At 46.3% G+C, this 57,671-nt stretch carries 48 protein-coding genes (2 of these 48 cut by a window edge); 45 read left to right on the forward strand and 3 right to left on the reverse strand.

The window, feature by feature from the left end; translation table 11 throughout:
• From rpoD to BLV66_RS01975, 5 genes are all read left to right on the forward strand, one after another.
• A protein-coding gene (gene rpoD, locus BLV66_RS01955; protein ID WP_086985082.1) for an RNA polymerase sigma factor RpoD crosses the window boundary here: on the forward strand, nt 1-733 show its 3' portion. The gene continues 404 nt to the left of window position 1, outside the view; the window shows 733 of its 1,137 coding nt (coding positions 405-1,137); its start codon lies beyond the left edge, outside the window; the stop codon is at nt 731-733.
• Nucleotides 734-870: 137 nt separating this feature from the next.
• Nucleotides 871-1,575, forward strand: coding sequence for a tRNA (adenine(22)-N(1))-methyltransferase (locus BLV66_RS01960; protein ID WP_086985079.1), 705 nt, complete (start codon nt 871-873; stop codon nt 1,573-1,575).
• Complete coding sequence (locus tag BLV66_RS01965; protein ID WP_086985077.1) at nt 1,572-2,705, forward strand: Nif3-like dinuclear metal center hexameric protein; 1,134 nt, start codon at nt 1,572-1,574, stop codon at nt 2,703-2,705. The genes BLV66_RS01960 and BLV66_RS01965 overlap by 4 nt, the downstream gene beginning before the upstream one ends.
• 14 nt (nt 2,706-2,719) lie before the next feature.
• Complete coding sequence (pepT, locus tag BLV66_RS01970) at nt 2,720-3,961, forward strand: peptidase T (RefSeq protein WP_086985075.1); 1,242 nt, start codon at nt 2,720-2,722, stop codon at nt 3,959-3,961.
• Nucleotides 3,958-4,218, forward strand: coding sequence for a DUF1294 domain-containing protein (locus BLV66_RS01975; RefSeq protein WP_086985073.1), 261 nt, complete (start codon nt 3,958-3,960; stop codon nt 4,216-4,218). The genes pepT and BLV66_RS01975 overlap by 4 nt, the downstream gene beginning before the upstream one ends.
• A gap of 178 nt (nt 4,219-4,396) precedes the next feature.
• Here BLV66_RS01975 and BLV66_RS01980 read toward each other — a convergent pair whose 3' ends face one another.
• Nucleotides 4,397-5,251: a DegV family protein gene (locus BLV66_RS01980; RefSeq protein WP_086985072.1), complete on the reverse strand. Its 855-nt coding sequence runs from the start codon at nt 5,249-5,251 to the stop codon at nt 4,397-4,399.
• Nucleotides 5,252-5,423: 172 nt separating this feature from the next.
• On the opposite strand from BLV66_RS01980, the gene truB reads away from it, so the two are divergent.
• From truB to BLV66_RS02055, 15 genes are all read left to right on the forward strand, one after another.
• On the forward strand, nt 5,424-6,335 hold the full coding sequence (gene truB, locus BLV66_RS01985; RefSeq protein ID WP_086985070.1) for a tRNA pseudouridine(55) synthase TruB: 912 nt from the start codon (nt 5,424-5,426) through the stop codon (nt 6,333-6,335).
• A gap of 22 nt (nt 6,336-6,357) precedes the next feature.
• The gene (gene ribF, locus BLV66_RS01990; protein ID WP_086985068.1) at nt 6,358-7,320 is read left to right on the forward strand and encodes a riboflavin biosynthesis protein RibF; all 963 of its coding nucleotides are present in this window, start codon (nt 6,358-6,360) and stop codon (nt 7,318-7,320) included.
• Entirely contained in the window at nt 7,321-8,451 is a 1,131-nt protein-coding gene (hemW, locus tag BLV66_RS01995) for a radical SAM family heme chaperone HemW (RefSeq protein WP_086985066.1), read from the forward strand.
• 136 nt (nt 8,452-8,587) lie between these two features.
• Nucleotides 8,588-9,622, forward strand: a complete 1,035-nt coding sequence (gene hrcA / locus BLV66_RS02000; RefSeq protein WP_086985064.1) for a heat-inducible transcriptional repressor HrcA — start codon at nt 8,588-8,590, stop codon at nt 9,620-9,622.
• A gap of 22 nt (nt 9,623-9,644) precedes the next feature.
• Entirely contained in the window at nt 9,645-10,181 is a 537-nt protein-coding gene (gene grpE, locus BLV66_RS02005; RefSeq protein WP_086985062.1) for a nucleotide exchange factor GrpE, read from the forward strand.
• A 46-nt stretch (nt 10,182-10,227) separates the two neighbouring features.
• Nucleotides 10,228-12,048, forward strand: coding sequence for a molecular chaperone DnaK (gene dnaK / locus BLV66_RS02010; RefSeq protein ID WP_086985060.1), 1,821 nt, complete (start codon nt 10,228-10,230; stop codon nt 12,046-12,048).
• A 100-nt stretch (nt 12,049-12,148) separates the two neighbouring features.
• Nucleotides 12,149-13,291 (forward strand): molecular chaperone DnaJ, encoded by a 1,143-nt coding sequence (gene dnaJ, locus BLV66_RS02015; RefSeq protein ID WP_086985058.1) that lies wholly within the window; start codon nt 12,149-12,151, stop codon nt 13,289-13,291.
• A gap of 214 nt (nt 13,292-13,505) precedes the next feature.
• Nucleotides 13,506-15,152, forward strand: a complete 1,647-nt coding sequence (locus BLV66_RS02020) for a phosphoenolpyruvate carboxykinase (ATP) (RefSeq protein WP_086985057.1) — start codon at nt 13,506-13,508, stop codon at nt 15,150-15,152.
• A 392-nt stretch (nt 15,153-15,544) separates the two neighbouring features.
• Nucleotides 15,545-17,368: a translation elongation factor 4 gene (gene lepA / locus BLV66_RS02025; RefSeq protein WP_086985055.1), complete on the forward strand. Its 1,824-nt coding sequence runs from the start codon at nt 15,545-15,547 to the stop codon at nt 17,366-17,368.
• A 390-nt stretch (nt 17,369-17,758) separates the two neighbouring features.
• Nucleotides 17,759-18,319 carry an alkyl hydroperoxide reductase subunit C gene (gene ahpC / locus BLV66_RS02030; protein WP_086941524.1) on the forward strand — a complete coding sequence of 187 codons (561 nt, stop codon included), beginning with the start codon at nt 17,759-17,761 and terminating at the stop codon, nt 18,317-18,319.
• A gap of 11 nt (nt 18,320-18,330) precedes the next feature.
• Nucleotides 18,331-19,863: an alkyl hydroperoxide reductase subunit F gene (gene ahpF, locus BLV66_RS02035; RefSeq protein WP_086985054.1), complete on the forward strand. Its 1,533-nt coding sequence runs from the start codon at nt 18,331-18,333 to the stop codon at nt 19,861-19,863.
• A gap of 161 nt (nt 19,864-20,024) precedes the next feature.
• Nucleotides 20,025-21,701 (forward strand): formate--tetrahydrofolate ligase, encoded by a 1,677-nt coding sequence (locus tag BLV66_RS02040; protein ID WP_086985985.1) that lies wholly within the window; start codon nt 20,025-20,027, stop codon nt 21,699-21,701.
• Nucleotides 21,702-21,892: 191 nt separating this feature from the next.
• Nucleotides 21,893-23,788 (forward strand): ABC-F family ATP-binding cassette domain-containing protein, encoded by a 1,896-nt coding sequence (locus tag BLV66_RS02045; protein WP_086985052.1) that lies wholly within the window; start codon nt 21,893-21,895, stop codon nt 23,786-23,788.
• A gap of 19 nt (nt 23,789-23,807) precedes the next feature.
• Complete coding sequence (locus tag BLV66_RS02050) at nt 23,808-24,755, forward strand: thymidylate synthase (protein ID WP_086985051.1); 948 nt, start codon at nt 23,808-23,810, stop codon at nt 24,753-24,755.
• 99 nt (nt 24,756-24,854) lie between these two features.
• Nucleotides 24,855-25,343 carry a dihydrofolate reductase gene (locus BLV66_RS02055; RefSeq protein ID WP_086985049.1) on the forward strand — a complete coding sequence of 163 codons (489 nt, stop codon included), beginning with the start codon at nt 24,855-24,857 and terminating at the stop codon, nt 25,341-25,343.
• 57 nt (nt 25,344-25,400) lie between these two features.
• On the opposite strand, the gene trhA is transcribed toward BLV66_RS02055, so the two are convergent.
• Complete coding sequence (gene trhA / locus BLV66_RS02060) at nt 25,401-26,051, reverse strand: PAQR family membrane homeostasis protein TrhA (RefSeq protein WP_245826645.1); 651 nt, start codon at nt 26,049-26,051, stop codon at nt 25,401-25,403.
• Nucleotides 26,052-26,233: 182 nt separating this feature from the next.
• On the opposite strand from trhA, the gene BLV66_RS02065 reads away from it, so the two are divergent.
• The 16 genes from BLV66_RS02065 to BLV66_RS02140 all read left to right on the forward strand — a co-directional run bounded on the left by BLV66_RS02065 (nt 26,234) and on the right by BLV66_RS02140 (nt 41,770).
• On the forward strand, nt 26,234-26,857 hold the full coding sequence (locus BLV66_RS02065; RefSeq protein WP_176974093.1) for a YpmS family protein: 624 nt from the start codon (nt 26,234-26,236) through the stop codon (nt 26,855-26,857).
• Between the two features lie 15 nt (nt 26,858-26,872).
• Nucleotides 26,873-27,097 carry a YozE family protein gene (locus tag BLV66_RS02070; protein ID WP_086985045.1) on the forward strand — a complete coding sequence of 75 codons (225 nt, stop codon included), beginning with the start codon at nt 26,873-26,875 and terminating at the stop codon, nt 27,095-27,097.
• A gap of 21 nt (nt 27,098-27,118) precedes the next feature.
• Nucleotides 27,119-27,820: a purine-nucleoside phosphorylase gene (deoD, locus tag BLV66_RS02075; protein WP_086985044.1), complete on the forward strand. Its 702-nt coding sequence runs from the start codon at nt 27,119-27,121 to the stop codon at nt 27,818-27,820.
• Between the two features lie 21 nt (nt 27,821-27,841).
• Nucleotides 27,842-29,323, forward strand: a complete 1,482-nt coding sequence (locus tag BLV66_RS02080; RefSeq protein ID WP_086985042.1) for a S41 family peptidase — start codon at nt 27,842-27,844, stop codon at nt 29,321-29,323.
• 280 nt (nt 29,324-29,603) lie between these two features.
• A complete protein-coding gene (gene lepB, locus BLV66_RS02085; RefSeq protein WP_086985040.1) occupies nt 29,604-30,026 on the forward strand; it encodes a signal peptidase I in 423 nt (140 codons plus the stop codon).
• Between the two features lie 33 nt (nt 30,027-30,059).
• Nucleotides 30,060-30,722 (forward strand): signal peptidase I, encoded by a 663-nt coding sequence (gene lepB, locus BLV66_RS02090; protein WP_086985038.1) that lies wholly within the window; start codon nt 30,060-30,062, stop codon nt 30,720-30,722.
• A gap of 85 nt (nt 30,723-30,807) precedes the next feature.
• On the forward strand, nt 30,808-31,686 hold the full coding sequence (gene ylqF / locus BLV66_RS02095; RefSeq protein WP_086985036.1) for a ribosome biogenesis GTPase YlqF: 879 nt from the start codon (nt 30,808-30,810) through the stop codon (nt 31,684-31,686).
• Nucleotides 31,683-32,459 (forward strand): ribonuclease HII, encoded by a 777-nt coding sequence (rnhB, locus tag BLV66_RS02100; protein WP_086985034.1) that lies wholly within the window; start codon nt 31,683-31,685, stop codon nt 32,457-32,459. The genes ylqF and rnhB overlap by 4 nt, the downstream gene beginning before the upstream one ends.
• A 137-nt stretch (nt 32,460-32,596) precedes the next feature.
• Nucleotides 32,597-33,505 (forward strand): DNA-processing protein DprA, encoded by a 909-nt coding sequence (gene dprA, locus BLV66_RS02105; protein ID WP_086985032.1) that lies wholly within the window; start codon nt 32,597-32,599, stop codon nt 33,503-33,505.
• Nucleotides 33,506-33,620: 115 nt separating this feature from the next.
• Nucleotides 33,621-35,690: a type I DNA topoisomerase gene (topA, locus tag BLV66_RS02110; RefSeq protein WP_086985030.1), complete on the forward strand. Its 2,070-nt coding sequence runs from the start codon at nt 33,621-33,623 to the stop codon at nt 35,688-35,690.
• A gap of 17 nt (nt 35,691-35,707) precedes the next feature.
• Nucleotides 35,708-37,018, forward strand: coding sequence for a methylenetetrahydrofolate--tRNA-(uracil(54)-C(5))-methyltransferase (FADH(2)-oxidizing) TrmFO (gene trmFO, locus BLV66_RS02115; protein WP_086985027.1), 1,311 nt, complete (start codon nt 35,708-35,710; stop codon nt 37,016-37,018).
• A gap of 71 nt (nt 37,019-37,089) precedes the next feature.
• Nucleotides 37,090-38,016 carry a tyrosine recombinase XerC gene (gene xerC, locus BLV66_RS02120; RefSeq protein WP_086985025.1) on the forward strand — a complete coding sequence of 309 codons (927 nt, stop codon included), beginning with the start codon at nt 37,090-37,092 and terminating at the stop codon, nt 38,014-38,016.
• A 3-nt stretch (nt 38,017-38,019) separates the two neighbouring features.
• Nucleotides 38,020-38,544: an HslVU peptidase proteolytic subunit gene (gene hslV / locus BLV66_RS02125; RefSeq protein WP_086985024.1), complete on the forward strand. Its 525-nt coding sequence runs from the start codon at nt 38,020-38,022 to the stop codon at nt 38,542-38,544.
• 16 nt (nt 38,545-38,560) lie between these two features.
• Complete coding sequence (gene hslU / locus BLV66_RS02130; RefSeq protein ID WP_086985023.1) at nt 38,561-39,970, forward strand: ATP-dependent protease ATPase subunit HslU; 1,410 nt, start codon at nt 38,561-38,563, stop codon at nt 39,968-39,970.
• Nucleotides 39,971-40,042: 72 nt separating this feature from the next.
• Nucleotides 40,043-40,861 (forward strand): GTP-sensing pleiotropic transcriptional regulator CodY, encoded by an 819-nt coding sequence (gene codY, locus BLV66_RS02135; RefSeq protein ID WP_086985021.1) that lies wholly within the window; start codon nt 40,043-40,045, stop codon nt 40,859-40,861.
• Between the two features lie 36 nt (nt 40,862-40,897).
• Entirely contained in the window at nt 40,898-41,770 is an 873-nt protein-coding gene (locus tag BLV66_RS02140) for an aldose 1-epimerase family protein (protein WP_086985019.1), read from the forward strand.
• Between the two features lie 95 nt (nt 41,771-41,865).
• Here the strand turns inward: BLV66_RS02140 and plsY are convergent, their stop codons facing one another.
• Nucleotides 41,866-42,471, reverse strand: coding sequence for a glycerol-3-phosphate 1-O-acyltransferase PlsY (gene plsY, locus BLV66_RS02145; protein WP_086985017.1), 606 nt, complete (start codon nt 42,469-42,471; stop codon nt 41,866-41,868).
• Nucleotides 42,472-42,653: 182 nt separating this feature from the next.
• Here plsY and parE point away from each other — a divergent pair, with 182 nt between their 5' ends.
• The 9 genes from parE to BLV66_RS02190 form a co-directional block, all read left to right on the forward strand.
• The gene (parE, locus tag BLV66_RS02150; protein ID WP_086985015.1) at nt 42,654-44,723 is read left to right on the forward strand and encodes a DNA topoisomerase IV subunit B; all 2,070 of its coding nucleotides are present in this window, start codon (nt 42,654-42,656) and stop codon (nt 44,721-44,723) included.
• Nucleotides 44,724-44,749: 26 nt separating this feature from the next.
• Nucleotides 44,750-47,185, forward strand: coding sequence for a DNA topoisomerase IV subunit A (gene parC, locus BLV66_RS02155; protein WP_086985984.1), 2,436 nt, complete (start codon nt 44,750-44,752; stop codon nt 47,183-47,185).
• Between the two features lie 300 nt (nt 47,186-47,485).
• Nucleotides 47,486-49,714, forward strand: a complete 2,229-nt coding sequence (pflB, locus tag BLV66_RS02160) for a formate C-acetyltransferase (protein ID WP_086985013.1) — start codon at nt 47,486-47,488, stop codon at nt 49,712-49,714.
• 162 nt (nt 49,715-49,876) lie between these two features.
• Nucleotides 49,877-50,638 (forward strand): pyruvate formate-lyase-activating protein, encoded by a 762-nt coding sequence (gene pflA, locus BLV66_RS02165; RefSeq protein WP_086985012.1) that lies wholly within the window; start codon nt 49,877-49,879, stop codon nt 50,636-50,638.
• A 99-nt stretch (nt 50,639-50,737) separates the two neighbouring features.
• Complete coding sequence (locus tag BLV66_RS02170; RefSeq protein WP_086985011.1) at nt 50,738-51,667, forward strand: manganese-dependent inorganic pyrophosphatase; 930 nt, start codon at nt 50,738-50,740, stop codon at nt 51,665-51,667.
• 94 nt (nt 51,668-51,761) lie between these two features.
• Nucleotides 51,762-52,586, forward strand: coding sequence for a metallophosphoesterase (locus BLV66_RS02175; protein ID WP_086985009.1), 825 nt, complete (start codon nt 51,762-51,764; stop codon nt 52,584-52,586).
• A 121-nt stretch (nt 52,587-52,707) separates the two neighbouring features.
• Nucleotides 52,708-53,661 (forward strand): magnesium transporter CorA family protein, encoded by a 954-nt coding sequence (locus tag BLV66_RS02180; protein WP_086985007.1) that lies wholly within the window; start codon nt 52,708-52,710, stop codon nt 53,659-53,661.
• Between the two features lie 146 nt (nt 53,662-53,807).
• Nucleotides 53,808-55,793, forward strand: coding sequence for a type I pullulanase (gene pulA, locus BLV66_RS02185; RefSeq protein ID WP_086985005.1), 1,986 nt, complete (start codon nt 53,808-53,810; stop codon nt 55,791-55,793).
• A gap of 378 nt (nt 55,794-56,171) precedes the next feature.
• Nucleotides 56,172-57,671 carry the 5' portion of a peptide ABC transporter substrate-binding protein gene (locus tag BLV66_RS02190; RefSeq protein WP_086985003.1) on the forward strand. 177 nt of this gene lie beyond the right edge of the window, so 1,500 of the gene's 1,677 nt are visible here — the first part of the coding sequence; it begins with the start codon at nt 56,172-56,174; its stop codon lies off the right edge, out of view.

Consider the following 57,671-nt stretch of genomic DNA (forward strand, 5'->3'; position numbering starts at 1 on the left):
AGAAGGCGATCAAGAAGCGAAACAACAATTGGCTGAAGCCAACTTGCGTCTTGTTGTTTCGATCGCAAAACGTTATGTGGGCCGAGGGATGCAATTCTTGGATCTGATCCAGGAAGGGAACATGGGCCTGATGAAAGCTGTCGAAAAATTTGACCACACTAAAGGATTCAAATTCTCCACCTACGCAACTTGGTGGATCCGTCAAGCCATCACCCGTGCCATCGCCGACCAAGCCAGAACGATCCGTATCCCTGTACATATGGTTGAAACAATCAATAAATTGGTCCGCATCCAACGTCAATTGCTACAGGATTTAGGTCGCGAACCGACACCGGAAGAAATCGGTGCCGAAATGGACCTTCCGACTGAAAAAGTCAGAGAAATCCTTAAAATCGCCCAAGAGCCGGTTTCTTTGGAAACGCCTATCGGAGAAGAAGATGATTCCCACTTAGACGATTTCATCGAAGATCAAGAAGTCCTGAGTCCAGCTGACCATACTGCCCAAACACTCTTGAAGGAACAACTTGAGGAAGTGTTGGACACTTTGACCGACCGTGAGGAAAACGTCCTGCGTCTGCGTTTCGGCCTTGACGACGGCAACGTGCGGACTTTGGAGCAAGTGGGCAAAGTATTCGGCGTCACCCGCGAGCGTATTCGCCAAATCGAAGCGAAAGCTTTGCGCAAACTGCGTCACCCAAGCCGCTCGAAACAATTAAAAGATTTTCTTGAGTAATAAGCACCCTAACCCGAGGTATTGCACTCGGGTTTTTCTTATGCCATTTTCTGATTGATAATAGGATTAATGGGATATATGAAATGGAATTATGCTAAAATAGAATTATCAGCAAAAATGGAAATGGAGGGATAAGGTTGAACAATCAACAATTATCCGTAAGACTCGAGACGGTCGCAGGTTTTGTGCCGGAAAACGCCAGACTGGCCGATATCGGCTCGGATCACGCTTATTTGCCTTGTGTTTTGGCAGCGCGCGACGTCATCAGGTACGCATTGGCAGGGGAAGTTGTGAAGGGCCCCTTCGAATCAGCAGCGGAACAGATCAGAACATCAGGAGTCGGTAATCGCGTCAGTGCCAGACTTGGCGATGGCATGGATGTGATCGAGCCGACGGATCATATAAACGTCGTCACCATCTGCGGGATGGGTGGGGACTTGATTTCCAAAATTTTGGAAAAAGGCCGACTGAAAGATAAATTGGTTGGTGTGGAACGGTTGATCCTTCAGCCCAATAATGGAGAAAAGAAACTGCGTGAATGGTTGATTGCCCATCAATACAAAATCATCGACGAAACGATATTGGAAGAAAACGGAAAGATTTATGAAATCATCGTTGCCGAAAATGCAGAAACGCCAGAAAACTATACTGATTTGGAATATAGCTTCGGTCGTTTCTTGCTTAAGGAAAAAAATGAGACGTTCCGCAAAAAATGGCTATCCGAAATCGACAAGTGCCAATACATATTGGACAGCATGCAAAAAGCAAGCAATAATCTGAACGATAAAGAACAGCAAGTGATCAATAAAATCAATGAAATTAAAGAGGTGCTGAAATCATGAAAAGCATTACTGGTTATGAATTCATCGAGTTATTCGAATCGCATGTTCCGACTTGGCTGGCAGAGGAGGGAGATCCGGTGGGCCTCCATTTAGGAGACTTGAGCCGTCCGGTCCACCGTATATTGGTGACGCTTGATGTCCGTCCGGAAGTCGTTCAGGAGGCCATCGAGAAGCAAGTCGACTTTATCTTCTCCCATCATCCGCCGATCTACAGACCGTTAAAAAATCTGGACGTTTCAGACAAGCAAACAAAGATGTACGTCGATCTGCTGAAACATGACATCAGCGTCTATGCGGCCCACACGAATCTGGACAATGCGAACAACGGGATGAACGACTGGCTCTCTGAAGCGTTGGGGCTGTTGGATGTTGAAATTATGGACGTCACGAAGCGCGTGCCTGTGAAAAAAATATCCGTATGCGTGCCGAATGCGGAATGCAATCGTGTCCGAGTGGCTATGACCGATGCAGGAGCGGGGAACATTTCCGACGAATACAGTCACTGCTCCTACGAAGTACAAGGAGTAGGTCGCTTCACGCCGCTCGAAGGCGCAAAACCTGCCATCGGCCACATCAACGAACCCGAAGCGGTGCAAGAAAAGAAAATTGAGATGCTCGTCGAAGACAAGTATTTGGCGGAAGTATTGGAGGCGCTGTATGAATCGCATCCTTACGAAGAACCCATCTATGAAATCTACACGATCAATAATTTCCAACGCGAATACGGTCTGGGGAGGGTCGGCAATTTAGCTTTGCCGATGTCATTGCGTTCCTTTATCCAGTACGTGAAGGATGTTTTCCAGATCGAAGGCATGCGCTTCATCACAGCCGATTTGGATCAGACGATCACCCGCGTTGCCATCTGCGGCGGGGATGCCGGCAAATATTACCGGAAAGCAATCAAAAAGGGTGCGGATGTCTACATCACTGGCGACGTCTACTACCACACGGCCCACGATATGCAAGCTGATGGGCTGACCGTAATCGATCCGGGCCATCACATCGAACAGATCTGCAAACCGAAATTATTGGAATTATTTAATGAATGGAAAAAAGAAAATGAGTGGGATCTGGAAGTCATCGCTTCCGAAATCAACACGGATCCTTTCATTTTCGACAGTCAATTGTGAGAGGGTGTCAATGAATGCAAGAAAAATTAGTGGAGCGTTTTTTGAAATACGTTAAATTCGAGACGAGATCGGATGAAAAAAGTCCGACAGTGCCTTCTACCCAAAATCAGGTGGAATTCGCCAAAACTGTTTTGATGCCGGAACTGGAAGCCATCGGACTTTCGGATATCCAATACAATGCGGCCAATGGATTCGTGACGGCACTTTTGCCCAGAAATTCCGAAAAAGCGTTCCCCGTCATCGGGTTCATCGCCCATATGGATACAGCTGATTTTGAAGCCGCACATGTCAATCCACTTATTTGGGATGACTATGCGGGCAATGATCTAATCTTGGATGCTGAAACACAGCTGATCCTTTCGCCGAAGGATTTTCCTTCTTTGAAGAACTACGTCGGTCAGACTTTGATCACTACCGACGGGAAAACGTTGCTGGGTGCGGACGACAAAGCCGGCATCGCCGAAATCATCACAGCGTTGGAAGCGATAAAAGCAGCGGATAATTTGGAACACGGGGACATCAAAGTCGCTTTCGGACCGGATGAGGAAATCGGCCGTGGAGCTGATCTTTTTGATGTGGCCGGCTTCGGCTGCGACTTTGCCTATACGATGGATGGCGGACCATTGGGAGAACTTGAATTTGAAAGCTTCAATGCCGCGCAAGCCATCGTAACGATCCAGGGCAAAAATGTGCATCCAGGCACTGCCAAGGACACGATGGTGAATGCGATCAAGTTGGCCATCGCTTACGACAGCGCTTTGCCGCAAAATGAAGTGCCTGAACAAACCGAAAAGCGCGAAGGCTTTTATCATCTGTTGGGCATTGAAGGCAATGTGGAAGAAAGCAAGATGACCTACATCATCAGGGACCATGACAAGGAGCTTTTTGAGAACAGGAAAACCACCATGCTTACGCTGGCTGAACGCATGAACAAGGAATTGACTGAAGAACGCATCACTATCGAAATGCACGATCAGTACTACAACATGGGGGAAGTGCTGAAAGAGGATATGCGTCCAGTCGATCTGGCGGAAGCAGCGATGAAGTCAGTGGGAATCACCCCGATCATCGAACCGATCCGCGGCGGGACAGACGGATCCAAGTTGTCCTTCATGGGTCTGCCCACTCCAAATATTTTTGCCGGGGGAGAAAATTTCCACGGACGTTATGAATTTGTGTCTGTCCAATCAATGGAAAAGGCCGTTGCGGTCATCGTGGAAATCATCAGACAAAGCCAAGGATACGGAGAACAATGAGAAATCCAGTGCTCATTTACTTCATCCTGGCGAACCTCGTGCTATTCATGTTGATGGGCATCGATAAAAAGAAAGCGCGGCAAAAAACTTGGCGCATACCGGAACGCAATCTGCTCCTGCTCGGATTTTTCGGTGGCGGCCTGGGCGGACTGCTGGGGATGCATCACTTCCGCCATAAGACGAAACACCTGAGTTTCAAAGTAGTCTTCGCTTTGGGAACCATTTTAACAGGAATAACATCCTATATCTTACTTTGATGAAATGGGCTGACTCATTTTTTCGAGGTAGCCCTTCCTATTGATATGAATGTTTGGCACGAGGGCGCCGAAAGACATGCGAAATAACCCGCCAAAAACGCGAACCCAGACTGGACAATCATACCGCTAAACCATAATAAAGAGGCTATCCCATTATTTTTTGGAGACAGCCTCTTTATTATGCTTTGTTTTTCATTAGGAATTGGAGGGATACGGCTTCGGGGCCGGCGTGGGTCATGACGCTGGCGCTGGCGTAGGACGTGTACATCTGGGCGTTGGGGAACGCAGCCTTTAGCATGCCGATGATTTGGTTCGAATATTCCGACAAACCGTCATGCGTGATGCCGATCGCTTCAACATCCAAATATTTCTGCTTCAGGTCTTCGATAATCTCTTCATAGCGCTTGACGATAGCTTTTGTGCCGCGGCCTTTGATGTCAGTAGTCAATGCGCCGTCGATCATTTTCAGGTTAACTTTGATGTTCAACAGCGTTGTGATGCGACCCATCGTTTTTCCGATGCGTCCGCCCTTGACCATGTTTTCCAGGTTAACGATGCAGATGTACAGCAGGGTGCGGTCCTTGACGGCGGTGACACGAGGCAATGTTTCTTCCACTGTCAATCCTTCAGCGGCACACTTGGCCGCTTCCAATACCTGAAAGGCGGTAGCTCTGGCACAAAACTTCGAATCGATGACGGTGACTTTGCCATGGGCTAGTTTAGCCGCCTGGTGAGCAGAATTAACGGTTCCGCTCAGTGTTTCGGTTACATGGATGGACAAAACTTCGCTGCCATCAGCTGTCAATTCGTTGTATTTATCCAAAAAAGTGCCCATGGCTGGTTGGGATGATTTTGGCAATTCCTTGCTATTCATCATTTTTTCAAGAAACTCAGGTTTGGTTATGGTGACGCCGTCGTAATACAGCACGTTATCAATCATGGATGAAAGCGGGATAACGGTGATTCCATATCTGTCAATTTCTTCGGCGGACAATTCCGTTGTGGAATCGGTCACAATTTTGAAGTTTGGCATGATGATTCTCCTTCATTGCAGTCTTATTTCTTTAAGCATAGCAGATTTTCCAGGAAAAGTAACGCAGTTATCACTATGATTGTAAGCATATTCTTCTATTGTTGATGTTTTTTCGTGTAGAATAGATTATGCTATAATAGGTTAGTTGTAGAAGAAAGTAGGTTACAGACATATGGACGGAATATTACCTTTATGGAAAGAACGCGGCATGACAAGTCACGACTGCGTATTCAAACTTAGAAAAATACTGAAAACTAAAAAAGTGGGGCATACCGGTACACTGGATCCGGAAGTTGATGGCGTTTTGCCGATCTGCATCGGAAAAGCCACCAAAGTCGTCGAATTTTTGACTGACACGGACAAAGCTTACGAAGGGGAAATCACTATCGGAGTCGCCACAACGACTGAGGATAGCCAAGGCGAAACGATTGCGAAGACGGCGGTTGCGCAAGACCTGTCTTTGGCTGAAATCGATGCTGCGATGGAAGCCATGGTTGGCGAGAGCATCCAAGTTCCGCCGATGTATTCCGCGGTCAAGGTGAACGGAAAAAGGCTGTACGAATACGCCCGCAAAGGTTTGACCGTCGAAAGACCGCAAAGAAGCATCCACGTCATGAGTTTTGAGCGGATTTCAGAACCCGTCTATCATGCGGAAGAGCAAACGATGTCCTGGAGCTTTCGGGTAACTTGCGGAAAAGGGACCTATGTGCGGACCTTAGCTGTCGATTTGGGCGCATCATTGGGTTATCCGGCGTACATGTCCAGCCTGACGCGCACGATGAGCGGATCCTTCGCGAAGGATGATTGCCTGACCTTGCAGCAAGTGGCTGAAGCAATGGCAAATAACGAAATTGACGCGCATCTGAAGCCAATCGACTCGGTATTCGAAACGTATCATCAGATTGCGCTTGACGATGAACTGTGGGATAAGGTGAAAAATGGTGCGGTTCTTCCTAAAGATGGACCATTTGAAACCATGAAAGCCCCCGTTTTGTTCACCTACCAGGGAAAAATCGTGGCGATGTACGAACCGCATCCGACCAAATCCGGTTTCATCAAACCCAGAAAAATGTTCTTATCATAAACACCAAGGAGTTGCCTTAGCAATGGAAATAATGCATATACATCATCCCTATGACCAAACACTGATACCAGACGAGCAAGTCGTGTTGGCGTTGGGATACTTTGACGGCGTCCATCGAGGACATCAAGAAGTGATCAAAAGGGCAAAGGAAGTTGCCGAAAAGAAGAACCTCAAACTTGCCGTCATGAGCTTCAATCATCATCCGAGCATCGTTTTTCAGAAGATGAACCCGGAAACGATGCAGTATTTGTCGACCGTCAACCGCAAAGCCGAAATATTCGAAAGCTTGGGCGTTGATTATTTCTTCGTCGTCTCATTCACATCTGCCTTTGCCTCATTGAGACCGCAGGAATTTGTCGACCAATACATCAGCGGCCTGCATGCTGCCGCAGTCGTTGCCGGTTTCGATTACACCTATGGGCCCAGAGAAATCGCAAATATGAAGCAATTGGTGAATTATGCAAAGGGCCGCTTCGAAGTCATCGAAGTTGCCGAATTTAAGAACGAAGCCGAAAAAATCAGCTCCACCCATATCCGGGAAGCATTAGCCGAGGGGAATATGGAAAAAGCGAATGCATACTTAGGCTATATCTATCAGATCGACGGCACTGTCATCCATGGCGATGCACGAGGCAGACTATTGGGTTTCCCGACTGCCAATATCCAGACCGAAAAACACACACGCTTGCCTAGGAACGGCGTATACATCGTGAGCATCAGAGTGAACGGAACCTGGTACCGCGGCACGGCTTCTATCGGGCACAACATCACTTTTGAAGCTGGCCGCGATAAAACCGTGGAAGTATATATACTGGACTTCGATAAAATGATCTACGGTGAGGATGTAACTGTCAGATGGCATCATTTTATCCGTAGCGAAATCAAATTTTCCGGCGTTGACCAACTGATTGCGCAGCTTAAAAGTGATGAAGCCGATACGATCGCCTATTTTAAGGAACACCCAGTGGATGAGGTGACCCTCTAAATGGCAGCGGCTTATTTGCACATCCCTTTCTGCGAACACATCTGTTTTTATTGCGACTTCAACAAAGTGTTTTTGGAAGGCCAGCCGGTTGACGAATATGTGGATGCTTTAATAAAGGAAATGCAGCTGTCGAAGCAGCGGCATCCCAAAGAAGAGATCAGCACTTTCTATATCGGCGGCGGCACACCGACGACACTGAATGAGCGCCAGCTGGAGAAGCTGTTGAACGGCATCCGCAGCACCTACTCCTTGCCGAAGGGCGCCGAGTTCACGATGGAAGCCAATCCGGAAAGTATTTCTTTCGAGAAGCTGAAGATCATGCGTGATTATGGGGTCAATCGTTTGAGCATGGGGGTCCAATCATTTAATAACGACATTCTGAAAAAAATCGGCCGCATCCATACAGCCGAGCAAGTGTACACTTCTGTGGCCGATGCCCGCAGAGCCGGATTCGAAAACATGACCATCGATCTGATCTTCCGACTGCCGAATCAAACGATGGCTGATTTTGAAGACAGTCTTAAAAAAGCCTTGGAATTGGATTTGCCGCATTACTCGATCTACGCTTTGATCCTCGAGAATAAAACGGTTTTCTACAACTTGATGCGTCAGGGGAAACTGCCGTTGCCTTCGGAAGACACAGAGGCAGATATGTACGCCCTTGCCATCGAGACAATGTCAAGAAACGGCAGGAATCAATACGAAATCTCCAACTTTGCGTTGCCGGGCTATGAATCCCAGCACAATCTCACTTATTGGAAAAATGAGGCCTATTTCGGTTTCGGGGCAGGTGCTCACGGCTATATCGATGGGATCCGCTATCACAATCATGGACCAATCCAGCAGTATCTGGCGCCATTGCGCGAAAATAATCTGCCGATCATCCGACAGCAGCAGTTGTCGAAAAATGAACAGATGGAAGAAGAAATGATTCTGGGTCTGCGTACGATGGTTGGCGTCAGCCAAAAACATTTTGCCGATAAATTCCAGACACCGCTGTTGGACCAGTATGCCGCCGTCATCGCGGATTTAGTTGCGGACGGATTGCTACTGGTCGATGGCGACAGGATCCGATTGACCCAAAGAGGTGTTTTCCTCGGCAACGAAGTATTCCGTTCTTTCTTGATGTGAAATGCGTTCGATGCCAGTGGGGTGCCGATAATGTTATGAAAAATGATTGTATTCCGTTGACAAAGCCTGTAACCCGTGATAAATTTATTTATGGTTAGCACTCATTGTAGTCAAGTGCTAAAGTGAGGTGAAAATCTTGTTAACAGAAAGACAGTTGCTTATTTTGGATTTAATTGTCAGGCATTACATCGAATTCGAGGAGCCAATCGGTTCGAAGACGCTTCTTAAGGAATCTGCTTTGTCCTTGAGTTCCGCCACCATCCGTAACGAAATGATGCGGATTGAAGAACTGGGCTTCCTGGAAAAAATGCATTCTTCATCCGGCAGGATACCGTCCATCCAAGGCTACCGTTACTATGTGGATCAATTATTGGGCAAAGAAAGTGAAGAAGTTGCTGATGACGTCAAACAGACAATCAAACACGGTTTTCAGAATCCTTACCGGGAAGTGCAGCAAGTTGTCGAAAAATCAGCTGAAATGCTGTCCTTTTTGACGAATTACACTGCTTTGGCGATTGGGCCTGAAACAAAGGATAGCCGCTTGACGGGGTTCAGATTGGTTTCACTCAATGAAGGGCATGTGATGGCCATATTGGTTACTGATAAAGGACATGTGGAAAATCAGATTTTTTCTGTTTCGCCGGGCTTCTCAGCCTCTGAGATAGAAAAAATCGTAAACATCTTCAATCAGGAACTTGTAGGCCGCACACTGCAGGAAGTATTCATCAAACTGCAAACGGACATTCCGGTGATTATCCGGAAGTACGTCGATGCAAAAATCGATTTCACAGCGATCTTCAATGACATCGTTGCGAAGTTGGAGCATGACCGCTTTCATGTAGGTGGCAGCATGAATCTTCTGAACCATTTAGATGCGACGATGGACAAGAATAAAGTCAAAGCCATTTTAAGCATGCTGAATGGATCTCCAGACATCCATGCGCTTTTTTCAAACCCCAATGATGGCGTCGGCGTAAAGATTGGAACGGAATTGAATAATGAGCTGTTGCATAATTTTAGCCTGATCACGGCTACTTATGACACGGCCGGCAACGGTAAGGGCCTGATTGCATTACTGGGGCCAACCAATATGCCTTATCAAAAAATGATCAGTATCATGAAGTTTATGCGTTACGAACTTTCTGATAGCTTGAATGATCTGAACAAATAAGCACGACAAAGGAGATTTTGAAGTGGACAATAACGAAGAATTAGTGAACCAGGAACAAGCGACCGTTGAAACAACGGTTGTTGAAGGTCAAGAGACGGTTACGGAAGCAAGTGAGGTTGATACCTTGAAAGCAACCTTGTCCGAAACGGAGGATCGCTTGCTGCGCCTACAAGCTGAACTTGCCAATATTCAGAAGCGCAACGCAAAAGAAAGACAGGATGCGGCGAAATTCCGTTCCCAGTCTTTGGCACAGGAATTGTTGCCGGTAATGGACAGCTTGGAACGCGCATTAGCGATTGAAGTGGAAGATGAAAAATCTTTGAACCTGAAAAAAGGTTTGGAAATGGTCATGAACCTATTCACGGAAGCTTTCGCCAAAGAGGGTATTTCTCCAATCGATCCGATTGACCAACCTTTCGATCCAAATTTCCATCAATCCATTCAAATGCAACCGGCTGCTGAAGGTCAAGCGCCTGATGCAGTCGTCGCGGTAGTCCAAAAAGGCTACACCTTGAAAGAACGCGTTTTAAGACCCGCAATGGTTATTGTGGCAGAATAGTTTTATTGATAAACATAAAAATTTCATTATAGAGGGGAATAACATCATGAGCAAAATTATCGGTATTGACTTAGGAACAACAAACTCAGCTGTCGCTGTATTAGAAGGCGGAGAAGCTAAAATCATCCCAAATCCAGAGGGGAATCGTACGACACCATCTGTCGTTTCATTCAAAAACGGTGAAATCCAAGTGGGCGAGGTCGCTAAACGCCAAGCAGTGACTAATCCGAACACAATCAGCTCGATCAAACGCCACATGGGCGATGCTGGCTACAAAGTGGAAGTGGAAGGCAAAAGCTACACACCACAAGAAGTTTCAGCGATGATCCTTCAATATCTGAAAGGCTACGCAGAAGACTATCTAGGCGAAAAAGTTGATAAAGCCGTTATTACAGTTCCGGCTTACTTCAACGATGCACAGCGTCAAGCGACTAAAGATGCCGGAAGAATTGCCGGTCTGGAAGTAGAGCGTATCGTCAACGAGCCGACTGCTGCAGCTTTGGCATACGGTTTGGACAAAACTGATAAAGACGAAAAAATCCTTGTATTTGACTTGGGTGGCGGAACATTCGACGTTTCCATCCTTGAATTAGGCGATGGCGTATTTGATGTGTTGAGTACAGCCGGCGACAACAAATTAGGCGGAGATGACTTCGACAACAAAATCATCGATTACTTGGTTGCAGAATTCAAGAAAGAAAACGGAATCGACCTTTCAAACGACAAAATGGCGAAACAACGCCTGAAGGACGCTGCTGAAAAAGCCAAAAAAGATCTTTCTGGCGTAACTTCAACTCAAATCAGCTTGCCGTTCATCACTGCCGGCGAAGCAGGTCCGTTGCACATGGAATTGACGCTTACCCGCGCTAAATTCGATGAAATCACTTATGACTTGGTTGAACGTACAAAAGGACCTGTACGCCAAGCATTGAAGGATGCAGGTCTATCCACTTCCGAAATCGATGAAATCATCCTGGTCGGTGGCTCAACACGTATCCCTGCAGTCATCGAAGCAGTCCGTAAAGAAGCAGGCAAAGAGCCGAACAAATCCGTTAACCCAGATGAAGTTGTTGCAATGGGCGCTGCTATCCAAGGGGGAGTTATCTCCGGTGACGTAAAAGACATCGTATTATTGGACGTTACACCTTTATCATTGGGTATCGAAACAATGGGTGGCGTGTTCACTAAATTGATCGACCGCAATACGACAATCCCGACAAGCAAATCACAAGTATTCTCGACTGCAGCGGACAACCAGCCAGCTGTTGATGTCCATGTTTTGCAAGGCGAACGTCCGATGGCAGCAGACAACAAAACATTAGGTCGTTTCCAATTGACGGATATTCCATCAGCACCTCGTGGTGTTCCGCAAATCGAAGTATCATTTGATATAGACAAAAATGGTATCGTCAATGTTCGCGCTAAAGACTTGGGCACTCAAAAAGAACAAACAATCACCATCAAATCATCTTCCGGTCTGACTGACGAAGAAATCGAAAAAATGGTGAAAGATGCAGAAGCGAACGCTGAAGCAGACAAATTGCGCAAAGAAGAAGTTGAACTGCGCAACGAAGTGGATCAATTAATCTTCCAGACTGACAAAACTTTAAAAGAGCTAGACGGAAAAGTCGACGCTGATGAAGTGAAGAAAGCTGAAGAAGCTAGAGACGAACTGAAAGCAGCAGTCGAAGCAAATGATTTGGATCAAATGAAAACGAAGCGTGATGCTTTGAATGAGCTTGTTCAAAACCTGACTGTCAAACTTTATGAGCAAGCTGCTCAAGCGCAACAACAAGAAGGCGCACACGAGTCAGCGACTGACGATGGTGTCGTTGATGCCGATTTTGAAGAAGTAGATGACAAATAAGTCAACTCTAACGAGAGGAAGCCAACGCATAACTGCATTGGCTTCTCTCACTGTATAGAGACAAAATGTTCAGATGAAGCCAAGCAATGGAGGCGAAACAATGGCGAAAAGAGATTATTACGATGTCTTGGGTGTGTCGAAGGATGCCACAGACGATGAGATAAAAAAAGCTTACCGGAAACTTTCCAAGAAGTTCCACCCGGATATCAACAAAGAGGCGGGCGCAGAAGACAAATTCAAGGAGCTTGCAGAGGCGTATGAAGTCTTGAGCGATGGCAACAAACGCGCAGCCTATGACCAATACGGCCATGCCAGCACCGATCCCAATTTTGGCGCAGGCGGCGGTTATGGTGGCGGCGGCTTCGGCGGCTTCTCGGGCGGTTTTGAAGATATCTTTGATTCCTTTTTCGGAGGCGGCGGCGGTCGTGGCAGAAATCCGAACGCCCCCCGTCAAGGCTCTGATTTACAGTACCGTATCCACCTCACATTTGAAGAAGCGATTTTCGGGAAGAAAGAAACCATCCGTTACAAACGTGATGAAGAATGTAAAACCTGTAGTGGTTCCGGCGCAAAACCGGGCACACAACCGAAAACGTGTTCGAAATGTCATGGTTCAGGAGCTGTCGGTGTCGAAAGGAATACGCCTTTCGGCCGCGTAATGACGCAAGCAGTATGTGATGTCTGCAGCGGAACAGGCAAGGAAATCACGGAAAAATGTACTACGTGTTACGGACGTGGGCATGTTGAAACTGATCACTCTGTGGCAGTCACAATCCCCCCAGGTGTCGACGATGGACAACAGATGCGCTTGAACGGCCAAGGAGAAGTCGGCAGCAATGGCGGCCCGTATGGCGACCTCTATGTCGTTTTCCAAGTGGAACCAAGCGATATTTTCGATCGCGAAGGGACAGAGATCCATTACACGCTTCCAATCAGCTTCGCCCAAGCAGCTTTGGGTGACGAGATTGAAGTGCCGACTGTGCATGGCAAAGTCAAGTTGAAGATTCCTGCCGGGACACAAACGGGTACAAATTTCCGTCTGAAAGGCAAAGGGGCGCCACGCTTGCGTGGAACCGGAAATGGTGATCAGCACGTCAAAGTCACTGTTGTAACACCGAAGAACCTTAGCGAGAAGCAAAGAGAGGCAATCCGCGCATTCGCAGCAGCAGGCGGCGATACGTTGGTGGAAGATGACGCCAATTTTTTTGATAAAGTGAAGGACGCCTTCAAAAATAAAAAATAAGTTCGCTGAAAGAACCGATGCGTTGGAAACAACACAGCATCGGTTCTTTTTTTGTCCCTAGACTATTCTGTTAGAGTTATTGTAACTAACATGAGGACAAACAACACTTTTTTTATAGAAAAAGAGTAAATATTCGCTAATTTCCGTATGAAAGGGGTTACATTTCGAAGGAATAGGATTATAATGGAACTATCAAATAAAAGAGGTGACTTAAATGGCTACTATAGAATCGTTCAATAGAACCGAATTAAAGAAGTCCAACCCTTTACTTACGAAGTTCCGGACAACGGTCGAAACAGCTTTTTATGGCAAAAACATGCGGGAAGTCACGGACATGACGGAAGCCTATGAACTCGCGCTGAACGCTGACGGTGTGGTGGTGACCGACCTGCCTGTTCTCCATGCAAAAGAATTGGGGTTGCCGGATGATGCCAAGGTCCTTGTCGAAAACGGCGGCAGAATCATCGGCCGTACTGCCCGCGCCAAACGGATCATCGGAGAGAACAAGGAAGAAGACGAAATACTTCAAGCCATCATCATGGATGTCATTTATCAAAACAGACTTCGTCATTATTATAAAACGACAGGGTATGTAGGTTTGGATAAAGATTTCATCATCAAGGCGCATATCGCTTTTCCTGAAGGGAACGAAAACAATCTTTACTCCTGGCTATTGAACTTCCAGTGGGACAACCCGGAATATCAGGAAATGTATGCACATTCGAAAGCATACAACGAAGGCGACATCTACATCTATACGGATCCCGACTGGCGCCATCCAGATTATCCGCTAGGTGTGGCTGTGTTCGAGCCTGATAAAAACGTAGCTTGCATCCTCGGCATGCAATATTTTGGAGAGTTCAAAAAAGGCACATTAACGCTTGCTTGGGGAACGGGGCATCGCAATGGCTACGTTGCTTGTCATGGCGGACAAAAACACTTCCGCCTGCATGATGGCGGTTCCTATGTTGCTTCCTTCTTCGGGCTTTCGGGGTCGGGAAAATCGACTTTGACCCATTCGAAGCACGACAACAAATACGAAGTCAAAGTGCTGCATGATGATGCCTTCCTGATCGATTTGACGGATGGCTCCTCCATCGCTTTGGAACCTTCCTATTACGACAAAACTCAGGACTATCCCGCTGATCATCCTGAACAGAACTATTTCGTTACTGTCCAGAATGTGGGCGTGACAAAGGATCATGACGGCAAAATTGTGCTGGTCACGGAAGATATCCGCAACGGCAACGGACGGACGGTCAAATCACGTTATTCCACTCCGAACCGCGTGGATAAGTTCGAAGAACCAATCAATGCTGTCTACTGGATCATGAAGGACGATGCCTTGCCGCCTTTGGTGAAGGTGGACGAAGCGGTCTTGGCGGCAACATTCGGCACGACGTTGGCTACGAAACGCACGACTGCGGAAACACTGAAGAAAGGAGAGTCGACCGATACACTGGTCATCGAACCATTCGCAAATCCGTTCCGGGTCTATCCGTTGGTTGAAGATTATGCCGGCTTCAAAGAATTGTTGGCTCACGAAGATGTCGACTGCTACATCATCAATACTGGATTTTTCATGGGTAAAAAAATACCGAAGGAAGTGTCTCTAGGCGTCATTGAAAGTGTTGTTGAAGGGACAGCGTCATTCGTGCCATTCGGTGCTGCTCCGCATCTCAGCTATCTGCCGGTGGAAGGCTTCAACCCCGATTTTGATGACAAAGACTATACGAAGTTGGTGAGAAGACGCATGCAGCTGCGGGAAGATTTCTTGGAAGAATTCAATGCTGCCCATCCGAGTATGCCGCTGCCTGATGAATCCATCCAAGCATTGCAAAATATCATTGATGCTTTTTAAGTTTAAGAGGGAAAAGCGGAACGGGTTCGTTTAGCCCTGAAAGAAATTTAGGAAATCGTGCCGACTGAGCATCGTAGAGCGCAATAGGCACGATTTATCTAATTTCCGAAGGGTTAACCCGTGTAGCTAGACATCAATGTTGAATGCATGGAACATATTGGAAATTCGTGGAGCACCTACAGTGATGCACTTTTAGTTTAATAAAATTGACTTATTGCTTTATGTGTTCAGGAAAGAATCCGGTGGGGAGCCTCCGGATTCTTTTTTCGCTTATTATCCAAACAAAAGTGAGAAAGACTTGCCAATCTGAGTCGGCGTCTTGTCATAAATGCTTTAGATTGGTATAATTTTCAAGTGAACGAATGGACGTCAGAGAAAGTGAGCAACGATAAATGAACTTAGAAGAGATGAAGCAACGACAAAAAAAGATAAGAAATTTTTCCATCATTGCCCATATTGACCATGGGAAATCCACATTGGCGGATAGAATTCTCCAAATGACTGATACAGTCGCCGATCGTGATATGCAAGCACAATTATTGGATTCCATGGATCTCGAGAGAGAACGAGGCATCACCATAAAACTAAACGCCGTCGAATTGACTTACAGAGCCAATGACGGAGAAGATTACATCTTCCATCTGATCGATACACCGGGACACGTCGACTTTACGTATGAAGTATCCCGCAGTTTGGCAGCCTGCGAAGGGGCCATTCTGGTAGTGGATGCGGCGCAAGGAGTCGAAGCACAAACCCTTGCCAACGTTTATTTGGCTTTGGACAACAACCTGGAAATCGTGCCTGTCATCAATAAAATCGATTTGCCAGCTGCAGATCCTGAACGCGTAAGGGCTGAAGTTGAGGATGTCATCGGAATTGATGCCAGCGATGCGGTTTTGGCGAGCGCGAAAATCGGCTTGGGCATCCCTGAGCTGCTGGAACAGATCGTCGCAAAAGTCCCGGCTCCGGAAGGTGATTTGGAAGCACCTTTGCAAGCCTTAGTTTTTGACTCGATCTATGACCCATACCGGGGAGTCGTACTGAATATCCGGATCAAAAATGGTGTAGTCCGCCCGGGTGACATGATCAGATTCATGGCTAACGGCAAGGAGTATGAAGTCATCGAAGTAGGTATTTTCTCTCCGAAACCGATCAAACGCGACTTTTTGATGGTTGGGGACGTCGGCTATTTGACTGCCGGGATCAAAACGATCCAAGATACACAGGTTGGTGACACGGTTACTTTGGCGAACAATCCCGCCAGCGAAGCCCTGGCCGGCTACCGCAAAATGAACCCGATGGTGTACTGCGGTATTTACCCAGTTGATGCATCAGACTTCAACGACTTGCGTGAAGCTTTGGAAAAACTGCAATTGAACGATGCTTCTTTGCAGTTCGAGGCGGAATCATCGCAAGCGCTAGGATTCGGTTTCCGTACCGGATTTTTAGGGATGTTGCACATGGACGTTATCCAGGAACGGATCGAGCGCGAATTCGATCTGGATATCATCACGACAGCACCGTCTGTTATTTATCGCGTCAACAAAACCGATGGCGAATTTTTGGAAATCGACAACCCTTCGGAAATGCCCGATGCGACAACCATTGAAAGTGTCGAAGAACCGTATGTCAAAGCAAGCATGATGGTACCGAATGAGTATGTCGGCGCGGTCATGGATATCGCCCAGAAGAAACGCGGCAATTTCATTACGATGGATTATTTGGATGATTTCCGCGTCAATGTCGTCTATGAAATGCCCCTGTCAGAAATCATCTTTGATTTCTTCGACAGATTGAAATCAAGCACGAAGGGTTACGCTTCCCTTGATTATGAATTGATCGGCTACCGTCCAAGCAAACTGGTCAAGATGGACATCCTTTTGAACGGGGAAGCTGTCGATGCCTTGAGTTTGATCGTGCATCGCGATTTCGCCTATGCCCGCGGAAAGATAATCACAGAAAAACTGCGCGGATTGATTCCACGCCAACAGTTCGAGGTTCCGATCCAAGCGACAATCGGCAACAAGATTTTGGCAAGGACCACCATCAAAGCTTTGCGCAAAAACGTACTGGCTAAATGTTACGGCGGGGATATTTCCCGTAAGCGCAAATTGCTGGATAAACAAAAAGAAGGCAAGAAGCGCATGAAGCAAGTCGGATCCGTCGAGGTTCCACAAGAAGCCTTCATGGCCGTTCTGAAGATGGACGAGGATTAACCCAAAAGGGAGTCTGTAGATTCTTTGGAATAAATACAATTTGAGAACGCACCTGGAATATATAATAATCCAGGTGCGTTCTTTTTCAATTGAGAATGGGAATACCTAATTGAGAATGGGGCGTGTTCTGGTCAGCTGACTATCAGGGATTTTAAAACAAGGGATTTCCACATATTAAAGTATCAATGACATCCTACTGAAGAGCAGTCCGATTTTTAAATCGATAATCCCTATATTCCTAAAGGTTTTCGGAAGATCACATCCACTCTTTTAAAAAATGGAAAAATAATAATAGTTATCAGGTGTTAAAACTTGACCGTTAATGCCGGATTCTATATAGTTATTGATAGGGATTATTCTAAAATAATTATTATAATTGGAGGAATTGAAATGTCATTAATCGGAAAAGAAATAGTGGAATTTAAAGCGAATGCTTATCACAAAGGTGAATTTATTGAAGTTTCATCGGAAGACCTGAAAGGAAAATGGAGCATCGTCTGTTTTTACCCTGCGGACTTCACTTTCGTTTGCCCGACTGAATTGGAAGATCTTCAGGACCAATATCCAACTTTGCAAGGATTGGGAGTAGAGGTTTATTCCGTATCAACCGACACGCACTTCACGCATAAAGCATGGCACGACCATTCACCAGCTATTGGAAAAATCGAATATACTATGATCGGAGATCCATCGCATGCGATTTCGATCGGATTTGATGTCTTGGATGATGAAGGCCTGGCTCAACGCGGAACGTTCATCATCGATCCGGACGGCATCGTGCAGGCAGTGGAAATCAACGCTGACGGTATCGGCCGTGACGCAAGTGGTTTAATCGATAAAATCCGTGCAGGTCAATATGTCCGCACTCATCCAGGCGAAGTTTGCCCTGCAAAATGGAAAGAAGGCGCGGAAACATTGAAACCTAGCTTGGACTTGGTAGGTAAAATTTAAGGAGGCTTCCCATGGCATTAGATACAGAAATCAAAGGGCAACTCGGCCAATATCTGGAACTGTTGGAATCGGATGTTGTTTTCAAAGCCAGTCTGGGCGAGGATGAAAATTCCGGGAAAGTCAGTGAGTTTTTGCAGGAAATTGCCGGTATGTCGGAGAAGATTACTTTCGAAAATGCACCCTTAACCCGTACTCCCAGTTTTACGATTACACGTCCAGAAACGGAAAGCGGCATTACGTTCGCTGGACTTCCGTTGGGCCATGAGTTCACTTCGTTTATCCTGGCATTGCTGCAGGTAGGCGGAAGGGCTCCAAAAGTGGATGACAGCATTGTCAAGCGCATAAAAGCGATCGACAAAGAGCTCCATTTCGAGACTTATGTCAGCTTGACTTGTCATAACTGCCCGGATGTTGTCCAGGCATTGAACATCATGTCCGTGCTGAATCCGAAAATCTCCCACGTTATGATCGAGGGCGGCATGTTCAAGGATGAAATCGAAGCCAAGAAAATCATGGCTGTTCCGACTGTTTTCCTTAATGGGGAAGAGTTTGCCAGTGGCCGCATGACGATTGAGCAATTGATCGATAAAGCCGCCGGTCCGACAAGTGCGGATGAGTTCGCCGATAAGGATATTTTCGACGTCCTGGTGGTAGGTGGAGGCCCCGCAGGCAACAGCGCGGCCATATACGCTGCCCGTAAAGGCATCAAGACCGGCATGGTCGTCGAAACCTACGGAGGACAAGTCATGGACACTGTCGGCATCGAAAACATGATCGGGACGCCTTACACGGAAGGACCGAAGCTGATGGCGCAAGTGGAAGCACATGTGAATCAGTATAAGGTCGATATCATGAAAGGCCAACGCGCGACAAGTATCCGCAAAAATGACCTGATCGAGGTTGAGCTGGAAAACGGCGCAGTACTCAAAGCCAAGACCGCTATTCTTACAGTCGGCGCGCATTGGCGCAATGTCAACGTTCCCGGTGAGGAAGAGTTCCGCACGAAAGGTGTGACCAACTGTCCGCATTGCGATGGTCCGTTGTTTGCAGGGAAAGACGTTGCTGTCATCGGCGGCGGCAATTCCGGAATAGAAGCGGCGATCGATTTGGCCGGTTTGGCGAAACACGTATACGTGCTCGAGTTCTTGCCGGAATTGAAAGCCGATCAAGTATTGCAGGACCGTGTCCATGCTTTGAAGAACGTCACAGTCATAACCAATGTGGCGACGAAGGCAATCACCGGGACCGAACAAGTGGAAGCCATCTCCTACGTGGACCGCGCTACGAATGAGGAGCACACCATCGCACTTGAAGGTGTATTCGTTCAAATCGGCTTGGTTCCAAACACGGCTTGGTTGAAGGATTCTGGCGTTGCGTTGAATGAACGTGGCGAAGTAATCGTCGACAACCATGGTTCAACCAATCTGGATGGCGTATTTGCTGCCGGAGATTGCACAAACAGTGCTTACAAACAAATCATCATCTCGATGGGTGCCGGAGCGACTGCCGCTTTGGGCGCATTCGATCACCTGATCCGTCAATAAGCTCAAATCCAGAAAGGGATTTCATTTTGAATTCCTTTCTGGATTTTTTGATTTGCGGTAAATGTAAGCAGTTTTATCGATGGGATGTCCATAAAACACGTTCTTTCTCTGGGTCTATGTGCTAAAATGTATGTAAACATGAAGAATTTGGAGTGATGGTTTTGAAGACGGATATCGAGATAGCTCAAGCAAATGAGATGCTTCCGATCAAAGAAGTAGCGGCAACCCTTTCCCTGACAGAAGATGATCTGAAATTGTACGGCAAATACAAGGCAAAAGTGGACATCAAGAAAATCAATTCCTTGAGTGAAGAGGCGGACGGCAAGTTGATCCTTGTCACGGCCATCAATCCTACCCCGGCTGGCGAAGGCAAATCAACCGTAACAGTCGGACTAGGAGATGCGCTGACGCGCATCGGCAAGAAAGCGATGATCGCGATGCGAGAGCCTTCATTAGGGCCGACTATGGGCGTCAAAGGCGGAGCGGCGGGCGGCGGTTATGCGCAAGTGCAACCGATGCAAGACATCAACTTGCATTTCACTGGCGATATGCATGCCATCACGGCGACGAACAATACCTTATCAGCTTTGATTGATAATCATATTCAACAAGGTAATGCCTTGAACATCGATCAACGTCGGATCACATGGAAGCGCGTTTTGGACATCAACGACCGTGCTTTGCGAAACATCGTCATCGGATTGGGCGGACCGATCCAAGGCGTTCCCCGCCAGGACGGCTTCGATATTACTGTAGCGAGCGAAATCATGGCGATCCTGTGCTTATCGACTTCGTTGACGGATCTGAAGAACCGGATCGGCAATATTGTCATCGGCTATACGTTTGATCGCTTACCCGTCACCGTCAGAGACTTGAAAGTGGAAGGTGCATTGACCTTGTTGATGAAGGATGCATTGGAGCCGAATCTGGTGCAGACATTGTATCATACGCCGGCATTTGTGCATGGCGGACCGTTCGCCAATATCGCGCACGGATGCAACAGCGTATTGGCAACAAAAACAGCCCTGAAATTGGCCGATTACGTCATCACGGAAGCCGGATTCGGAGCCGACCTGGGTGCTGAAAAGTTCATGGACATCAAAGTGCCGCAATTAGGCAAAAGCCCGGATGCAGTCGTTATCGTGGCGACCGTGCGCTCGTTGAAGATGCACGGGGGCGTGTTGGTGAAAGACCTCAACAGTGGCGAAAATGTCGAAGCGGTCAAAGCCGGCTTCGCAAATCTGCAGAAGCATATCGAAAACATGCAACAATACGGTGTGCCTGTCGTTGTGGCGCTGAACGAATTCACGAATGACACTGCAACGGAAATTGAAGCAGTTGTCGGCCTCTGCGCGGCTCAGGATGTCGAATGTATCCAGACAGCGGTTTGGGCAAAAGGTGCTGAAGGCGGAGAAGCATTGGCGAATGCTGTCGTTAAAGCAATCGACGAAAACACAAAGGCCTTCGTTCCTCTATATGTGGCAGAAGATAGCAGCATCGAAGAAAAAATCGAGACGATCGTGACAAAAATCTATGGCGGCAAAACTGTCATCTATTCCAAAGAAGCCAAAAATCAACTGCGTCAATACAAGAAGAATGGCTGGGATCGTTTGCCGGTATGTATGGCAAAAACTCAGTATTCCTTATCAGATGACCAGAAAGCAATCGGTCGTCCGGAAAACTTCGACATCACCATCCGTTCCTTTATACCAAAAATCGGAGCCGGGTTTGTCGTTGCGTTGACGGGGGATATCCTGACCATGCCGGGTCTGCCGAAAGAACCGGCTGCTTTGCGCATGGACGTCACCGAAGACGGAGTCGTTACCGGATTGTTCTAATTTTATAAAAATCGTAAAAATAGAGAGGGAAACCTCTCTATTTTTTTGACGAAAAGTGCTTCCAAAATACGGCTTGATTTTTGGGCCTTCAATGTCCCGCTGCCCAGCCGGATATGTTACAATGTCAAGAGACTATCAAGATCCCTGAACATAAAACGACATGGATTGAAAACAAAGGATGAATGCCACATATGAAAGACTTTAACGCCATTGAGTTAGAAAAATCCTACGGGATGAAGAAACTCTTCAATAAAATATCCTTCACGATCCGTGAAGGCGAACATATCGGCCTGATCGGTCAGAACGGAACCGGCAAAAGTTCCTTGCTGGAGATCATCGCGGGAATCGAAACCCCGGATGCCGGAAGCCTGGAAGTGCCCAGTGATTATCGTGTCGGTTACCTGGCGCAAGAACCACAACTGAACAAAGAATCGACTGTTTTTGAAGCGGTCTATGAAGGCGAAGCGCCCATCATCAAGACGGTCCGCGCCTACGAGGAAGCTTTGGAATTGCTGGTGAACGACAGTCTGAATCCTGATTACCAGGACCGTTACAGCAAGGCCGAAGCCGACATGAATGCGCAAAATGCTTGGCAAACGGAAGTTCAGATCAAATCCATCCTGAACAGGTTGGGTTTGGATGACATCACGAAAAAAGTAGGCGAGCTATCCGGTGGACAACGGAAACGCGTCGGCTTGGCGCAAGTGCTGATCCAAGCGCCGGACCTTTTATTGTTGGATGAACCGACCAACCATCTTGACATGGATTCGATCACATGGCTGGAAAACTATCTTGCCCAATACAAAGGCTCTGTACTTTTGGTGACCCATGACCGCTACTTCCTCGAGAATGCTGTGACGAAAATCATCGAACTGAAGAACGGCGGAGTGGAAGTCTACACAGGCAACTACGAAGATTATTTGTTTCAGAAGAGCGAACGCGAGGCCATCCAGCAAAAAATGGACGAGAAGCAGCTGAAATTGTACAAGAGTGAACTGCAATGGATGCGCAAGGGCGCCAAAGCCAGGACGACAAAGCAACAGGCACGTATCCACCGTTTTGAGGATTTGGAAAAGGTCACGCAACAAAGCACGACCGATGCCAAACTCGAAATCCAATTGGATGGTTCCCGTTTGGGCAAACGCGTCTTCAATCTGGAACATATCTCGCTTTTTGCGGGAGACAAACAGGTTCTTAACGATTTTTCCTATATATTCCAGTCGAACGATCGCATCGGCATCGTCGGCAAGAATGGGGCAGGCAAGACAACCTTGCTGAATATGTTGGCAGGCGAAACAGAAATTGCCGCCGGAAATCTGATCATCGGAGAGACCGTCAAAATAGCCTATTACAAACAACTTTCCGAAGTGCTCCCTGACGACAAACGCGTCATCAATTATTTGCAGGAAATCGCGGAAGAGGTGAAATTAAGCGACGGCATCATCGTCAGCGTCAAGGAGATGCTAGAGACTTTCCTCTTCCCGCGCGAAACGCACGGTAGCTTAATCAGTTCGTTATCTGGTGGGGAAAAGCGCCGTCTTTACTTATTGAAGTTGCTGATGACAAAACCGAATGTGCTGCTTATGGATGAGCCTACGAACGACTTGGATATCGATACGCTGACGGTATTGGAGGACTACTTGAATAGCTTTGGCGGAGCCGTCATCACCGTTTCGCATGACCGCTATTTCTTGGATAAAGTGGCCGACAAGCTGTTGATCCTGAATGATGAAGGCAAACCGGACGTATTCTTTGGGGATATGAGCGAATATTTGCTGGTATCCAGTCAAAAAGGCAGCGAAACCGCTAAACAGCAAAACAAAAAAGCTGCAGCAACTATCGCGTCTCAGGATGCGGTCACGGAAAAGACCAAATGGACCTACTTGGAGCAGAAGGAATGGGAAACGATCGAGGACGACATTGCCGTACTTGAGGAAACAGGGCAGACATTGCAGAGCGCGATGGCCGAAAATGCTTCGAACTTTGAAAATTTGACCCAATTGCAACAGGAACTGGACAACGCGGAAGCTGCGCTTGCCGAAAAATGGGAACGCTGGGAATATCTCAGCCAATTCGCTAAAGATTAATGTACATAGGAGAACAAAGATGACAAAACAATATTTGGATTTAGCAAGAACCGTCCTGGAAACAGGCGCAACGAAACACGACCGTACCGGCACCGGCACGAAAAGCATCTTCGGCCATCAAATGCGTTTCGACCTCGCTGAAGGCTTCCCGATTCTGACGACTAAGAAAGTCGCTTTCGGCCTCATCAAAAGTGAATTGTTGTGGTTCCTTAAGGGCGACACGAACATCAAATACCTGTTGGAAAACAACAACCACATCTGGGATGAGTGGGCATTCGAGCGCTATGTGAAATCAGCAGATTACACAGGGCCGAATATGGATGACTTCGGTCACCGGGTCCTGAAGGAAGAAGGTTTTAAAGCTAGCTATGATGTCGAAATGGCTAAATTCCGGGAAAGGATTTTGATCGATGCGGCCTTTGCAGCCAAACACGGGGAATTGGGCAACATTTATGGGTCCCAATGGCGTCGCTGGAAAACGACGCAAGGCGACTTCATCGATCAGATCAGCGATGTCATCGAAATGATCAAAACGAACCCTGATTCAAGAAGATTGATGGTTTCAGCCTGGAATCCAGAAGACATCCCTTCGATGGCCTTGCCGCCTTGCCATACACTGTTCCAATTCTATGTGGCGGATGGAAAGCTCAGCTGCCAACTATACCAAAGAAGCGCGGATATCTTTTTGGGAGTGCCCTTCAACATAGCCAGCTACGCTTTGTTGACGCATTTGATCGCAAATGAAACAGGTCTTGAAGTTGGGGAATTCATCCACACATTCGGGGATGCCCATCTTTATCTGAATCATATCGAACAGATCGAGCTACAACTTTCCAGGGAGCCTTTCGCTTTGCCAAAGCTGGTGCTGAAGCATCCAGAAAAATCCATTTTTGAAATGGAAAAAGAAGATATCGTCCTGGAAGGCTACAAGAGCCACCCGGGCATAAAAGCACCAATCGCTGTATAAATTTTCATTACACCGAGGAAAAGGAGGTTGCCGCCATCAGAATCCGTTTAGGGTCCTGATCGGTTCGGGCGTTGGCTCGGCTGCGCGGCAAAACATAAGATGATCGCACTATTATGGGCTGAAGACGACAACGGAATCATCGGAAAAGGCGGAACATTGCCTTGGCACTTGCCGAATGATCTGAAGTATTTCAAAGAAAAAACACTGAATAAAAAAATCGTGATGGGCAGAAAAACGTTTGAGGGGATGGGGTCACGCCCCCTGCCCAGAAGAGAGAACATCATCCTCACAAGGCAAACCGACTATTCGCATCCGGGGGTTACCGTTCTCCATGAAGTGGATGAGGTATTGGCACTGAACAATGCAGAGGACACGCTTTTCATCATCGGCGGCAGCGAAATTTTTGAGCTGTTCTTGCCTTTCGCGGATATCCTGTACCAAACCGTCATACATGCCGACTTTGACGGAGACACTTATTTTCCGACAACAGACTGGAACGAGTGGGAATTAGCCTCGTCAACCTTAGGCGTTGTTGATGACAAAAACCGCTACGAACATGAATTCAATGTCTTCAAACGGGTGAATTAAGCAAAAAGGGCTGACTCCAATTAAAGAGTCAGCCCAATTTTTGCTTTTTGATCGATCTTAGACGTAAAGCAATATGCCGAAGTACATGAAAGCGGCGCCTGCCAAAACGAAGAGGTGCCAAATGACATGCATAAAACCATATTTTTTGTTCGAGTAAAAAATAGTCCCCAAACTGTAACTCAACCCGCCTAAAGCGATGAGCACAATGCCGTTCAGGCCGAGTGTCTGATACATAGGTTGAATAATGAACAGCGCCATCCACCCCATACCCAAGTATAAGAGGGTGGAAATTCCGTTGAATTTTCCGACGAAAAAGATCTTCAGGATAATGCCGATGATTGCGATTGCCCAAACTGCAATGAACAAGGCTTTGCTTTGGCCGTTACGGACCGCAATCAAACAAAACGGCGTATACGTCCCTGCAATCAACAAATATATGGCTGCGTGATCGATGTAGCGGAAAATCTTTTGAAACCGGGTCATACTGAAACTGTGATAGAGCGTCGACGACAGAAAAAGCAAGATCATCGAAGCACCATAAATGGCATAAGCAACGACTTCTGTAACGTTTCCTGATTGGGATCCCTTCAAAATGAGTAAGACGCATCCTGCGATGCTAAGCAAGGTTCCGATTCCATGTGTTACGGCATTCAACACTTCGTTTACGATGATTTTGCGTCTGCCTTCTGTTTGCGGAAAAGTAGTCACATTCATTCCTCCTTGTTGCCTGTCAGCAATTGTTTTTTGGCCAATAAAAAAACAGTCTCCAACAACGTCCTTCTGAATGCATTATAGCACATTAAATGGTAAGATTTAAGAAAATAGCAGTATCTCTCCCACCTGAAAATAACAGAGGGTTTCACGGGAATATTTTAAAAGGGGCGAATAGAATGGGAACCAATCAACAAAGAAGTGCGAAAAACAGCCCGAATCCATGGAAAATTGCTTTCGTCACATTGGCGCTCGTGCTGGTCATTGCGGTGGTTTGGTTTTTCTCGAAAATCACGATGGATCAACCTGCTCAATCTGCAACTGAGGCACAAGTCACAGCTCAATCAGAGGATCAGCTCTCGGTTGGCGTTTCCCTGAGCAATACCGAATTGGCGGTCATCGCCAACGAATATATGAAATCCGAGGAGAGCCTGGCCGGGTATTCGGTGGCAATAACGGATCTGGTGACTTTAAAAGGTGAAACCGTGCTGCTGGGGCTTTCGATTCCGTTTGCTTTATCAGGAGAGCCGCATGCGACAACGGACGGCAATCTGCAGATGAAGGTGACGGACATTTCCCTGGGCGGGCTTTCTTTGCCCGAAAAAGAAGCCTTGAGTCTGTTGGCTCAATTTTTGACGTTGCCGGCATTCGTCAACTTGGATGCGGGCTCGGAAACTGTGCTGATAAACTTGGCCAGCATGGATCTGCCGAAAGAAAGTGCCATCCGTTTGCTTTCCATCGATAAAGGGACGAAAGAATATTCATTTGAAGTAACCATACCAACAGAAAATTTGATAGAATAGAAAGAGGCCTAATTTATGAGACAATCTTTTTACCTTTTCATTCTCACGTATAGAGACCCATACAAAAAAGACGACAAAACAGCATTTGCGAATCGGGTTTCCGAGGATATCGGTTTTCCAAAGCAAATGACCGATTACCACGAACTTGCCGATTACCTGGAGTTGAGCGGAGAGTATACAGAGTTCATGTCCGTCTTTGATGAGTTGTTTGACGTATACGTCGAGAGGAACAGAAATTAGATAAAGAAAGAAGGAAATGAAATGAGTACACACATCGCAGCAAAACCTGGGCAAATCGCGGAAACAGTCTTGTTGCCGGGCGACCCATTAAGAGCGAAGTACATTGCGGAAACTTATCTGGAGGATGTCGAGCAGTACAATTCGGTCCGGAACATGTTTGGTTACACCGGGACATACAAAGGCAAACGCGTCTCTGTCCAAGGCACAGGTATGGGCTTGCCCTCCATCATGATTTACGCCAACGAACTGATCACTGAGTACAATGTGCAGAATCTGATCCGGGTCGGTTCGGCAGGGGCTATCCAAAAAGATATCCATGTGCGTGACATCGTCATTGCTCAAGGAGCGACAACAGATTCCAGCGTTGTCAGCAATACCTTCAATGGACAAGTCAACTTTGCGCCGATCTGCAACTTTGAACTGATGCACAACGCATATATGGTCGCGAAAGAACGGAAATTATCCGTCCATGTCGGCAATGTCTTATCCTCCGACCGCTTCTATAACGAAGAATTGGACAAACAGAAATTGGCTGACTATGGTGTTCTGGCGGTGGAAATGGAAGCTGCTGGTCTGTACCTGCTGGCCGCTAAATATAACCGGAAAGCGTTGGCTTTATTGACGATCAGCGATCACATCCTGACCGGGGAAGAAACAACTGCCGAAGAGCGTGAAACGACGTTCGACGACATGATGCTCGTTGCTTTAGAATCTATCTTATAATCGTAAAGAGGAGTAGTGTGAATGGGCAACAACGGGCATAAACTAAAAAACGGCAAAAAACGCGGAATCAAACTCTCCTTCTATTTCCTTTCCTTGCTTATCGTCGCTGCTGCGGCAATCGGTGGAACGTATGCGTGGATTGGGAGAAGTGTCACTCTTCCCTCCACTGAGGAAATCATTCAAGGGACAAACAGTTCAACATTGGATGCAGCTGCAGCGGATCGAATTGGAGCCGTCTATCAGACGCTGCTAAACAATTATGTTGAAGGTGTCGATGGAGAAGACCTGATTGAAGGCGCCTTGAGCGGCATGGTGGAAGCAGTCGGCGATCCTTACAGTCAATACTTGAATACAGAAGCGAGCGATAACTTGGATGAGACGATTTCCGCCTCATTTGAAGGTATCGGAGCTGAAATCATGTCCTTGAATCAGCAAATCGTCATTGTTTCGCCGATCAAAGGCTCTCCAGCCGAAAAAGCTGGACTATTGCCGAATGACATCATTCTTAGTGCGGATGGTCAGGCATTGCAAGGCTTGACAGCTAGTGAAGCAGTCGCTCTGATTCGGGGTGAAAAGGGCAGTGAAGTGGTTCTGGAAATAGTCCGAGGGGATCAGACCTTCAAGGTGAACATCGTCAGGGACACGATTCCGATCGAAACGGTGACATTTGAAATCGATGAAGAACATCCGGAAATCGGCATCGTCCATGTCTCCAGTTTCTCCACACCGACCTATGACGACATCGTTAGTGCTGTAACGGATCTGCGGACCCAGGGAGCCACATCGTTTGTGTTCGATTTCAGACAGAATCCCGGTGGCTTGTTGGATCAAGCTCTGAAAATCAGCAATATGTTCCTTAACGACGGGGACGTCATCATGCAGACGCAAGAAAAAGATTCCGATCCAAATAAAATAGTGGCAAGCGCAAGCGAGTTCGGAGATTTCAAGATAACCGAACCAACCGTCCTGCTTGTCGATGAAGGAAGCGCCAGCGCTTCGGAAATCGTCGCGGGGGCACTACAGGAATCATCGGAAATTCCATTGGTCGGGACAACGACCTTCGGTAAAGGGACTGTGCAGACAGTGTATCCATTGACCGAAAGCAGCGAATTGAAATTGACGGTCGCGAAGTGGTTGACACCGAACGGCAACTGGATACACGAAAAGGGGATTGCAGTCGACTATGAAGTCGCCCTTCCGGAGTATGCTACATTGACAATCATCGATTCCACTGCGACCTATGAAGAAGGGGCAGTCTCGGAAGAGGTCAAAAATGTCGAAGCGATGCTGAATGCTATCGGCTACGCTGTCGAAGCGGACGGTTATTACGATGAAAACACTGTAGAGCAAGTAGCGTCATTCCAAGCTGCGAATGAGCTGGAAACAACCGGTATCGTGACGGGTGACACGGCATTAGCGATAGTAGAGCAATTGCGGGAAGTTCTTACGGAGAACGATACACAGTACGATAAGGCTGTAGAAATATTGATTGGGAACGAATAATCCGAAAGGTTTGGCAGCTCTTACGAAGTGCCAAACCTTTTTGGTGTTGCTTGTAATATGCGCCTATGGACCGGTTACGATTCTTTTTATGCGCAAAATGTGCTAAACTATGAGTGTTGTTTTAGCACATTCTATAACCAAAAAGGTTGATACCGATGAAAGTTGATAAAAAGATGCAGGATGGCATCTGGGATTGGATGAAGGCAATCATTTTTGCCATGCTTTTGGTAATCATCATCCGTTTTTTGTATTCATTCCACTGAAAGTGGAAGGCGATTCCATGAGCCCCACGCTGGCACAGGGAAACTATCTCTTATATGAGACGTTTTCGCACATTGATCGCTTTGATATCATCATCTTCAGCAATGAAGAAGGGCAAACGCTCATTAAGCGGGTCATCGGATTGCCGGGCGATTCTGTAGCTTACAGCGAGGATCAACTGTACCTGAATGGCGAGCCGGTTGAAGAGTCTTTTCTGGGGACAGAGAAGCAGCAAGGGATGGATGTTTTCACTTCGGATTTTGATTTGCTGTCTTTGACAGGAGTGGAGACGGTCCCGGAAGGCAGCTATTTTGTATTGGGTGATAACCGTGTACGCAGCAGGGATAGCCGGATATTCGGTTTTGTCGCGCAGGCTGATATAGCCGGAAAAGCGGCAATGGTTTACTATCCACTTGAGGATTTTGGCTTTATTGAAAACTAAGTACCAGCTGGATTTATAAGAAAGGGTGATTCGATGTCATTTGGCAATAAAAATCATGACGACCAAGATTCTGGTTTTGTTTCCAGGAATGAAAGATTCGGGGTCGATCAAAAGAAAGAAATCCAACCAGAAAACCGAGGCAGTTTCTTGCGGGAAGCGATGAGTCTTATCCTTTCGGTGGCAATCGCCTTTGTGCTGTTCCTTGTCATCCGGACTTATTTGTTTTATCCGTTCCAAGTTGTCGGCGATTCGATGGTGCCGACTTTAGAAACCGGAGACCGGCTGATCCTGAACAAATTGGCTGAAATCGATCGTTTTGATATCGTGGTGTTCCCTGCTCCTGATGGGACCGATGAAGAGTATGTGAAGCGCATCATCGGGCTACCCGGTGATGAAATCACTTATTTCCAGGATGAGCTTTACATCAACGGGAAAAAAATCGAGGAGCACTACCTTGAGGCGCTGAGAGAAGATTCAGACCAGGCTTTGACCGGGGATTTCACGCTCTTTAGCCTGACTGGGGAAGCAACCGTCCCGGAAGATATGTATTTCGTTCTGGGAGATAACCGCAACGTTTCCAAAGACAGTCGTGTTTTCGGTTTCATCCCGGCAGCGGAGATCGAAGGAACTGCCGATTTAAGATTGTGGCCGCTGAACAAAATAGGCATCATTGATGACAATGGTGCAGAAGAATAAAGGGACAACCGCACACAAGTGTATTTGCACTTGTGTTTTGTCTTGAATAGAAGCAAAAGATGTACTCAGAAAAGGAAGTGTCAATATGTTAATACAATGGTTTCCAGGTCACATGGCAAAAGCGAAACGTGAAGCGTTGGAAAAATTGAAAATGGTCGATTTGGTGATTGAGTTGTTGGATGCACGCCTCCCAGTATCAAGCCGGAATCCTTTGATCGATGACATCATCGGAAACAAACCAAGATTGATTGTCCTTAACAAAGCCGATCTTGCGGATAACGCAGCCACAAAAGAATGGGTTGAATACTTCAAACAGGATAATAAAGCGCAACGGGCAGTTTCGATGTCTACGCTCAACAATAAAGATGTAGAGAACATCAAAAGAGAACTGAAAGAGATGATGGCCCACAAAACGCAGGCAATGATCAATAAAGGCGTCAAACCGCGAGCAATCCGCTTGATGATCCTTGGTATCCCGAACGTCGGGAAATCAACTTTGATCAACAAGCTGATGCAAAAGAACCGCGCGCAGACCGGCAATCGCCCCGGCGTTACAAAAGGGCAACAATGGTTGAAAATCGGCGGCGATTTCGAATTGCTGGACACGCCAGGGATACTTTGGCCTAAATTCGAGGATCAGCTGATCGGGCAAAAGCTTGCCCTGACGGGAGCGATCAAGGATACCGTTTTCCATAAGGATGATGTCGCTTTATTTGCGTTGCGTCATTTTATGCAGTATTATCCGGGCAGATTACAGAATTTCTATAAGGTAGACGAAAAAGAATTCGAAGGAGAGGTTCCGGAATTGTTGATGGAATTGACCACGAAACTGCGTTTTGGCGAAGATTACAGCCGTGCTAGCGAAAAAATCATTTTCGACATCCGCGGCGGCAAACTGGGACCATATACGCTGGACCAAGTTCCCGTTAAAATAGCGGAGGCTGAAGAGGGCTTAGCGGAATGAATAAACCACTGAGTATCGCTGCCATCAAGGAGCAATTGCAGGAAATCGAATCATTGGATGATTTCCGCTGGGAAGCAATCCGAGTCGACTCCCGCAAAGGCGTCCATGCTGCCGTAAAATCCTGGGAGCGGAATTATCAACTCGCCCTTGCCCTAAAAGAGCGGCAAGTCCAGATGATGGTCTTTGAAGAAGAGTTGAAGGCGAAAGGCCGTCTTGCTATCGCAGGGATCGATGAAGTCGGCAGAGGCCCATTAGCCGGTCCTGTGGTCGCTGCTGCAGTCATTTTGCCGGCAGATCTCCCTTTTCTCCCGGTCAATGATTCAAAACAACTCTCAGCCAAAAAAAGGGAACAACTTTACGATCAGATCATGACCATTGCCGATGTCGGCATCGGATTGATTTCACCAGAAACGATCGATACCGTGAATATTTATCAAGCCACGAAACTAGCGATGATGCAGGCAATCGCCAATCTGAAACAAGAGCCGGACAGCCTGCTCATCGACGCCATGAAGTTACCGTTGCCTGTCGAACAGCAATCGATCATCAAAGGTGATGCCAAATCCGTCTCGATTGCTGCCGCCAGCATTGTCGCAAAAGTATACCGCGATCGCCTAATGTCCGAGTATGCTTTGCAATATCCACACTACGGATTTGAGAAAAATGCCGGGTATGGCACCCAGTTGCATTTATCCGGCTTGGATACCCATGGCATCACACCCATCCACCGGAAGACGTTTGATCCGATCAAAAGCATGTTGAGAGATCAATGATGATTCCCGCTTCAGATTAGTTAGAAGGTGCCTTTCCCGGATGACATGCACTATTTCATCAAAATTTTACACATTAAAAAGCCAAATTCGACTCCTTGCGTATTATCTTAACAGATGGTATGTAAAGGAGTTTTTTTATGGAAATGAACCGCGAGGATCTGACGATCCGGGATAAGTTGATTTATCATGCAATGACGGGCGTATGTACGCCAAATTTTATGAAGCATCTGTACTTGTCCTGGATGAGGGACCCTTTCTATTCAATAGAAGAAATCGTAAACAGCTATGTGCCGATGAGCAACGAAACCAAACAACAGAAGTTGAAGCTGTCCTTGGAGATTGCATACTGCAAAAGGCCTTTTGCAGAGCTGAAAGAGCTCTATCGGGTCAATAATATCCAGGTTTTGACCATTCTGGACAACGGTTATCCGGAGGGCTGGCTGAACAGCTATCTGCCACCTGTCGTGTTGTTTTATGCAGGAAATATCCGCTTATTGGAGCAACCTTGTTTGAGCATCGTCGGTAGCCGCAGTCCGACTGCTTACGGAAAAGCAGTGATGGACGAAATGATCCCACCGTTGGTTGCGGAAGGCGTAACGCTGGTGAGCGGGCTCGCCAAAGGAATCGATCAAATGGTTCATTCCAGTACAATTGGATACGGCGGCGCCACAATCGGCATCATCGGGTCAGGTCTGGATGTCACCTACCCTAGGGAAAATGCCTCACTTCAGCGGCAAATGATGGCAGAACAACTCGTCATTAGTGAATATCCTTTAGGCTCGAAACCGGAACGTTTTCATTTTCCGATGCGCAATCGCCTAATCGCCAACCTTTCGCTGGCGACGTTGGTTATCGAGGCGGCGGAAAAGAGCGGTAGCCTCATAACAGCGAATTTGGCATTGCAGGAAAACAGGGATGTTTATGCGGTTCCCGGAAATATTACCAGCCGGCTCAGTGACGGCACCAATCAATTGATAAAAGCCGGTGCCGCCTGCGTTTTGAACGCGACTGACGTGCTGGAAGAAATGAAAACGCAGTGGAGATGAAGCACTCGTGAAATAACTTCTATTTGACAAACACATAGTTTATGGCATAAGATGGGAAACGATTTAAATGACAGAAATATACATACAAAATATTTCGTTGAGAGGAGTCGTTTCTTTGGCTTATAAATATTTAGTCATCGTGGAATCACCTACCAAAGCCAAGACGATAGAAAAGTATCTTGGCAGAAACTATAAAGTGGTAGCAAGCAAAGGCCACTTGCGCGATTTACCAAAAAGCCGGATGGCAATCGATTTCGAAAATGACTATCAGCCGGATTATATTTCCATACGCGGTAAAGGCGACCTGATTAAAGAATTGAAAAAATATGGCCATAAGGCTGAAAAAATTTACCTGGCTTCCGACCCGGATAGAGAAGGGGAAGCCATCTCGTGGCACCTCGCTCACTTGTTGGGCTTGGACCCCGCAGACAATATCCGCGTCGTTTATAATGAAGTAACCAAAGATGCAGTTAAAGAAGCACTAAAAAATCCAAGACCGATCAATATGGATCTTGTTTCGGCCCAGCAAGCCCGAAGGATACTGGATCGCTTGGTCGGATACTCCATTTCACCTATACTATGGAAGAAAGTCAAAAAGGGTTTGAGTGCCGGACGGGTGCAATCCGTTGCTTTGAAACTGATCGTAAACCGCGAAGAAGAGATTGCCGGTTTTGAACCTGTGGAATCTTGGACGATTGATGGCACATTCCTGAAGGACAAACATGTTTTTCAGGCAGCCTTTTACGGCTTGGGTGGGAAAAAACTTAAGTTGAAGACCAAAGAGGAAGCGGATGCGGTCTTCGAGAAGATCACTTCCAATGTCTTTGAAATTACAGATGTCACGAAGAAGCAGCAAAAACGCAACCCGGCTCAGCCATTCACGACTTCCAGTCTCCAACAGGAAGCCGCCAACAAACTGAATTTCCGTACGCGGAAAACGATGATGGTCGCGCAGGAACTGTATGAAGGGATTGCACTCGGCAAGGAAGGCTCCGTTGGTTTAATCACCTACATGCGTACGGATTCGACACGTGTGTCCGCTGGATCGATAGAGGAAGCGCATGAATACATCACGGGCACTTATGGTCCGGAATATGCCATCGAGAAACAGCGCGAAAGCAAAAATTCCCAATCGGCACAGGATGCACATGAAGCGATCCGTCCTTCAAGCGTTTTAAGGGTGCCAAGCGAAATCGAAGCCTTCTTGACGAAGGACCAGTTCAAACTGTACCAATTGATCTGGGCGCGCTTTTTAGCGAGTCAAATGACTCCGGCGATTTTCGATACGATGAAGGTGGATCTCAAGCACGAGGACGTCATGTTCCGGGCTACAGGTTCCAAAGAGAATTTTGCAGGTTACCGCAAAGTCTACGTGGAAGGCAATGCCAAAGAAAAAGACAACCTTCTGCCGGAAATGGCGGTCGGCGATACTGTGTTCTCGAAGGACATCGAACCGAATCAGCATTTCTCACAACCGCCAGCCCGTTACTCAGAAGCGACGCTTATCAAAGCTTTGGAGGAGAACGGAGTCGGAAGACCTTCTATTTATGCTCCTACGATCGAAACGATTCAGAAGCGTTATTACGTAAAAGTGACGGCAAAACGCTTCGAGCCAACTGAATTGGGCACCATCGTCAATGGCTTAATCTCCACCTATTTTCCGGATATCGTGAACATTTCCTTCACCGCCGGGATGGAACAGGATCTTGACAGTGTCGAAGAGGGCAAAATGGAATGGGTCAAAGTAGTCGACCGTTTTTACAAACCATTCGCTGAAGAATTGGCGAAAGCAGAGGTCGAGATCGAAAAAATCGAAATCAAGGATGAACCGGCCGGATTCGATTGCGAATTATGCGGACATCCGATGGTCATCAAAATCGGCAGATTCGGAAAGTTCTATGCGTGCAGCAATTTCCCGGAATGCCGGAATACGAAAGCAATCGTGAAGAAGATCAACGTGACGTGCCCAATTTGCCACAAGGGGGAGGTCATCGAACGGAAATCCAAGAAAAACCGGATATTCTACGGCTGCGATCGATACCCAGAGTGCGAATTCATCTCATGGGACAAACCAATCGGCCGCGATTGCCCGAAATGTCAGCATTATCTTGTTGAGAAGAAGGTCAAAGGCGGCATCCAAGTGAAATGCAGTCATTGTGAATACGAGGAAGATGTACAGAAATAACGTTATGGAGGCAGACTATGACAACAAACTCAGTTACCGTGATCGGTGCCGGCCTGGCCGGAAGCGAAGCGGCTTTTCAAATAGCGGAGCAGGGCATCCAAGTCGATCTCTATGAGATGAGACCTAAAAAGATGACACCTGCCCACCATACCTCAGGTTTCGCCGAATTGGTCTGCACCAATTCGCTGCGGGGGAACCAGGTCACGAACGCCGCAGGGTTGATAAAGGAAGAAATGCGTCACTTGAATTCTCTGATCATTAAAGCGGCGGATGCGACTGCTCTGCCGGCAGGTGGAGCTTTGGCCGTTGATCGCGACAATTTTTCAGCCTACGTGACGCAAACATTGGAAGGCCATCCCAATATCAAGATCCATCTGGATGAGCTGACAGAATTGCCGGAAGGGATTACGGTGGTAGCGACCGGCCCATTGACTTCTGAACCAATGAGCCAATCGATCCAAAGCTTTATTGAAATGGAAGGCTTGTACTTCTATGATGCCGCCGCACCAGTGCTGGAAAAAGACAGTATCAACATGGAAAAGGTATATTTGAAGTCGCGTTATGACAACGGCGAAGCCGCCTACCTGAACTGTCCGATGACTAAAGCAGAATTCGAATCGTTCTATCGTGAGCTGATCGCTGCGGAAGTGGCCCCTCTGAAGGAATTCGAGGAGGAAAAATACTTTGATGGCTGTATGCCTTTCGAAGTGATGGCCTCAAAAGGCGAAAAAACGCTACTGTTCGGTCCGATGAAACCGGTTGGGCTAGAAGATCCGAAGACCGGAAAGATTCCCTACGCAGTTGTGCAGCTCCGTCAGGACAATGCTGCCGGGTCTCTTTATAACATCGTCGGTTTTCAGACGCACCTGAAATGGGGAGAACAGAAGCGGATTTTGCAGATGATTCCGGGACTGGAAAATGCTGAAATCGTGCGTTATGGTGTTATGCACCGGAATACGTTCCTGAATTCTCCGAAAATTCTGCGCTCTACCTATCAGAGCCAAAAACGAGATGATTTGTTCTTCGCGGGCCAGATGACCGGCGTGGAAGGGTATGTCGAGAGTGCCGCCAGCGGCTTGTTGGCGGGCCTTAATGCCGCCAGAATGGCGAACGGACAGGAATGTGTCGTCTTCCCGAAAGAAACGATGATTGGTGCCATGTCGCACTACATAACGAACACAGACAGCAAGCACTTCCAACCGATGAACGCCAACTTCGGCATCATCGAACCATTAGGCGGCAAGAAAATACGTGATAAACAGCTTAAAAACCAAATGATAGCCGATAAAGCGTTGGCTGCCCTGGACGAATTCGTGCAAACGATTTAAGTTCGTCAGCTTACATTGAAATCTCTCCAACATTGTGATAAATTTAGTCATAAGATGTTGGAGGGATTTTTTTGTCTAATCAAGAATTAATCGATCGATTCATAAACTATTTGGCAATTGAGCGGCGCTATTCCGACGAAACGGTCAAGGCCTATCTGTTCGATTTGAAAAAATTTGAATCTTTTCTCGAAGAAAGTGGAACCAGCGACTTGATAGCGGTACAATTATACGATGTACGCCTGTATTTGAGCTTTTTGGATGAACAAAAACTGAGCCGAAACACCATTTCGCGCACGTTGTCGAGCTTGAGGGGGTTCTATCATTTCTTAATCCGCAACGACCTTCTGGATGAAAACCCTTTATCCTATATCTCTTTCAAGAAAAAGCAACTGCGTCTGCCGCAGTACCTGTACGAAGAAGAATTGGAAAAACTCTTGCGCGCAGCCGAGGGGACCGAAATACTGGACTATCGGAATCGGGCGTTGGTGGAATTGTTGTATGCGACCGGAATCCGCGTCAGCGAATGCAAGAACATCAAGTTGCAGGATATTTCCTTCGACCTAGGTGTCATCCTGATTTTCGGTAAAGGAAACAAAGAGCGGTATGTGCCGTTCGGGCATTATGCTGCCACAGCCATCCAGGAGTATCTGGAAATGACCCGGTCGGAATTGATGTCACAACACCAACGCAACCATGACTATCTTTTTGTGAATCGCTTGGGCGATCCGCTCACAGCAGGTGGCATTGAATACATACTGAAACAGATCATGAAAAAAACAGGCTTGACCGGCTCGTTGCATCCGCATATGCTGCGGCATACCTTTGCGACTGATATGTTGAATAACGGGGCTGATATGCGGACCGTGCAAGAACTTCTAGGACATGCCAGCCTGTCATCCACTCAAATCTATACACACGTAACGAAAGATGCCTTGCAACGGAACTATAACCAATTCCATCCGCGGGCGAAACGGGACAGCAAGAAACAGGGGGAATAACATATGACAACAATATGTGCAGTGCAGCACAACGGACGTTCAGCCATGGCGGGGGACGGTCAGGTGACGATGGGCGAATCCGTCATCATGAAAGGGACCGCCAAAAAAATCAGACGCATCTATCATGATGAAGTCATCGTCGGTTTCGCTGGCGGTGTAGCCGATGCTTTCACCCTCGAAGATAAATTTGAAGAGAAACTGAATCAATACAAAGGGAATCTACTGCGTGCCTCCATCGAGGTGGCCAAGGAATGGCGCGGCGATCGTGCCCTCCAGAAGCTGGAGGCTTTGCTGATTGTTATGAACAGGGAGCAGATGCTGCTAGTTTCTGGAAGTGGGGAAGTCATCGAACCGGATGACGGTATCCTTACGATTGGCTCGGGCGGGAATTACGCCTTGGCTGCAGCAAGAGCCTTAAAGCGAAGAGGCTCCCAGCTTTCTGCAAAAGAAATCGCCTATGAAAGTCTCAAGATTGCCTCAGAAATCTGCGTATTTACTAACGACAACATTATTGTTGAAGAATTTTAGATAGGTGGCTAGTATAATGAAGGAACAGCACAACAGAACACCAAGAGAAATCGTCAAGGAGCTCGACCGTTATATCATTGGCCAAGATGCGGCCAAAAAAGCAATTGCTGTCGCTTTGCGGAATCGCTACCGGAGACAACAACTGGACGCTGATATGCAAAAAGAGGTGACTCCGAAAAATATTCTGATGATTGGCCCAACCGGAGTCGGGAAGACGGAGCTGGCGAGACGCTTGGCGCTGTTGGTCGATGCACCCTTCGTTAAGGTTGAGGCAACCAAATTCACGGAAGTCGGCTATGTCGGCCGCGACGTTGAATCGATGGTCCGAGACCTAGTGGAAAACGCTATCCAGATTGTCGAAAAACAAAAACGCGGTGACGTGTATGCCAAAGCCTATGAAGCGGCTTTGCAACGCCTGGCTAAAGTCATGAAGCCGGGAGTCAAAAAAGCTAAGCCCAAACAGGAAGGGATGAATGACTGGCAAAATATGTTCAAAAACCTTGGAATGCCTCTGCCTGAAAATCAAGAAGAGGAAACCGAAGAAGTGACTGCCGAAATCGCCAAGAGCAGAGCGGAGATCATCGAGCAATTGCGCAGGGGCCTGCTGAACAACCGTGAAGTCTCCATAAAGGTGGAGGAAAAACAAGCCAATCCATTAGGTAGCGGTGGAAACAACGAACAAATGATGATGCTACAGTCGGCATTTGAATCCATGACGCCGAAAAAGAAAATCCAGCGGACGCTTTTGGTCGGAGATGCCATTGAGGTTCTTGTACAAGAAGAAACCGACAAATTGGTCAACAAGGATGATATTTCGCAGGAAGCTTTGAAGTTGGCCGAAACCAACGGCATCATTTTCATCGATGAGATCGACAAAATTACTTCCAAGTCACAAAACACCGGCGAAGTGTCTAGAGAAGGCGTGCAACGAGATATCCTTCCGATCGTCGAAGGGAGCCAAGTTTCCACCAAATATGGAGCTATCCAAACGGACCATATCCTTTTCATAGCATCAGGCGCGTTCCACGTTTCCAAGCCAAGCGATCTGATTCCGGAACTGCAAGGACGTTTCCCGATCCGGGTGGAATTGAATGACCTCACGGAAGATGATTTCGTCAGGATCCTTACCGAGCCAAATAATGCGATGCTGAAGCAATACATCGCGCTGTTGGCAACGGAGGACGTCAACATCACCTTCACCAAGGAAGCCATTCGGAAAATGGCCGTCATCGCGACAGAAGTCAACCAGGAAACCGATAATATCGGAGCCAGAAGGCTGCACACGATCATGGAAAAATTGCTGGAGGATCTGTTGTTTGAAGCTTCCGAAATCCCCGGGACAGATATCACGATAACGGAACATTATGTGGATGAAAAACTTGAGAAAATTGTAGAAAACAAAGATTTAAGAAGATATATCCTTTAAGCATAAAAAAATCCCCTTTAGGTTGGATGAACCTAGCGGATATTTTCTGATGGATGATCGTAGGGGGGAAACATGGACGAATTATTAGAAAAGTTGAGAAGAATCAACTATATGCTGCAAAAAGAAGGTGGCTTCGTTAATGTCAGCGGCGAAGCGACGGCATTACCTTTTACGGAAATGGCGAGTGTTCTCGGCGACATACTGAGCGCCAACACGTATTTGATTGATCTGTCCGGCAATTTACTGGGCTACAGCGAGGCGACCGATATCAACAATGCCCGCATCAAACAAATGCTGGAGGACAAGAAATTTCCGGAGCAGTATGCCCACAATCTGTCTGCGTTGTTTCAGACGACCGCGAACATCGGCATCGAATCCGATTTTACGGCCTTTCCGATTGAGAGCAGGGATCTGTTCATTACGGGTGTCACAACGATCGTTCCGATCTTTGCTTCCGGCAAGCGCTTGGGGAGCTTAGTTTTGGCGCGATTGTTTCCTGTCTTTGACAGCAGCGATCTGATCCTTGCCGAACATGGTGCCACCGTTATCGGCATCGAATTGTTGCATGCCATCAATTTGCGCATGCAAGAGGCAACGCGCGTGACCACACTGGTCCAGATCGCCATAAAATCGCTGTCTTTCAGCGAAATGGAGGCAGTCAAAGCAATCTTTGACAATTTTCCAACCTTAGAAGAACGCATCACCGCATCGAAAATTGCGGCAGAAAAAAATATAACGCGCTCCGTTATTGTGAATGCCTTAAGAAAACTTGAATCAGCCGGTATTCTCGAAACGAGATCGCTCGGTATGAAGGGAACATTCATCAGAGTTGTTTCTGCAGAATTACTTGATGCTTTAAAAAAGGCTTTGTATCCAAAACATGATCAGTAAACAAAATGGTGTAAAGCCAAACTAGGGGGAAATGTCATGGAGTTTGTAATCGAAAACCAGCACCTTAAGGTAACCGTAAAAGATAAAGGTGCAGAAATCACCAGCGTAATCTCAAAGAAATCCGGCATCGAATATATTTGGCAGGCTGATGAAAAAGTTTGGAACAGGCATGCACCCATTCTTTTTCCGTTTGTCGGACGCCTGAAAGATGATACCTTCCGACATAACGACAAAACTTATACAATGGGTCAACACGGATTTGCCCGCGACTCAAAATTTTCGGTGCATGAACGTCTGACCGACAGCATTACGTTCATTCTCGCGCCGAATGGTGACTTCAAACATGTTTATCCATTTTTATTTGAATTGCAGGTGGCTTATCAATTGTTCGAGAGTCAATTGTCGATCAGCTATAAAGTGAAAAACCTTGATGCAAATAAGATGTATTTCTCCATCGGCGGACACCCAGGTTTTAATGTACCGTTGACTGAAGGGGAAACATTCGAGGATTATTACATTAAGATGACTCCTGAAATTTCCCGCGAGCGTTTACACCTGGATGGGCCTTACCTCGCAACCGAGAAAACGGTGGAAGTGGAACAGAATAAATTTCCATTGCAAAGGGATCTTTTCCTGAATGATGCCATCATCCTTAAAACGCCGGAACCGACAACCGTGACGTTGGCTTCCGATAAAGGTGAGCACGGCGTCACGATGACCTATGAAGATTTCGACTACTTAGGTATCTGGACGAAGCCCCAAGAAGACGCCACTTATGTTTGTTTGGAACCTTGGTGCGGACTTGCTGACCGATCGGATTCGGACGGAGAGCTGGAACGCAAAACAGCCATCCAATCGCTTGAACCCGGTAACAAACGTTATTATGTTTATCGGGTCGATTTCTTTTAATTCAGTCGTTTGATCGGCCCGGCAGCATTTGTCTTGGGGCCAGACAAAAGGCGGGGCCGTAAATCAGCTACGATTTACGGCCCCGCCTTATTCTGTTATTTTTCTTTAGCGCTCTTCGATTTATAGCCGAAAGGTACTTTGCTTTCCGTTCCGTTTTTGATCCGATAAATGTTGGAACGGTGGCGGTAGATGATGAAGATCGTCAAAAGGATCGTAACGAGCGTCAACGGCCAATCCTGAAAGAAGAAGGAAAGTGCGACCGCCGTAAAGCAGACCAGGATGCTGGACAGGCTGACCATTCTTGAGAAGTACAGGTAGATGACGAAGGCGACAACGGCTTCCCCAAAGAAAAGCGGATTGTAGGCCAGTAGGATGCCGGCGCTGGTGGCAACGGCCTTACCGCCTTTGAATCCGGCGAAAAGGGGATACGTATACCCTAAAGCCGCGACAACCCCCGCCAATAAGGGATGGATTTCGACTCCCAGCCAGATTGGTAATAAGGTTGCAACTGAGCCTTTCAGCATGTCCATGATCAGGACGATGATGCCGGCTTTTTTCCCCAACACGCGGAAGGTATTGGTAGTTCCGCTGTTCCCGCTGCCGTATTTGCGGATATCTGTTTGATAAAAATATTTTCCGATCCAAATGCCTGAAGGGATGGAACCCAAAAGATAGGCCAGGACGATGACGATTGCTGTCATACTCACTTCACTCCTAAGTTGATACTCCAATATAAAACAATTCCAGTTCATTTTACCATCTTATCCGCATTTTTCCTATAGAAGGCAGAATTCCGCCTTATTTTTTATACTTTTCAAAGTGAAAGTTATACAGTATGATAGAATAGATGTTCGGTTCAGAACAGAGATGAAGGAGTTTTTTTATGGCACAAAATAAAGAGTTTAAATATAATGACGACTCCATTCAAGTGTTGGAAGGACTTGAAGCAGTCAGGAAACGACCCGGAATGTATATCGGTTCGACTGATGCCCGCGGATTGCATCATTTAGTATATGAGATAGTCGACAATGCGGTTGATGAGGCTTTGTCAGGTTATGCTGATCGGATCGACATCACGATCCATGAAGACCAAAGTATCAGCGTCAAAGACAATGGCCGCGGCATGCCGACCGGGTTGCACGCTTCAGGGGTGCCTACCATCCAAGTCATTTTCACCGTGTTGCACGCTGGAGGGAAATTCGGTCAGGGCGGCTACAAAACTTCAGGAGGCCTTCACGGAGTGGGCGCGAGTGTCGTCAATGCGCTATCCAAATGGCTGGAAGTGTCGGTCGTCCGAGAAAGCACGCTCTATACAATGAAATTCAAGGATGGCGGGAAACCCGCCAGCAAATTGATCAAAGCGAAAAGCGCAGCAAAAGCATCTGGCTCTTTGATTCATTTTTTGCCGGATAAAGAAGTTTTCGGAACAGCTCAATTATCCTATGATGTTTTGGCGGAACGATTCCGGGAATCAGCTTTTTTGTTGAAAGGATTAACTATCACACTGAAAGATGAGCGGACTGAACAAAGCGATACTTTTTTCTTCGAAGAAGGAATCAAGGAATTTGTTGCTTACTTGAATGAAGAAAAGGATACGTTGCACGATGTCGTTTATTTCAACGGGGAGGCCGATGGGATTGAAATCGAATTCTCCTTCCAGTATAACGACGGCTATTCGGAGACGATCCTGTCGTTCGTCAACAACGTCCGCACGAAGGATGGCGGCACACATGAAACCGGTGCAAAGACCGCCATCACCAAAGCTTTTAATGAATATGCCCGGAAGATGAACCTGATTAAAGAGAAGGAAAAAAATTTGGAGGGCAGCGATGTCCGCGAAGGCCTTTCAGCAGTTTTGTCGCTGCGCGTACCAGAAAATCTGCTTCAATTCGAAGGCCAGACGAAAGAAAAATTAGGTACACCGCAAGCACGTGCAGCCGTCGATAGCCTCATCAGCGAAAAATTGAGCATTTACCTGATCGAAAATGGCGAAACAGCCCAAATGCTTGCCAGGAAATCACTTAAAGCCAGAGAGGCTAGAAATGCAGCGCGCAAAGCCCGGGAAGAGACGCGGAACGGCAAAAAACGCCAAAAAAACGAATCGCTGTTATCCGGTAAATTGACGCCTGCGCAAAGCAAAAATCCGAAAAAGAACGAACTGTATCTCGTCGAGGGTGATTCCGCGGGCGGATCCGCCAAGCAAGGGCGCGACCGCAAATTCCAGGCGATTCTTCCGTTGCGTGGGAAAGTCATCAATACTGAACGCGCGAGCATGCAGGACATATTGAAAAACGAGGAAATCAACACAATCATCTACACAGTCGGTGCAGGGGTAGGTGCAGATTTCGACATTAAGGATTGCAATTACGATAAAATCATCATCATGACCGATGCGGACACGGACGGTGCCCATATTCAGATCTTATTGCTGACTTTCTTTTATCGTTACATGAAACCGTTACTGGAAGCCGGAAAAATTTATCTGGCACAGCCGCCCTTATACAAAGTATCCAAGGGTTTCGGCAAGAATGAAAAAATCCAGTACGCATGGACCGAAAAGGAACTTCAGGAAAAAATCGACATCATCGGCAAAGGCTATATTCTGCAACGCTACAAAGGGCTCGGGGAAATGAACGCGGACCAGCTGTGGGATACCACGATGGATCCTGAAACCAGAACGTTGATCCGCGTGCTCATCGATGACAAGGCCCAAGCGGAGCGCCGGGTCACAACACTGATGGGGAATAAAGTTGAACCGCGAAGGAAATGGATCGAGAAGCATGTAGAATTTTCGATGTCCGACAATAAGAGCATTCTGGAGGAAGATATTGCGCCGGCGTCCGACAGCGGGGAAGCGCATCTGCAGGATAAATTGAAAAAAGAATCTTCAGATCAGCAGGCCGTTCATGACATCGAGCAAATTTCGTTAGATTTTGAAAGTGGTGAAAAATAGTGGATAATCTGGAAATTAAAGAGCTGATGCTTGAAAACGTAATGGGGGACCGCTTCGGACGATATTCGAAGTACATCATCCAAGATCGAGCCTTGCCTGATATCCGCGACGGACTGAAGCCTGTCCAAAGGCGGATCCTTTACGCGATGGATGTTGCCGGGAACACTTCGGAAAAAGGCTTCCGTAAATCGGCTAAAACTGTCGGGAATGTCATCGGTAATTACCATCCGCATGGCGATTCCAGTGTCTATGAAGCGATGGTCCGGTTGAGCCAAGATTGGAAAATGCGGGAAGTATTGGTCGAGATGCACGGCAATAACGGGAGTATGGATGGGGATTCAGCCGCTGCGATGCGATATACCGAGGCCAGATTGTCAAAAATATCTGCTGAACTTTTGCGCGACATCGACAAAGAAACAGTAGACTTTGTGCTGAATTTCGATGATACCGACCAGGAACCGACCGTATTGCCGGCTCGCTACCCGAATCTTTTGGTTAACGGCGCTACCGGCATTTCCGCCGGTTACGCGACCGATATCCCACCGCATAATTTAGGCGAGGTCATCGATGCGACCTTGCATCTGATCGATCACCCTGAGGCGGAGCTCAAAGCGCTCATGAAATATGTCAAAGGACCCGATTTCCCTACCGGAGCGATCATACAGGGTTTGGAGGGCCTGAAAGACACCTATAACACGGGTAAAGGAAAAGTTGTCGTTCGTTCGCGCACTTCCATTGAGAGTATCCGCGGCGGCAAACAGCAGATCGTCATTTCGGAAATCCCTTATGACGTCAATAAAGCGACGCTTGTCAAGCGAATGGACGAAATCCGCATCAACCGCAAGATCGAAGGGATCGCCGAAGTGCGGGATGAATCAGACCGCTCTGGACTGCAGATCGTTGTCGAACTGAAAAAAGAAGCGAACGCGGAAGGGATCCTCAATTATTTGCTCAAAAACACGGATCTGCAAGTGAATTACAACTTCAATATGGTAGCGATCGACGAGCGTCGTCCGAAACAGGTAGGCTTGCACCAAATACTGAGAGCCTATATTCGTCACCAGAAAATCGTTATCACCCGTAGGACGAATTACAGCCTGAAAAAAGCAGAAACGCGCCTGCATATCGTGGATGCATTGATTAGAGTCATATCAATCCTCGATGAAGTCATCCAATTAATCCGTGACAGTAAAGACAAAAAGGACTCCAAACAGAATTTGATGAAGCAGTATGCATTTTCGGAACCGCAGTCGGAAGCAATTGTTTCCTTGCAGCTTTACCGGTTATCGAATACAGACATCACGGCACTGCAGAACGAAAAATTGGAACTGAATGAGCAAATTGCGACTTACCACGAAATCCTGAAACAGGAAAAAACGTTGTATGCTGTGATGAAGACAGAACTTGCCTCAGTCAAAAAACAATATGCGAATCCTCGCCGGACTACAATCCAGCATGAAATCGAGGAAATCAAAATCGATACGGAAGTTCTCGTGCCTGTGGAGGAAGTCGTTGTGGTGATCACGAAAGAGGGCTACTATAAGCGCACCAGCCTACGTTCATTTGGAGCCTCGACAATCGCAGAAATCGGCTTGCGCGAAGGAGATAAACCGTTATTTGTCGGGAAAGCATCTACTCTTGATGCAATTGTGATGTTCACCAACAAGGGAGACTATCTTCACTTCCCAATCCATGAGTTGCCGGAATTGAAATGGAAAGATACGGGGCATCATATCTCGCAAAATATTCCTTTCGCTCCGGAAGAAAAGATCATTAACGTAGAAATTCTCCCGAACAACAGCGAACCGACTGGGACAATCCTATTCGTGTCAAAAGAAGGCTATATCAAACAGACGCTGATGAGCGACTTCCGGACTTTCCGGGGCTACAGAAACAAAAAAGCGGTCGCCATGAAGCTGAAGAGCGAGACGGATGCGATTGTCTCTATCCAACGCTTGGAGGATAAACAAAACTATGATGTGCTCCTTGTGACGCATTTCGGATTCAGTCTGCGTTATGCGGTGAGTGAAGTAGGCATCATCGGAACGCGCGCCAGCGGGGTCAAATCCATCAATTTGAAGGACGGAGACATTGTGGTAGGAGGTGCTGCCTTTAAAGAAGGTGATGAGGACTTCCCAATCCTTGTGGTCACGCAACGAGGGAACATCAAAAAATTCAAATCCGGCGAAGTCCCGATTTTGGGTCGCGCGAAACGGGGATTGATGCTGCTGAAGGAATTGAAGGCCAAGCCGCACCGGATCATCTTTATGGATTGCGATCTATCATTGCCCAACCGTTATGTGATCCGCACCACAGTTGGTAAAAGAGTTGTGGTGGAAAGCAAAGAAACACCTTTCAGTCCTAGGTATTCAAATGGCAGTTTCGCAATCAACGAAAAGACGGATGGCGAAGTATCGGACATCGAGAAAGAGTTTGATTTTTCACAAATTAGAATTTTCTAATTAACTGTTATAAACAAAAAGCCAAAACGGAAACTGTGTAATAATACAGTTTCCGTTTTTTTATGAAACAGATTTTTCATCAAAATAAAGGTTTCACTAACTAATCGAAAGCTCATTCCTTTTTTTTAACTTTACAAACGTTGTTATGTCAACGTTTGTAAAAATTTTTCGAAAAGTTTACAAAAAGTTCGAAAAAAAGATTGATAGTTGTTGCACTTTCATCTGTACGTGTTATAATATTCATGTAGAAACCTGTTACACATATCACAATGTGAAAGCACCTTATAGGAGGAATATATAATGGAACAATGGCAAGGGTTTAAAGGAAAAACTTGGAAAGAAGAAGTCGACGTTAGAGACTTCATCATCAACAACTTCTCTGAATACACAGGCGACGAAAGCTTCTTAGCTGGTCCTACTGAAACTACTACTCAATTATGGGATCAAGTTATGGATCTTACTAAGCAAGAAAGAGAAGCTGGCGGCGTATTGGACATGGATACAAAAGTTGTATCTTCCATCACATCTCATTCAGCAGGCTACCTGAACAAAGAAAAAGAGCAAATCGTCGGTTTCCAAACTGAAAAACCACTTAAACGCAGCTTGATGCCTTTCGGCGGTATCCGCATGAGCGAACAGGCTTGTGAAGAAGCTGGCTACAAAGTAGACCCAGAAGTTTCAATGATTTTCCGCCAATACAGAAAAACACATAACCAAGGTGTATTTGACGCTTACACTCCAGAAATGCGCGCAGCAAGAACAACTGGCGTCATCACTGGCTTACCAGATGCTTACGGCCGCGGACGCATCATCGGTGACTACCGTCGTGTAGCTTTATACGGTGTAGACTTCCTTATGCAAGACAAATTAAATGAATTCGCTAAAATCGGCGACGGCACGATGACTGAAGAAATCATCCGTCTGAGAGAAGAATTCAGCGAACAATACAGAGCTTTGAAAGAATTGAAAGAATTAGGAAACATCTATGGTTTCGACATTTCAAAACCAGCAACAAACGCTCAAGAAGCTTTCCAATGGTTATACTTTGGTTACTTGGCTGCTGTTAAACAACAAAATGGTGCAGCAATGTCATTGGGCCGTACTTCAACTTTCTTGGATATCTATATCCAACGCGATCTGGAAAACGGAACATTGACTGAAGAAACAGCGCAAGAAATCGTTGACCACTTCGTAATGAAATTGCGTATGATCAAATTTGCACGTACGCCAGAATACCAAGAATTGTACTCAGGAGATCCTCAATGGGTTACTGAATCACTCGCAGGTATGGCACATGATGGCCGCTCGTTAGTAACAAAATCGAGCTTCCGTTTCTTGAACACATTGACTAACTTAGGAGCAGCTCCAGAGCCTAACTTGACAGTTCTTTGGTCAACTAGATTACCTGATGGCTTCAAAAAATATTGTGCTAAAATGTCTATCGAAACAAGCGCTATCCAATACGAAAATGATGACATCATGAGCCTTGAATGGGGCGACGACTACGGTATCGCTTGCTGCGTATCCGCGATGAGAATCGGGAAACAAATGCAATTCTTCGGAGCGCGTGCTAACTTAGCTAAAACATTGCTTTACGCAATCAACGGCGGGATTGACGAAACGAAGAAAAAACAAGTCGGACCTAAATTGCAACCAATTACTTCAGAATACCTTGATTATGCTGAAGTTACTGAAAAATTCGATGTAATGATGGACTGGATCGTAGCTTTGTATGTGAATACATTGAACGTTATCCACTACATGCATGATAAATATTCATACGAATCATTGGAAATGGCTCTACATGATACACACGTTGTCCGCACATTGGCAACTGGTGTGGCTGGATTCTCAGTTACAATCGACTCGCTTTCTGCTATCAAATACGCGAAAGTTAAACCAATCCGCGACGAAAACGGCATTGCTGTTGACTTCGAAATCGAAGGCGACTTCCCTAAATATGGTAACAATGATGATCGTGCTGACCAAATCGGTATCGACTTGTTGAAACAATACATGGGCAAAGTTAAGAAACACCAAACATACCGCAACTCTATCCCTACAACTTCTGTACTTACAATCACTTCTAACGTGGTTTACGGTAAGAAAACTGGTAGCACGCCAGACGGACGTAAAGCCGGCGAACCATTCGCACCTGGTGCTAACCCAATGCACGGAAGAGATACTCACGGCGCTTTGGCAAGTTTATCTTCAGTAGCTAAGATCCCTTACAAATATTCATTGGATGGTATCTCAAATACATTCTCAATCATCCCTAAAGCTTTGGGACGTGAAGAAGAAGTTCAAAAAGAAAACTTGACTGCAATGATGGATGGCTACATCACTAAAGGCGGCCACCACTTGAACGTCAACGTATTCAACCGTGAAACATTGCTTGACGCTATGGATCACCCAGAAAACTACCCACAATTGACAATCCGTGTTTCTGGATACGCTGTTAACTTCATCAAATTGACTCGTGAACAACAAATGGACGTTATCAACCGTACAATGCACGAAATGATGTAATCTGCTTCAACTTGCATATTAATCGTATAAATTTAAACGGATGGATCATTTGATTCATCCGTTTTCTATCAAAGGGAGCGAAAGGTCGCTCTTTTTGATAGGAAATATTCCTTATGCGATATACAATGAGACTAAGAAATAAACGACAGAGGAGTTTTTGAAATGACTGAACCCTTAAAAGGATTTGTGCATTCAACAGAGAGTTTCGGTTCCGTTGATGGGCCCGGAATCCGTTTTATTATATTTATGCAAGGCTGCCGCATGCGTTGCCAATTCTGCCATAACCCGGATACATGGAATATCGGTGGCGGCAATGAGATGACAAGCGATGAATTGTTGAACATGGCCCTACAATATAAACCCTTCTGGGGACAAAAAGGCGGCATTACCGTCAGCGGCGGTGAACCGTTGCTGCAGATTGACTTTCTGATCGAACTGTTCACGAAAGCCAAAGCACAGGGCGTACATACGACACTAGACACGTGCGGCTTGCCGTTCACTTATGATGAGCCTTTCTTCAGCCAATTCAACAAACTATTGGCTGTGACTGATCTGATCCTGTTGGACATCAAACACATCGACAGCGGGAAACACAAAGAATTAACCATGTGGCCGAACGAAAGCATCATCGAATTGGCGAAATATTTGTCTGAAATCAATAAACCGGTTTGGATCCGCCATGTGCTTATCCCGGAACGGACAGACTATGATGATTACCTGGTCCGTTTGGATGCTTTCCTGAAAACACTGAAAAATATAGCCAAAGTGGAGATTCTGCCTTACCACAAAATGGGCGTCTATAAGTGGGAAACATTGGGGATCCCTTATCAGTTGGACGGAATCGATCCACCTACCGCCGAGCGTGTCGAAAATGCCAGAAAACTTCTGCACACAGAAGACTACAAAGGTTATTTGGATCTGTAAAATAATACTATTTTTCAAGGAAGAAAAGAGAATTGCCATTGCTCTTTTCTTTCTTTTTTATTATGATAAATTAAGACAATGGAAGAGAGAGTGAATTGAATGAAAAAACTGTTAGTTTTTGGGCACCAAAATCCGGATACGGATGCAATCACATCCGCTATCGCATACGCCTATTATCTGAATCAAAATGGAATCGAAGCGGAAGCTGTGGCTCTTGGATTGCCGAGTGAAGAAACAGCCTATGCTCTGAATCAATTCAAGACAGATGCTCCGCGCGTCATCGCGACTGCTGCGAATGAAACGGATACGGTTGCTTTGGTCGACCACAACGAAGCGCAACAAAGCGTCAGCGACATCAAAGATGTCGAAGTGTATGCCGTCGTGGATCACCACCGCATCGCGAACTTCGAAACGGCCAACCCTTTGTATTACCGTGCAGAGCCAGTCGGTTGCACAAATACGATCCTTTACAAAATGTTCAAAGAAAAGAATATCGCGATCCCTGCCGACATCGCCGGCTTGATGCTTTCTGCCATCATTTCCGATACTTTGTTGTTTAAATCGCCGACCTGCACGCCGGAAGATGAAGAGGCGGCAGCAACTTTGACGGAAATTTCCGGTGTTTCCTTGAATGAATATGGTCTAGCAATGCTGAAGGCTGGAACGAATCTGGATGATAAGTCGATTGCAGAATTGTTGACTTTGGACGCGAAATCATTCCCGATGGGCGATAAAAACGTCCGTATCGCACAAGTGAATACGGTAGACGTTCAGGATGTCTTGAACAGACAAGTTGAGCTTGTTGCCGCCATGGAAGCTGAAAACGGCGCGCAAGGTTATGATGTCTTCTTGTTGGTGATCACAAATATCATCGATAGCGATTCTGCTTTATTAGCTGTAGGCTCGCATTTGGACACAGTCGAGGCAGCATTCGGTGTCTCGTTGAACCAAAATGTTGCGTTGCTGCCGGGTGTGGTTTCACGCAAAAAACAAGTAGTGCCGCCATTGACGGAAGCATTCTCGAAATAATCACTGCGAAAGGGCGGAGCTGCAACTCAGTTAATCTGATATGCATCTCCGCTTTTTTCACACCATCAGCAAGGTGAAGAAGGGAGTTGAGGACTTGAAAATTGGGGTATTGTCGGACCTGCATATAGACTCGAATGCGAAAAAGCTGGCGCCAGGGCAAACATATGACCATCTCTTGGCGGAACTGCTGTATAACCAAGAAATCGATTTGCTGTTGTTGGCGGGGGATGTCTCTTCCGATTATCACGATACCTTTGCTTTCTTGGATCGCATGCGCGACCATAACGTTTCGAAAATCCAATTCGTTCCCGGAAACCATGACTTCTGGTCCATCCGCAATCACGAAGAGGATACGGACCGCATCTACCAGTTGTTCAAGGAGCGGGATGAGAATCTTGTAGGGAATCCGTTGCTGATCGGAAAAGATTGGGCAGTGGCGGGGAATCCGGGCTGGTATGATTATGGATTCGCCAGCGACCGCTATACGATAGAAGAGTTCTCAAGGAAAAAGCTAAAAGTGGGAGGGTGGAATGACCGCCAATACGTGCATTGGTCTAAGGATGATCGCGCGATTGCAGCAGCCATGCAGGCGGAACTGGAAAGCGATCTGAGTGAAGTCAGCAACCGGAAAATAATCATGATGACACATGTTGTGACGCATCCGCAATTCGTCATACCGCTCCCGCATAAGGTATACGATTACTACAATGCTTTCCTCGGCAGCAAAAGCTATATGCAAGTGTATGATCGCTATCCAATCGCGCACAGCATTATGGGACATGTTCACTTCCGTAAAATGCTGCATGAGAATGATAAGACCTTCTATTGCGCCTGTCTTGGCAGTGCACGGCATTGGTATACGGAAGACCCTTACATCGAAATGGCCTATACAATGGAAGAAATCATGCTTGATATGTAAATGGCAGCCTTCCACTGCCTTTCTGGAGAAGGTTATCGCTTTCCTTTTAGCAAAAATAAGTTATGCTTATCTTGTAGGTAAGCCCATTAAGAATAATATAACAGGTTAGAGGTGGAGTTCAATGAGAGCATTCGACTTGTCGGATAAAGGAGTTTATACGCAGACGAAAAATTGGAAAGCGGCTGATTGGATTCATATCGAGAATCCGAGCGCCGGTGATGTTGAAAATCTAGTGGCTGTTTTCGACATCCCGAAGGACTATATCCTGGACTCGTTGGATGAATACGAGATCCCGCGACAAGAGAACGTCAAAAATGGTGCAGGGGACACCATCAATCTTATGATTGTACTCTTCCCGAAAATGCGTTCAGTGCAGGAAAAATATACGGAGTACCATACGTATCCCTTATCGATCATAACGATTAATGGGACCCTGATCACCGTCTGCAAAGAAACGCCTCCTTTTTTGACACGCATCATGAAGAACGAATCCTTCAAAAATGAACTAGCGACAACCCAACATCACATAATTTTATACATATTGTGGGAATTGACGAAGAGTTTTGTTCATCACCTGAGGGAAATCGATGGCATCATCGAAGATCTGCAGATACAGATAACCAGCGCAACCCATAATGAATACTTTTATAAACTGATTGCCCTCCACAAGAGCTTGGTTTATTTCGAGACATCCATCAATAAAAATCATCCTTTAATAACAGAGTCCATCCATGAGGCTGTTCTAGTGGAAGATGTGCAGAGCCGAGAGTTGTTGCATGATATAATCGATATCTCAAACCAAGCGGAAGTGATGGTCACCGAATCAAGCAAGATGATTGATCAGCTGAGCGAAGTTTTTTCGAGCGTCATCGCCAACAACTTGAACAACATCATGAAAGTTTTGACTTCAATCACCATCGTTCTGACGATCCCAACTATCATGGCAGGATTCTGGGGCATGAATGTCGATCTGCCCTTTGAAAATCATCCGTGGGCTTTCGGCATAACTAGTCTGATCACAATCTTCATCTGTTTTTTGACGGTCTATTGGTTGAAGAAAAAAGATTACTTCTGATACGACGAGTGAACGTAAGTATTTATGCGTAAAATCATTTTAAAGCGTAATCGGCAATTATTTCTGCCAGTTACGCTTTTTGCTGTGCCATTTAGGTACAGGAAATCTACTAGGGTTGGTATACTATAGGAGGGAGGTGATGCGAGATGGTGGAAGATTTCCAGGGTTGGTTGGAGAGCTATGATTTGGAGACACTTTTCAGCGACAAGAGGGACAAAGAAACGATCGACAAAGAAATGTTTCTTTTCGTCCGATCGAATGATTTTGACAACTACTTTTCTTATGATGGCGAATTGGGAGCGCTGTATGAGAAAGAAGGCACGCTATTGAGAATCTGGACCCCAACAGCCAAATCCGTGGAAGTTTGGGTCTATGCGGACGATTCCGTTAAGGGTCCGTCAAAAAAAATAATGATGGTGCAGAAACCAAAGGGAATATTCGAAGCTTATCTGCCTGGTGATCAGCACGGTACCATTTATGCCTACAATATTTTGTTCTTGAATAACCGCGAAACCATCACGGTTGATCCCTATGCCCGTGCTACGACGGTAAACGGCATAAAATCTGTCATTACGGACTTGCTCAGAACAAATCCAGTCGGGTGGGGGGAACGTCTGCCCTCCTTCGGTCTTCCGGAAGAATCAATTATTTATGAGCTGCATATCCGGGATTTTTCCATATCTGAAACGAGCGGGATCGTGAATAAAGGGAAGTTCCTGGGTTTGACCGAAAAAAATACAAAAAACCCCAGTGGGATAAGCACTGGTTTGGATCACCTGATTGATTTGGGAATCACACATGTCCAGATTTTACCGATGTTCGATTATGCCACAGTCGATGAAGCGAATTTGACGAAACCACAATACAATTGGGGCTACGATCCGCTGAACTATAATGTTCCGGAAGGCTCCTATTCCAGCAATCCCTTTGACCCATTCAATAGGATCATTGAATTGAAGCAAATGATCCAAACGTTGCATGCCAACGGTTTGAGGGTGATCATGGATGTCGTCTATAACCACGTTTATGATCCGAAAGATCAAGCTTTGGAAAGAACGGTTCCGGGCTATTTTTACCGCTACAGCGCTGATGGGTCACTGGCAAATGGTACCGGCGTCGGAAATGACACAGCTTCGGAAAGACATATGATGCGTAAATATATCATTGACAGCGTAAAATACTGGGCAAAAGAATACCATCTTGATGGATTCCGCTTCGATCTGATGGGAATCCACGACTCGGTCACAATGAATGCAATCAGGGAAGCGTTGGATAAGATTGATCCATCCATCATCCTTATTGGTGAGGGATGGGAAATGAGTACGCCACTTCCGGAGGACTTAAAAGCTTCCCAGAGAAATGCTCAAGCAATGCCAAGAATTGCCCATTTCAACGATTCAATCCGAATAGCGCTGAGAGGCAGTGATTTCGGCGACGAAACGGACAGAGGCTTCATCAGCGGTAAAAATTATCAGGAAGATCTGCTGCTCCGGAACATAAAAGGCGGCATGCATCTTTCTAGCCACAGCAGTTATGTCGATCCGGAACAAGTCATCCAGTATGTGGAAGCACACGATAATTTGACGCTCTACGATAAATTATTGCGTTCCAATCCGAAAGACAGTGAGGAGGTCCGTATCAAAAGGCATACATTGGCAACCAGCATTCTGTTGCTGGCCCAAGGAATACCATTTATCCACGGCGGCCAGGAGTTTTTAAGGACAAAAGAAGGGGTGGCCAACAGCTACCAGTCCCCCGATGAAATCAACCAGTTTGAATGGGAGCGGGTGACAATTTTTCAGCAATCAGTAGCCTATGTCAAAGGTCTGATTGCACTGCGCAAAAGTGAGTATTTGTTCCGTTTGCATACCCACGAAGAAATTGATGCGCATTTCACAACGCTCAGCGAAAATTTCAATATCGTAGCTTTTTCCTTACAGGACGAGAAGAAAAAATATATTGTTGTTTTCAATGCGAATCGAAATGATACGATTTTTCGGATGGAAAAAAGGAAATATGCTATCCTTGTTGAAGACAACCAGGTGTTTTTGGATCGGAAGTCTGAAGCTGCCGTAATGGAATCAATCTTAGTCAAAGCCCATACGACTTCCGTATTTTATGTGGAAAATTAGAAAAAAACGATATTTAAACAGGAGTGCGTACATGATTTTTTGTGAAAACGATTAAATATCTCTTTATCATGCAAATATATCAACATTCATATATTAAATCAAAGTTTCTTAATAAACAAATGTTCATACCTTGTTTTTACCGTTTTGACAACGTTTGGTTTCGCTTACAAACATTTTTGAATGTTCTAACATAACGTGTTAGATTCTCAATATATATCTAATATCTCTAAATATACTCAAGATAAGTGTAAATATGAATATGTTAATCTAAATTTAATCGATTTATTAAATTCCCAAACTTGATTTTAATATCAGTCAGAACTATAATTAACCTTACTATAGAAATTATAGAAACAGTGGGAATGGGGGAAAAGAAATATGGGCAACAAGAAACTATCATCTTTAGTGTTATTATCTTTAAGCTCCGCACTTGTATTAGCTGCATGTGGTGGAGAGGGAAGCACGGCCGATTCATCAGAGTCTGCAGGTGCAAAAGACAGCGATCAGGTGTTAAATCTGATTGAAAGCGCTGAAATCCCTACAATGGATTCTGTGCAAGCTACGGATACGGTTGCGTTTACTGCTTTAAGCAACGTAAATGAAGGTCTGTATCGCCAAGGTTTGGATGGAACGGTTGAATTAGGTATCGCAGCAGAAGATCCTACAGTCAGCGAAGACGGATTGGTATACACTTTCACTATCCGTGATGAAGCGAACTGGTCAAACGGTGAGCCTGTGACGGCGGAAGATTTTGTTTATTCATGGCGTAAATTAGTGGACCCTGCAACGGCTGCATCTTATTCATATATGATGGCAGGTGTTGTTGCCAATGCAACCGAAATTATTGATGGCGCAGTTGAGCCTGAAAAATTAGGAGTCAAAGCAATCGATGAAAAAACGCTGGAAATCACATTGACTTCTCCAGTACCTTACTTCAAAGATCTTTTGACATTGGCTATGTTCTTCCCTCAAAATCAAGCTTTTGTTGAAGAACAAGGCGACAAATATGCATTGAGCAGCGATGCTTTATTGTATAACGGACCATTTGTATTAGCTAACTGGGATGCAGCGAGCTTATCATGGACGTATGAACCAAATGCTGAGTATTGGGATAAAGATGCTGTAAAATTGGATGCAATCAACGTAGAAGTAATTAAAGAAACTTCTACTGCCTTGAATCTGTATGATACAGATGCAATTGACCGCATGATCTTGACTGGTGAATATGTGGCACAAAGAACAGGCGATGCCGAAATGCACACAATGCCGACTTCTTCTGTATTCTACTTGAAATTCAACCAACAAAGAGAAAATACACCTCTACTGAATGCTAATATCCGTAAAGCGTTAGCTATGGCTTTCGACAAAGAAGCGTATGCTGAGGTTGTCTTGCAAAATGGTTCTATTCCTGCAAACGGATTGGTTCCTGAAAAACTTGCTTTAGATCCATCAACAGGCGAAGATTATCGTAAACAAAATGGCGATCTTTTGACATTCAATGCTGAAGAAGCCAAAACATACTTCGAAAAAGGCTTGGCTGAATTGGGAGTTGAATCCATCACTTTGGAATTGTTGAGTGATGACACAGAAAATGCAAAACGTTCTTCCGAATTCCTGCAAAGCCAATTACAGACAAATCTGCCTGGCTTGACTGTAACCTTGCGTAATGTACCTTTCAAAGTCCGTCTTGAAGCTGATACCGCCGGCGAATACGATATCGAATTAGCTGGATGGGGCGCTGACTATGCTGACCCGATCAACTTCCTGGAATTGTTCCAGACAGAAAACGGCAACAACAAATCCGGTTACTCCAACGCTGAATACGATGCTTTGATCGATGAAGCACGCACAAACGTGGCTGACCTTGATGCAAGATGG

Source organism: Trichococcus collinsii, assembly GCF_900107505.1.
Lineage (GTDB): Bacteria > Bacillota > Bacilli > Lactobacillales > Aerococcaceae > Trichococcus > Trichococcus collinsii.

What these genes read in the sequence shown, in the direction of transcription:
- BLV66_RS01965 (WP_086985077.1), top strand. Translation starts at nt 1,572, where the DNA reads ATGAAAAGCATTACTGGTTATGAATTCATCGAGTTATTCGAATCGCAT.
- pepT (WP_086985075.1), top strand. Translation starts at nt 2,720, where the DNA reads ATGCAAGAAAAATTAGTGGAGCGTTTTTTGAAATACGTTAAATTCGAG.
- BLV66_RS01975 (WP_086985073.1), top strand. Translation starts at nt 3,958, where the DNA reads ATGAGAAATCCAGTGCTCATTTACTTCATCCTGGCGAACCTCGTGCTA.
- BLV66_RS01980 (WP_086985072.1), bottom strand. Translation starts at nt 5,251, where the DNA reads ATGCCAAACTTCAAAATTGTGACCGATTCCACAACGGAATTGTCCGCC.
- truB (WP_086985070.1), top strand. Translation starts at nt 5,424, where the DNA reads ATGGACGGAATATTACCTTTATGGAAAGAACGCGGCATGACAAGTCAC.
- ribF (WP_086985068.1), top strand. Translation starts at nt 6,358, where the DNA reads ATGGAAATAATGCATATACATCATCCCTATGACCAAACACTGATACCA.
- hemW (WP_086985066.1), top strand. Translation starts at nt 7,321, where the DNA reads ATGGCAGCGGCTTATTTGCACATCCCTTTCTGCGAACACATCTGTTTT.
- dnaK (WP_086985060.1), top strand. Translation starts at nt 10,228, where the DNA reads ATGAGCAAAATTATCGGTATTGACTTAGGAACAACAAACTCAGCTGTC.
- dnaJ (WP_086985058.1), top strand. Translation starts at nt 12,149, where the DNA reads ATGGCGAAAAGAGATTATTACGATGTCTTGGGTGTGTCGAAGGATGCC.
- BLV66_RS02020 (WP_086985057.1), top strand. Translation starts at nt 13,506, where the DNA reads ATGGCTACTATAGAATCGTTCAATAGAACCGAATTAAAGAAGTCCAAC.
- lepA (WP_086985055.1), top strand. Translation starts at nt 15,545, where the DNA reads ATGAACTTAGAAGAGATGAAGCAACGACAAAAAAAGATAAGAAATTTT.
- ahpC (WP_086941524.1), top strand. Translation starts at nt 17,759, where the DNA reads ATGTCATTAATCGGAAAAGAAATAGTGGAATTTAAAGCGAATGCTTAT.
- ahpF (WP_086985054.1), top strand. Translation starts at nt 18,331, where the DNA reads ATGGCATTAGATACAGAAATCAAAGGGCAACTCGGCCAATATCTGGAA.
- BLV66_RS02045 (WP_086985052.1), top strand. Translation starts at nt 21,893, where the DNA reads ATGAAAGACTTTAACGCCATTGAGTTAGAAAAATCCTACGGGATGAAG.
- BLV66_RS02050 (WP_086985051.1), top strand. Translation starts at nt 23,808, where the DNA reads ATGACAAAACAATATTTGGATTTAGCAAGAACCGTCCTGGAAACAGGC.
- BLV66_RS02055 (WP_086985049.1), top strand. Translation starts at nt 24,855, where the DNA reads ATGATCGCACTATTATGGGCTGAAGACGACAACGGAATCATCGGAAAA.
- BLV66_RS02065 (WP_176974093.1), top strand. Translation starts at nt 26,234, where the DNA reads ATGGGAACCAATCAACAAAGAAGTGCGAAAAACAGCCCGAATCCATGG.
- BLV66_RS02070 (WP_086985045.1), top strand. Translation starts at nt 26,873, where the DNA reads ATGAGACAATCTTTTTACCTTTTCATTCTCACGTATAGAGACCCATAC.
- deoD (WP_086985044.1), top strand. Translation starts at nt 27,119, where the DNA reads ATGAGTACACACATCGCAGCAAAACCTGGGCAAATCGCGGAAACAGTC.
- BLV66_RS02080 (WP_086985042.1), top strand. Translation starts at nt 27,842, where the DNA reads ATGGGCAACAACGGGCATAAACTAAAAAACGGCAAAAAACGCGGAATC.
- lepB (WP_086985040.1), top strand. Translation starts at nt 29,604, where the DNA reads ATGAGCCCCACGCTGGCACAGGGAAACTATCTCTTATATGAGACGTTT.
- lepB (WP_086985038.1), top strand. Translation starts at nt 30,060, where the DNA reads ATGTCATTTGGCAATAAAAATCATGACGACCAAGATTCTGGTTTTGTT.
- ylqF (WP_086985036.1), top strand. Translation starts at nt 30,808, where the DNA reads ATGTTAATACAATGGTTTCCAGGTCACATGGCAAAAGCGAAACGTGAA.
- rnhB (WP_086985034.1), top strand. Translation starts at nt 31,683, where the DNA reads ATGAATAAACCACTGAGTATCGCTGCCATCAAGGAGCAATTGCAGGAA.
- dprA (WP_086985032.1), top strand. Translation starts at nt 32,597, where the DNA reads ATGGAAATGAACCGCGAGGATCTGACGATCCGGGATAAGTTGATTTAT.
- trmFO (WP_086985027.1), top strand. Translation starts at nt 35,708, where the DNA reads ATGACAACAAACTCAGTTACCGTGATCGGTGCCGGCCTGGCCGGAAGC.
- hslV (WP_086985024.1), top strand. Translation starts at nt 38,020, where the DNA reads ATGACAACAATATGTGCAGTGCAGCACAACGGACGTTCAGCCATGGCG.
- hslU (WP_086985023.1), top strand. Translation starts at nt 38,561, where the DNA reads ATGAAGGAACAGCACAACAGAACACCAAGAGAAATCGTCAAGGAGCTC.
- codY (WP_086985021.1), top strand. Translation starts at nt 40,043, where the DNA reads ATGGACGAATTATTAGAAAAGTTGAGAAGAATCAACTATATGCTGCAA.
- BLV66_RS02140 (WP_086985019.1), top strand. Translation starts at nt 40,898, where the DNA reads ATGGAGTTTGTAATCGAAAACCAGCACCTTAAGGTAACCGTAAAAGAT.
- plsY (WP_086985017.1), bottom strand. Translation starts at nt 42,471, where the DNA reads ATGACAGCAATCGTCATCGTCCTGGCCTATCTTTTGGGTTCCATCCCT.
- parE (WP_086985015.1), top strand. Translation starts at nt 42,654, where the DNA reads ATGGCACAAAATAAAGAGTTTAAATATAATGACGACTCCATTCAAGTG.
- parC (WP_086985984.1), top strand. Translation starts at nt 44,750, where the DNA reads ATGCTTGAAAACGTAATGGGGGACCGCTTCGGACGATATTCGAAGTAC.
- pflB (WP_086985013.1), top strand. Translation starts at nt 47,486, where the DNA reads ATGGAACAATGGCAAGGGTTTAAAGGAAAAACTTGGAAAGAAGAAGTC.
- pflA (WP_086985012.1), top strand. Translation starts at nt 49,877, where the DNA reads ATGACTGAACCCTTAAAAGGATTTGTGCATTCAACAGAGAGTTTCGGT.
- BLV66_RS02170 (WP_086985011.1), top strand. Translation starts at nt 50,738, where the DNA reads ATGAAAAAACTGTTAGTTTTTGGGCACCAAAATCCGGATACGGATGCA.
- BLV66_RS02180 (WP_086985007.1), top strand. Translation starts at nt 52,708, where the DNA reads ATGAGAGCATTCGACTTGTCGGATAAAGGAGTTTATACGCAGACGAAA.
- pulA (WP_086985005.1), top strand. Translation starts at nt 53,808, where the DNA reads ATGGTGGAAGATTTCCAGGGTTGGTTGGAGAGCTATGATTTGGAGACA.